55 protein-coding genes, 1 tRNA gene, 2 pseudogenes and 1 riboswitch (2 of these 59 cut by a window edge) are annotated in these 55,661 nt (G+C 64.7%); of the genes and pseudogenes, 33 read left to right on the top strand and 25 right to left on the bottom strand.

The genetic code is table 11. The features are described 5' to 3' along the window. The 6 genes from chpT to ACTZWT_RS02515 form a co-directional block, all read left to right on the top strand. Positions 1 to 72: the end of a histidine phosphotransferase ChpT gene (gene chpT, locus ACTZWT_RS02540; RefSeq protein WP_444768141.1), read on the top strand. Its footprint begins 582 nt before the window's first position; 72 of the gene's 654 nt are visible here — the last part of the coding sequence; its start codon lies beyond the left edge, outside the window; it ends in the stop codon at positions 70 to 72. Positions 73 to 274: 202 nt separating this feature from the next. Then, a complete protein-coding gene (locus ACTZWT_RS02535) occupies positions 275 to 3,070 on the top strand; it encodes a hybrid sensor histidine kinase/response regulator (protein WP_444768140.1) in 2,796 nt (931 codons plus the stop codon). 26 nt (positions 3,071 to 3,096) lie between these two features. Further along, positions 3,097 to 3,567: a chemotaxis protein CheW gene (locus ACTZWT_RS02530; protein WP_041798897.1), complete on the top strand. Its 471-nt coding sequence runs from the start codon at positions 3,097 to 3,099 to the stop codon at positions 3,565 to 3,567. A gap of 65 nt (positions 3,568 to 3,632) precedes the next feature. Further along, on the top strand, positions 3,633 to 3,998 hold the full coding sequence (locus tag ACTZWT_RS02525) for a response regulator (protein ID WP_444768139.1): 366 nt from the start codon (positions 3,633 to 3,635) through the stop codon (positions 3,996 to 3,998). A 72-nt stretch (positions 3,999 to 4,070) separates the two neighbouring features. Continuing rightward, entirely contained in the window at positions 4,071 to 5,222 is a 1,152-nt protein-coding gene (locus tag ACTZWT_RS02520) for a protein-glutamate methylesterase/protein-glutamine glutaminase (protein ID WP_444768138.1), read from the top strand. Next, positions 5,219 to 6,097 carry a CheR family methyltransferase gene (locus ACTZWT_RS02515; protein WP_444768137.1) on the top strand — a complete coding sequence of 293 codons (879 nt, stop codon included), beginning with the start codon at positions 5,219 to 5,221 and terminating at the stop codon, positions 6,095 to 6,097. Before ACTZWT_RS02520 ends, ACTZWT_RS02515 begins: the two co-directional genes overlap by 4 nt. A gap of 29 nt (positions 6,098 to 6,126) precedes the next feature. On the opposite strand, the gene ACTZWT_RS02510 is transcribed toward ACTZWT_RS02515, so the two are convergent. Beyond that, positions 6,127 to 7,014, bottom strand: coding sequence for a hypothetical protein (locus tag ACTZWT_RS02510; RefSeq protein WP_444768136.1), 888 nt, complete (start codon positions 7,012 to 7,014; stop codon positions 6,127 to 6,129). Positions 7,015 to 7,041: 27 nt separating this feature from the next. Between ACTZWT_RS02510 and ACTZWT_RS02505 the strand changes: the two genes are divergently transcribed. Continuing rightward, on the top strand, positions 7,042 to 7,404 hold the full coding sequence (locus ACTZWT_RS02505) for a hypothetical protein (protein WP_444768135.1): 363 nt from the start codon (positions 7,042 to 7,044) through the stop codon (positions 7,402 to 7,404). A gap of 219 nt (positions 7,405 to 7,623) precedes the next feature. Here ACTZWT_RS02505 and ctrA read toward each other — a convergent pair whose 3' ends face one another. Then, the gene (gene ctrA, locus ACTZWT_RS02500) at positions 7,624 to 8,325 is read right to left on the bottom strand and encodes a response regulator transcription factor CtrA (RefSeq protein ID WP_238736635.1); all 702 of its coding nucleotides are present in this window, start codon (positions 8,323 to 8,325) and stop codon (positions 7,624 to 7,626) included. 369 nt (positions 8,326 to 8,694) lie between these two features. On the opposite strand from ctrA, the gene fliI reads away from it, so the two are divergent. From fliI to ACTZWT_RS02480, 4 genes are all read left to right on the top strand, one after another. Beyond that, positions 8,695 to 10,020, top strand: a complete 1,326-nt coding sequence (fliI, locus tag ACTZWT_RS02495; protein ID WP_444768134.1) for a flagellar protein export ATPase FliI — start codon at positions 8,695 to 8,697, stop codon at positions 10,018 to 10,020. Positions 10,021 to 10,128: 108 nt separating this feature from the next. Continuing rightward, complete coding sequence (fliJ, locus tag ACTZWT_RS02490) at positions 10,129 to 10,554, top strand: flagellar export protein FliJ (protein ID WP_444768133.1); 426 nt, start codon at positions 10,129 to 10,131, stop codon at positions 10,552 to 10,554. Between the two features lie 186 nt (positions 10,555 to 10,740). Next, the gene (locus ACTZWT_RS02485) at positions 10,741 to 11,289 is read left to right on the top strand and encodes a sigma-70 family RNA polymerase sigma factor (RefSeq protein WP_322516003.1); all 549 of its coding nucleotides are present in this window, start codon (positions 10,741 to 10,743) and stop codon (positions 11,287 to 11,289) included. Then, complete coding sequence (locus tag ACTZWT_RS02480) at positions 11,289 to 12,182, top strand: anti-sigma factor (protein ID WP_444768132.1); 894 nt, start codon at positions 11,289 to 11,291, stop codon at positions 12,180 to 12,182. The genes ACTZWT_RS02485 and ACTZWT_RS02480 overlap by 1 nt, the downstream gene beginning before the upstream one ends. Before the next feature lie 598 nt (positions 12,183 to 12,780). Here the strand turns inward: ACTZWT_RS02480 and ACTZWT_RS02475 are convergent. Continuing rightward, entirely contained in the window at positions 12,781 to 12,984 is a 204-nt protein-coding gene (locus tag ACTZWT_RS02475; protein ID WP_444768131.1) for a hypothetical protein, read from the bottom strand. Between the two features lie 318 nt (positions 12,985 to 13,302). Beyond that, positions 13,303 to 15,438, bottom strand: coding sequence for a flagellar biosynthesis protein FlhA (gene flhA, locus ACTZWT_RS02470; protein ID WP_444768130.1), 2,136 nt, complete (start codon positions 15,436 to 15,438; stop codon positions 13,303 to 13,305). Between the two features lie 499 nt (positions 15,439 to 15,937). Here flhA and ACTZWT_RS02465 point away from each other — a divergent pair, with 499 nt between their 5' ends. Next, entirely contained in the window at positions 15,938 to 17,188 is a 1,251-nt protein-coding gene (locus tag ACTZWT_RS02465; RefSeq protein ID WP_444768129.1) for an MFS transporter, read from the top strand. 103 nt (positions 17,189 to 17,291) lie between these two features. Further along, positions 17,292 to 17,367, top strand: a tRNA-Ile gene (locus tag ACTZWT_RS02460). A gap of 18 nt (positions 17,368 to 17,385) precedes the next feature. Here the strand turns inward: ACTZWT_RS02460 and ACTZWT_RS02455 are convergent. Next, entirely contained in the window at positions 17,386 to 18,270 is an 885-nt protein-coding gene (locus ACTZWT_RS02455) for a tyrosine-type recombinase/integrase (protein ID WP_444768128.1), read from the bottom strand. Between the two features lie 1,033 nt (positions 18,271 to 19,303). Here ACTZWT_RS02455 and ACTZWT_RS02450 point away from each other — a divergent pair. From ACTZWT_RS02450 to ACTZWT_RS02440, 3 genes and pseudogenes are all read left to right on the top strand, one after another. Next, positions 19,304 to 19,549: a hypothetical protein gene (locus ACTZWT_RS02450; RefSeq protein WP_444768127.1), complete on the top strand. Its 246-nt coding sequence runs from the start codon at positions 19,304 to 19,306 to the stop codon at positions 19,547 to 19,549. A gap of 515 nt (positions 19,550 to 20,064) precedes the next feature. Beyond that, on the top strand, positions 20,065 to 20,430 hold the full coding sequence (locus tag ACTZWT_RS02445) for a hypothetical protein (RefSeq protein WP_444768126.1): 366 nt from the start codon (positions 20,065 to 20,067) through the stop codon (positions 20,428 to 20,430). 383 nt (positions 20,431 to 20,813) lie between these two features. Next, positions 20,814 to 21,470: pseudogene (locus ACTZWT_RS02440) on the top strand (IS66 family transposase); the annotation flags it as partial. A 343-nt stretch (positions 21,471 to 21,813) separates the two neighbouring features. Here ACTZWT_RS02440 and ACTZWT_RS02435 read toward each other — a convergent pair. Together ACTZWT_RS02435 and ACTZWT_RS02430 are read right to left on the bottom strand one after the other, a co-directional pair. After that, positions 21,814 to 22,188 (bottom strand): hypothetical protein, encoded by a 375-nt coding sequence (locus ACTZWT_RS02435; RefSeq protein ID WP_444768125.1) that lies wholly within the window; start codon positions 22,186 to 22,188, stop codon positions 21,814 to 21,816. Positions 22,189 to 22,442: 254 nt separating this feature from the next. Further along, positions 22,443 to 22,646, bottom strand: a complete 204-nt coding sequence (locus ACTZWT_RS02430) for a hypothetical protein (RefSeq protein ID WP_444768124.1) — start codon at positions 22,644 to 22,646, stop codon at positions 22,443 to 22,445. An 81-nt stretch (positions 22,647 to 22,727) separates the two neighbouring features. After that, a riboswitch (Fluoride riboswitch) is annotated at positions 22,728 to 22,788 on the bottom strand. A 460-nt stretch (positions 22,789 to 23,248) separates the two neighbouring features. Here ACTZWT_RS02430 and crcB point away from each other — a divergent pair. The 4 genes from crcB to ACTZWT_RS02410 all read left to right on the top strand — a co-directional run bounded on the left by crcB (position 23,249) and on the right by ACTZWT_RS02410 (position 25,811). Further along, positions 23,249 to 23,644, top strand: a complete 396-nt coding sequence (gene crcB / locus ACTZWT_RS02425) for a fluoride efflux transporter CrcB (protein WP_444768123.1) — start codon at positions 23,249 to 23,251, stop codon at positions 23,642 to 23,644. Between the two features lie 36 nt (positions 23,645 to 23,680). Then, positions 23,681 to 24,502: a DUF190 domain-containing protein gene (locus ACTZWT_RS02420; RefSeq protein ID WP_444768122.1), complete on the top strand. Its 822-nt coding sequence runs from the start codon at positions 23,681 to 23,683 to the stop codon at positions 24,500 to 24,502. 286 nt (positions 24,503 to 24,788) lie between these two features. Further along, the gene (locus ACTZWT_RS02415) at positions 24,789 to 25,136 is read left to right on the top strand and encodes a DUF190 domain-containing protein (RefSeq protein WP_444768121.1); all 348 of its coding nucleotides are present in this window, start codon (positions 24,789 to 24,791) and stop codon (positions 25,134 to 25,136) included. A 198-nt stretch (positions 25,137 to 25,334) separates the two neighbouring features. Further along, on the top strand, positions 25,335 to 25,811 hold the full coding sequence (locus ACTZWT_RS02410) for a hypothetical protein (protein WP_444768120.1): 477 nt from the start codon (positions 25,335 to 25,337) through the stop codon (positions 25,809 to 25,811). Positions 25,812 to 25,972: 161 nt separating this feature from the next. Here the strand turns inward: ACTZWT_RS02410 and ACTZWT_RS02405 are convergent, their stop codons facing one another. From ACTZWT_RS02405 to ACTZWT_RS02390, 4 genes are all read right to left on the bottom strand, one after another. Continuing rightward, the gene (locus ACTZWT_RS02405) at positions 25,973 to 29,659 is read right to left on the bottom strand and encodes an autotransporter outer membrane beta-barrel domain-containing protein (protein ID WP_444768119.1); all 3,687 of its coding nucleotides are present in this window, start codon (positions 29,657 to 29,659) and stop codon (positions 25,973 to 25,975) included. A 341-nt stretch (positions 29,660 to 30,000) separates the two neighbouring features. Continuing rightward, positions 30,001 to 30,162 carry a hypothetical protein gene (locus tag ACTZWT_RS02400; protein ID WP_444768118.1) on the bottom strand — a complete coding sequence of 54 codons (162 nt, stop codon included), beginning with the start codon at positions 30,160 to 30,162 and terminating at the stop codon, positions 30,001 to 30,003. 48 nt (positions 30,163 to 30,210) lie between these two features. Beyond that, a complete protein-coding gene (locus tag ACTZWT_RS02395; protein ID WP_444768117.1) occupies positions 30,211 to 31,047 on the bottom strand; it encodes a cyclase family protein in 837 nt (278 codons plus the stop codon). 153 nt (positions 31,048 to 31,200) lie between these two features. Next, positions 31,201 to 32,136, bottom strand: a complete 936-nt coding sequence (locus ACTZWT_RS02390) for a LysR substrate-binding domain-containing protein (protein WP_444768116.1) — start codon at positions 32,134 to 32,136, stop codon at positions 31,201 to 31,203. Between the two features lie 52 nt (positions 32,137 to 32,188). On the opposite strand from ACTZWT_RS02390, the gene ACTZWT_RS02385 reads away from it, so the two are divergent. The 3 genes from ACTZWT_RS02385 to ACTZWT_RS02375 all read left to right on the top strand — a co-directional run bounded on the left by ACTZWT_RS02385 (position 32,189) and on the right by ACTZWT_RS02375 (position 33,347). After that, entirely contained in the window at positions 32,189 to 32,653 is a 465-nt protein-coding gene (locus tag ACTZWT_RS02385) for a nuclear transport factor 2 family protein (RefSeq protein ID WP_444768115.1), read from the top strand. A 23-nt stretch (positions 32,654 to 32,676) separates the two neighbouring features. After that, positions 32,677 to 32,823 (top strand): hypothetical protein, encoded by a 147-nt coding sequence (locus tag ACTZWT_RS02380; protein WP_444768114.1) that lies wholly within the window; start codon positions 32,677 to 32,679, stop codon positions 32,821 to 32,823. Between the two features lie 362 nt (positions 32,824 to 33,185). Continuing rightward, entirely contained in the window at positions 33,186 to 33,347 is a 162-nt protein-coding gene (locus tag ACTZWT_RS02375; RefSeq protein ID WP_444768113.1) for a hypothetical protein, read from the top strand. 85 nt (positions 33,348 to 33,432) lie between these two features. On the opposite strand, the pseudogene ACTZWT_RS02370 reads toward ACTZWT_RS02375, so the two are convergent. Further along, positions 33,433 to 33,516: pseudogene (locus tag ACTZWT_RS02370) on the bottom strand (AsnC family transcriptional regulator); the annotation flags it as partial. A gap of 291 nt (positions 33,517 to 33,807) precedes the next feature. On the opposite strand from ACTZWT_RS02370, the gene ACTZWT_RS02365 reads away from it, so the two are divergent. The 4 genes from ACTZWT_RS02365 (at position 33,808) to ACTZWT_RS02350 (ending at position 39,929) form a co-directional block, all read left to right on the top strand. Further along, positions 33,808 to 34,536, top strand: a complete 729-nt coding sequence (locus tag ACTZWT_RS02365; protein WP_444768112.1) for a winged helix-turn-helix domain-containing protein — start codon at positions 33,808 to 33,810, stop codon at positions 34,534 to 34,536. A 6-nt stretch (positions 34,537 to 34,542) separates the two neighbouring features. Continuing rightward, positions 34,543 to 35,550: a cytochrome-c peroxidase gene (locus ACTZWT_RS02360; protein ID WP_444768111.1), complete on the top strand. Its 1,008-nt coding sequence runs from the start codon at positions 34,543 to 34,545 to the stop codon at positions 35,548 to 35,550. Continuing rightward, on the top strand, positions 35,507 to 38,041 hold the full coding sequence (locus tag ACTZWT_RS02355) for a two-component system VirA-like sensor kinase (protein ID WP_444768110.1): 2,535 nt from the start codon (positions 35,507 to 35,509) through the stop codon (positions 38,039 to 38,041). Before ACTZWT_RS02360 ends, ACTZWT_RS02355 begins: the two co-directional genes overlap by 44 nt. Positions 38,042 to 38,288: 247 nt before the next feature. Next, positions 38,289 to 39,929, top strand: a complete 1,641-nt coding sequence (locus ACTZWT_RS02350; protein ID WP_444768109.1) for a GMC family oxidoreductase — start codon at positions 38,289 to 38,291, stop codon at positions 39,927 to 39,929. Between the two features lie 63 nt (positions 39,930 to 39,992). Here the strand turns inward: ACTZWT_RS02350 and ACTZWT_RS02345 are convergent, their stop codons facing one another. From ACTZWT_RS02345 to ACTZWT_RS02300, 10 genes are all read right to left on the bottom strand, one after another. Next, positions 39,993 to 40,178: a DUF3606 domain-containing protein gene (locus ACTZWT_RS02345; RefSeq protein ID WP_444768108.1), complete on the bottom strand. Its 186-nt coding sequence runs from the start codon at positions 40,176 to 40,178 to the stop codon at positions 39,993 to 39,995. A 135-nt stretch (positions 40,179 to 40,313) separates the two neighbouring features. Next, positions 40,314 to 40,574 carry a GlsB/YeaQ/YmgE family stress response membrane protein gene (locus ACTZWT_RS02340; protein ID WP_444768107.1) on the bottom strand — a complete coding sequence of 87 codons (261 nt, stop codon included), beginning with the start codon at positions 40,572 to 40,574 and terminating at the stop codon, positions 40,314 to 40,316. A 91-nt stretch (positions 40,575 to 40,665) separates the two neighbouring features. Continuing rightward, positions 40,666 to 40,899, bottom strand: coding sequence for a hypothetical protein (locus ACTZWT_RS02335; RefSeq protein WP_444768106.1), 234 nt, complete (start codon positions 40,897 to 40,899; stop codon positions 40,666 to 40,668). Beyond that, positions 40,896 to 41,303 (bottom strand): DUF4440 domain-containing protein, encoded by a 408-nt coding sequence (locus tag ACTZWT_RS02330; RefSeq protein WP_444768105.1) that lies wholly within the window; start codon positions 41,301 to 41,303, stop codon positions 40,896 to 40,898. Before ACTZWT_RS02330 ends, ACTZWT_RS02335 begins: the two co-directional genes overlap by 4 nt. 45 nt (positions 41,304 to 41,348) lie before the next feature. Continuing rightward, positions 41,349 to 41,915, bottom strand: a complete 567-nt coding sequence (locus ACTZWT_RS02325; RefSeq protein WP_444768104.1) for a nuclear transport factor 2 family protein — start codon at positions 41,913 to 41,915, stop codon at positions 41,349 to 41,351. A 31-nt stretch (positions 41,916 to 41,946) separates the two neighbouring features. After that, positions 41,947 to 42,465, bottom strand: a complete 519-nt coding sequence (locus ACTZWT_RS02320) for a flavin reductase (RefSeq protein WP_444768103.1) — start codon at positions 42,463 to 42,465, stop codon at positions 41,947 to 41,949. Positions 42,466 to 42,473: 8 nt separating this feature from the next. Beyond that, positions 42,474 to 43,232: an SDR family NAD(P)-dependent oxidoreductase gene (locus ACTZWT_RS02315; protein WP_444768452.1), complete on the bottom strand. Its 759-nt coding sequence runs from the start codon at positions 43,230 to 43,232 to the stop codon at positions 42,474 to 42,476. A gap of 5 nt (positions 43,233 to 43,237) precedes the next feature. After that, a complete protein-coding gene (locus ACTZWT_RS02310) occupies positions 43,238 to 43,735 on the bottom strand; it encodes an aromatic-ring-hydroxylating dioxygenase subunit beta (RefSeq protein ID WP_444768102.1) in 498 nt (165 codons plus the stop codon). Positions 43,736 to 43,749: 14 nt separating this feature from the next. Then, positions 43,750 to 45,021 (bottom strand): aromatic ring-hydroxylating oxygenase subunit alpha, encoded by a 1,272-nt coding sequence (locus tag ACTZWT_RS02305; RefSeq protein WP_444768101.1) that lies wholly within the window; start codon positions 45,019 to 45,021, stop codon positions 43,750 to 43,752. Between the two features lie 46 nt (positions 45,022 to 45,067). Continuing rightward, the gene (locus tag ACTZWT_RS02300) at positions 45,068 to 46,228 is read right to left on the bottom strand and encodes an acyl-CoA dehydrogenase family protein (protein WP_444768100.1); all 1,161 of its coding nucleotides are present in this window, start codon (positions 46,226 to 46,228) and stop codon (positions 45,068 to 45,070) included. Positions 46,229 to 46,716: 488 nt separating this feature from the next. Here ACTZWT_RS02300 and ACTZWT_RS02295 point away from each other — a divergent pair, with 488 nt between their 5' ends. From ACTZWT_RS02295 to ACTZWT_RS02270, 6 genes are all read left to right on the top strand, one after another. Beyond that, positions 46,717 to 47,172, top strand: a complete 456-nt coding sequence (locus tag ACTZWT_RS02295) for a MarR family winged helix-turn-helix transcriptional regulator (RefSeq protein ID WP_444768099.1) — start codon at positions 46,717 to 46,719, stop codon at positions 47,170 to 47,172. Positions 47,173 to 47,486: 314 nt separating this feature from the next. Further along, on the top strand, positions 47,487 to 48,632 hold the full coding sequence (locus ACTZWT_RS02290) for an ABC transporter substrate-binding protein (protein WP_444768098.1): 1,146 nt from the start codon (positions 47,487 to 47,489) through the stop codon (positions 48,630 to 48,632). 111 nt (positions 48,633 to 48,743) lie between these two features. Next, positions 48,744 to 51,608, top strand: coding sequence for an ABC transporter permease subunit (locus ACTZWT_RS02285; protein ID WP_444768097.1), 2,865 nt, complete (start codon positions 48,744 to 48,746; stop codon positions 51,606 to 51,608). Next, positions 51,605 to 52,372: an ABC transporter ATP-binding protein gene (locus tag ACTZWT_RS02280; RefSeq protein ID WP_444768096.1), complete on the top strand. Its 768-nt coding sequence runs from the start codon at positions 51,605 to 51,607 to the stop codon at positions 52,370 to 52,372. The genes ACTZWT_RS02285 and ACTZWT_RS02280 overlap by 4 nt, the downstream gene beginning before the upstream one ends. 59 nt (positions 52,373 to 52,431) lie before the next feature. Next, positions 52,432 to 53,184 (top strand): class II aldolase/adducin family protein, encoded by a 753-nt coding sequence (locus ACTZWT_RS02275; protein WP_444768095.1) that lies wholly within the window; start codon positions 52,432 to 52,434, stop codon positions 53,182 to 53,184. 19 nt (positions 53,185 to 53,203) lie between these two features. Beyond that, positions 53,204 to 54,220 (top strand): ketopantoate reductase family protein, encoded by a 1,017-nt coding sequence (locus ACTZWT_RS02270; RefSeq protein WP_444768094.1) that lies wholly within the window; start codon positions 53,204 to 53,206, stop codon positions 54,218 to 54,220. A gap of 291 nt (positions 54,221 to 54,511) precedes the next feature. On the opposite strand, the gene ACTZWT_RS02265 is transcribed toward ACTZWT_RS02270, so the two are convergent. The 3 genes from ACTZWT_RS02265 to ACTZWT_RS02255 all read right to left on the bottom strand — a co-directional run. Continuing rightward, positions 54,512 to 55,210 carry a transglutaminase-like domain-containing protein gene (locus ACTZWT_RS02265; protein ID WP_444768093.1) on the bottom strand — a complete coding sequence of 233 codons (699 nt, stop codon included), beginning with the start codon at positions 55,208 to 55,210 and terminating at the stop codon, positions 54,512 to 54,514. Between the two features lie 17 nt (positions 55,211 to 55,227). After that, positions 55,228 to 55,455 (bottom strand): DUF3222 family protein, encoded by a 228-nt coding sequence (locus tag ACTZWT_RS02260; protein WP_444768092.1) that lies wholly within the window; start codon positions 55,453 to 55,455, stop codon positions 55,228 to 55,230. A 90-nt stretch (positions 55,456 to 55,545) separates the two neighbouring features. Continuing rightward, on the bottom strand, positions 55,546 to 55,661 hold the final stretch of the coding sequence (locus ACTZWT_RS02255; protein WP_444768091.1) for a hypothetical protein. 142 nt of this gene lie beyond the right edge of the window; 116 of the gene's 258 nt are visible here — the last part of the coding sequence; its start codon lies beyond the right edge, outside the window — the gene reads right to left on this strand; its stop codon occupies positions 55,546 to 55,548.

Below are 55,661 nucleotides of genomic sequence, written 5' to 3'. Positions count from 1 at the left end.
CTGGCCCAGTCCTGCGGACTCAACGTGACGCTTGCGCCAGAGGGCGAGGCCATGGTCGTCAGCGCAGTCTGAGCGCGGGCGTCAGTGAGCGCGGGCGTCAATGGTAAAGGCGAGGTTACGACGACCCGCCTAGTAGTCGTACGCGTTCGACTATTGATTTAATCGGACACACCCGTCCGGAACCCGCAACCAATATTAAACGCTTTCCGCAGACAGTGGCCGCATAACTTCGGTCACGGCTGCTGCCGTGTGCCGCGCAAAGAGGCCAGCGCACATGGACGATCTTCTCCGTGAGTTCTTGACGGAAACCTTCGAAAGCCTGGACACGGTTGACAATCAGCTGGTCCGCTTCGAGCAGGAGCCGAACAACGCGAAGATACTGGATAACATCTTCAGGCTCGTTCACACCATCAAGGGTACCTGCGGTTTCCTTGGCCTGCCGCGACTGGAAGCGCTGGCGCATGCGGCCGAAACGTTGATGGGCAAATTCCGCGACGGCATGCCGGTGACCGGCGAGGCCGTGACGCTGATCCTGACCACGATCGACCGGATCAAGGACATTCTCGGCGGGCTGGAAGCCACCGAGGCCGAGCCCGAGGGCGAAGACGGCGACCTGATCGGCGAACTCGAACGATTGTCGATGCGCACGCCGGAGGACATCGCCGCCGAGCTGGGCGGCGCTGCGCCGGTCGCCGAAGAGGCACCGCAGCAAGCCGCGCCGGCCGAAGCGGCCGTGGCCGAACCGGCGGTGGCGGAAGGGGTGCTGGTGCCCCAGACCCTGGAGCGCCCGTTGCGCCCGGGCGAAGTGTCGCTCGACGAGCTGGAGCGCGCCTTCCGGGAAACCGCGATTGAAATCGAGGCGCCGCCGCTGGCGCCGGTCGCAAGCGAGCCGGAACTGCCCGCAGCCGCCGCGCCGGTGGCCGAAATCGCCAGGCCGGCGCCGAAGCCCGCCGCCAAGGCCCCGAAGAAGACCGCCGATCAGGAAGCGCCTGCGGAGGGCGACCGGATCGCCAACCAGTCGATCCGCGTCAACGTCGACACGCTCGAACACCTGATGACGATGGTGTCGGAGCTGGTGCTGACCCGCAACCAGCTGCTCGAAATCAGCCGCCGCCACGAGGACACCGAATTCAAGGTGCCGCTGCAGCGGCTCTCCACCGTCACCGCCGAGCTGCAGGACGGCGTGATGAAGACCCGGATGCAGCCGATCGGCAACGCCTGGCAGAAGCTGCCGCGGATCGTGCGCGACCTCGCTTCCGAACTCGGCAAGCAGATCGAGCTCGAGATGCACGGCGCCGACACCGAGCTCGATCGCCAGGTGCTCGACCTGATCAAGGATCCGCTCACCCACATGGTGCGCAATTCCGCCGACCACGGCCTGGAGCGGCCGGAGGAGCGGGCTCGCAACGGCAAGCCCGAGCAGGGCACCATCCGTCTGTCCGCCTATCACGAAGGCGGCCACATCGTGATCTGCATCGCCGACAACGGCCGCGGGCTCGACACCGAGCGGATCAAGGCCAAGGCGCTCGCCAACGGCCTGGTCACCGAGGCCGAGGTCGAGAAGATGACCGAGGCGCAGATCCACAAATTCATCTTCGCGCCCGGCTTCTCGACCGCCGCCGCGATCACCAGCGTGTCCGGCCGCGGCGTCGGCATGGACGTGGTGCGCACCAATATCGATCAGATCGGCGGCACCATCGAGATCAAGTCGGTGGCCGGCGAGGGCTCCAGCGTCACCATCAAGATCCCGCTGACGCTGGCGATCGTCTCGGCGCTGATCGTCGAGGCCGGCGGCGACCGCTTCGCGATCCCGCAGCTCGCGGTGGTCGAGCTGGTGCGCGCGCGGGCCAATTCCGAGCACCGCATCGAGCGTATCAAGGACACCCCGGTGCTGCGGCTGCGCGACAAGCTGCTGCCGCTGATGCACCTGAAGAAGCTGCTGCACATCGACGACGGCACCGCCTCGACCGAGCCGGAAAACGGCTTCATCGTGGTGACGCAGGTCGGCAGCCAGACCTTCGGCATCGTCGTCGACGGCGTGTTCCACACCGAGGAAATCGTCGTCAAGCCGATGTCGACCAAGCTGCGCCACATCGGCATGTTCTCGGGCAACACCATCCTGGGCGACGGCGCGGTGATCATGATCGTCGATCCGAACGGGATCGCGCAGGCGCTCGGCACCTCGGTGTCGGCGCAGCACGATCTGGCGGAACAGAGCGCGGCGACGCGCGCGGCCACGACCGAGCAGCTCACGTCGCTGCTGGTGTTCCGCTCCGGCTCGCCGCAGCCGAAGGCGGTGCCGCTGTCGCTGGTGACGCGTCTCGAAGAGATCGCCGCCGACAAGATCGAATCCTCGAACGGCCGCTACATGGTGCAGTACCGCGACCAACTGATGCCGCTGGTGCTGATGGAGGGCGTCCAGGTCGCGACCACGGGCGTGCAGCCGATCCTGGTGTTCGCCGACGACGACCGCAGCATGGGTCTGGTGGTCGACGAGATCGTCGACATCGTCGAGGAGCATCTGCAGATCCAGGTCGGCTCCAGCCGCGACGGCATTCTCGGCTCGGCGGTGATCAAGGGGCTTGCCACGGAAGTCATCGACGTCGCCCACTTCCTGCCGATGGCGTTCTCCGACTGGCTCTCGCGCAAGGAGATGAAGCAGTCGATCGCCAGCCGCTCCGTGCTGCTGGTCGACGACTCCGCGTTCTTCCGCAACATGCTCGGCCCGGTGCTGAAGGCGGCCGGATACAAGGTCCGGCTTGCGACCTCGGCGGTCGAAGGGCTGTCGGTGCTGCGCAGCGGCGCCAACTTCGACGTGATCCTGACCGACATCGAGATGCCGGAAATGAACGGCTTCGAATTCGCCGAAGCGATCCGCGCCGATATCAAGCTGGCGCCGACCCCGGTGATCGCGCTGTCGTCGCTGGTGTCGCCGGCGGCGATCGAGCGCGGCCGCCAGGCCGGCCTCACCGACTACGTCGCCAAATTCGATCGCCCCGGCCTGATCGCGGCGCTGAAAGAGCAGACCGCGAGCACCGAGCGCATCGAGGCATTGCAGCAGGCGGCGTGATGGAAATCCAGGAAGGACACCACAGCATGAACCGGCAGGTCGATGCCATCAGCGGCAATACCACGCAATTCGCCACTGCGATGATCGGCGGACAGCTCTTCGGGCTGCCGATCTCGCGCGTCCAGGACGTGTTCATGCCGGAACGGCTGACGCGGGTGCCGCTGGCTCCCGACGACGTCGCCGGCGTGCTCAATCTCCGCGGCCGCATCGTCACCGCGATCGACATGCGGACCCGTCTCGGCCTGCCGCGGATCGACGACGGCAAGCCGCCGATGGCGATGGGCGTCGATCTGCGCGGCGAATCCTATGGCCTGCTGATCGATACGATCGGTGAGGTGCTGACGCTTCCCGACGAGGGCCGCGAGGTCAACCCGGTCAATCTCGATCCGCGGATGGCGTCCTTCGCCAACGGCGTCCATCGTCTCGACGGCCAGTTGATGGTCGTTCTCGACGTCGACAAGGTTCTCGAAATCGCGAACGCGCGGATGGCCGCGTAACCCCGCGATGGCTTCGGCCGCAACCATCGTCCGCCCATCCAGGCGACGACTGATAGAGGCAGACAATGAAGACATGTTTGGTGGTCGACGATTCGAGCGTGATCCGAAAGGTCGCGCGACGCATTCTCGAAGGCCTCGAATTCGAGATCGTCGAAGCTGAAGACGGCGAGAAGGCGCTCGAGCTGTGCAAGCAACGGCTGCCGGACGCGGTGCTGCTCGACTGGAACATGCCGGTGATGGACGGCTACGAATTCCTGCGCAATCTGCGCCGGATGCCGGGCGGCGATCGCCCCAAGGTGGTGTTCTGCACCACCGAGAACGACGTCGCGCATATCGCGCGGGCGCTGCATGCCGGCGCCAACGAGTACATCATGAAGCCGTTCGACAAGGACATCGTGACGGCGAAATTCCAGGAAGTCGGCCTGATCTGACGAGGTCTGCCGAATTTTCGTCGACGCCGCGTCATACGACGCGGCGGGGGTGTAGTGTTGCGTCGGTGTATGATGAGTGTAGCTCTGGCAGGAAGTCCGGCCATCAATTCGACGCAGTACGAACCGCTGCGGGTGATGGTCGTCGACGACTCGGTGGTCATTCGTGGATTGATCTCGCGCTGGATCGAGGCCGAACCCGACATGGTCGTCGCAGCCTCGCTGCGAACCGGGCTCGACGCGGTCAACCAGGTCGAGCGCATCAAGCCTGACATCGCCGTGCTCGATATCGAGATGCCCGAGCTCGACGGCATCGCCGCATTGCCGCAACTGCTGGCCAAAAAGCGCGATTTGATCGTCATCATGGCCTCGACGCTGACGCGCCGCAACGCCGAGATCAGCTTCAAGGCGCTGTCGCTCGGCGCCGCCGACTACATCCCGAAGCCGGAGACGACGCGCGAGTCCGCGGGGGCCGACGTTTTCAGGCACGATCTTCTGCAGAAGATCCGCCATCTCGGCGGCAAGGTGCGGCGCAAGGCCACGGCGCCGGGTCCCGCCGCGCCGGCGGTCGCTCGCGCCGCGCCGGTCGTGCAGACCGTCGCCAGCCAGGCGGCGCTGGTGAAGCGTTCGTTCGGGCCGACGGCGCCGCGCGTGCTCCTGATCGGGTCCTCGACCGGCGGACCGCAGGCGCTGATGTCGCTGGTCGCCGAGATCGGGCCGGTGATCGACCGGTTTCCGGTGCTGATCACCCAACACATGCCGCCGACCTTCACGACGATTCTCGCCGAACATCTGATGCGCGCCGCCAGGCGGCCGGCGCATGAGGGCGTCGACGGCGAACTGATCAAGCCGGGCCGGATCTATCTGGCCCCCGGCGGTCGTCATATGCGGGTGGTCCGCCAGGGCGGACAGCCTGCGATCGCGCTCGACGACGGACCGGCGGTGAATTTCTGCAAGCCCGCGGTCGACCCGCTGTTCACCTCGGCGATCGACGTCTGGCAGGGCGCGATCATGGCGGTGGTGCTGACCGGCATGGGTTCGGACGGCATGCGCGGCGGCAAGGACGTCGTCGCGGCCGGCGGCAGCGTGATCGCACAGGACGAGGCCAGCAGCGTGGTGTGGGGCATGCCCGGCGCGGCCGCGAATGCCGGCATCTGCGCGGCGGTGCTGCCGCTCAATCAGATCGGGCCGAAGCTGGTACGCTTGTTTTCAGGAGATCGGTCGTGACGCCGCTGGACTACGAATATCTGCGCAAGGCGTTGAAGGACCGGTCCGGGCTCGATCTGTCGATCGACAAGCAGTATCTGGTGGAAAGCCGGCTGCTGCCACTGGCGCGGCGGCACGGCCTTTCCGGCATCCCCGACCTCGTGCAGAAAATGAAGGGCGGCGCCGACAAGGTCACCGCCGATGTGGTCGAGGCGATGACCACCAACGAGACGTTTTTCTTCCGGGACAAGCTGCCGTTCGATCATCTGCGCGAAGAGATCCTGCCGGCGCTGCTGCAGGCGCGGGCCGGACGGCGCAGCCTGCGGATCTGGTGCGCGGCGTCCTCGACCGGCCAGGAGCCGTATTCGATCGCGATGTGCCTGAAGGAACTCGGCCCCGCCGTCGCCGGCTGGCGCTTCGAGATCGTCGCGACGGATCTGTCGCCCTCTGTGCTCGAGAAGTCGAAGTCCGGCCTGTTCACCCAGTTCGAGGTGCAGCGCGGCCTGCCGATACAGTTCCTGGTGAAGTACTTCAAGCAGACCGGTGAGCTCTGGGAGATCAGCCCGGAGCTACGCGCGATGATCCAGCACCGCCAGTTCAACCTGCTGCAGGACTACGGCCAGCTCGGCATGTTCGACGTCATCTTCTGCCGCAACGTGCTGATCTATTTCGACCAGGCGACCAAGATCTCGATTTTCGAGCGGCTCGCCAAGCGGCTCGAGCCCGACGGCTATCTCGCGCTCGGCGCCGCCGAAACCGTGGTCGGCCTGACCGACGTATTCAAGCCGCATGCGACGCGCCGCGGCATCTACCTGCCGAACACGATCGCCAGGGCGCCGTCGATCGTGCCGCGTGCGGTGCCGCTGGGTCAGGTCGCAGGCATGAGAACCGGCTGAGCGGCGCTTCGCGCGCCGCGGACTCGTGGCTAGGGTACGGGAGCTCGCTGCGAGGCCGACGCGGGACGCGCCGGGATCGACTTTCCCTGATCATGCCGCCGCTCCGGATCGAGCTGTCGCAGTCGCACGAAGAACGCCCAGGCGCTTGCGTAGTTCGCGCCCTTTGGATCAATCGCCAACAGGGCCCGGCAGGCCTCTTCAATCTCGTCCGGAGCGGGTTGCAGCGCCGGGTCGCGTAACGCTTCAGATTGCTCCCAGCGCTGCGCCACGTCCTTCGCAAGGGAGAGCGCTTCGGACGGCGCGCGTGTCCGGGGCGGTTTCGACAGCGGATGGTCCGGCGGAAATATCGGCCACGCCGCCGGCGGCTGGTCGACCGGTGAGACCGACCCGGCGACCCGGCTGAGATCAATTGGCGGACCGACCTGCGGCGGGCCGATCAGCCCCGATGAAGCAGAGAGCGTTTTCGACAATCGCCGGACGTCGTGCTCCAATGTCCCGCCCGATTGCGCTCCGCCAGCCAATCGCGCCAGCGTTGACGGACTCGCCAGAGCTGACGGATCGACCGGCGGCACGAGTTGCTGGATCATTTTCGCGGCAGCCAGTGCGGCCGGCGAAATCGGCGGCCTCAGCTCGGCGACTATTTCCTCTTCAGGGACGGGGCAGGGCCGGTACTCGGAGCGACGGTGGGTGATCCTGCCCTCGTCATCCAGCCGGGCAAAATCGATGGCCCGCACGTAGACGAAGGCAGCCTCCGCGAAATGCCCCGCTTTGTCTCGCGCCCGGACGGCCCCGCAGACATATCGATCGGGCCCGCGCTCGACCGAGCGTAACGCGCTGAATTGCGCCGAATCCGGCGCAATCAGCACGTGGCGAACCGCGTCCCGCGCTTTCATGTGGTCGGTGGACAACATGTCCATCACGACCTTCGGTCGAAAGATCGCAGGTTGGTAGTACCACTTGTATCCGGCAACAAGAAACCGTGCCCAAGCCTGCGGAAATCAGGAACGCGGGAAAATTCATCAGGAAAATCCACGAACATCCACGACAAGAATGCCGATAGGGATCTGAAAAACGCGGCGATAAAACCAAAATGGTTGTATATATTCGAGGTCAGCTACCCTTGCGGGAATTTCCTAAGAATTCGTGAATCGCTTCAAGCCGCATGCGACGCGCCGCGGCATCTACCTGCCGAACACGATCGCCAGGGCGCCATCGATCGTGCCAGCCGCAAAGCCTGCCTCGGCCAGCGCCCCGCGCCGGCTGAGCCGCGCGGCTACCCGTTCCGTCATTCCGGGGCGCTTGCGTAGCAAGCGAACCCGGAATCCAGCGGTTGTAAGGGGCGAAGCTCGGAGTGCCAGGAACGTCGAGATTCCGGGTTCGCGCGCTGACGCGCGCGCCCCGGAATGACGTGTGCCACTCCACGCCACGACGGCACACGCAGCGTCCCCCAAAAACAAAAACCCCGCCATTTGCGGCGGGGTCCAGTCGGGAGGTGAGCGCCTGACCGGGCGCTCCGTGGAAGGCGATCAGGCCGGGATGCGAACTTCTTCTTCGCTCGGCTCGCGCAGCACGTAGCCGCGGCCCCAAACCGTTTCGATGAAGTTGCGGCCGTCCGAAGCGTTGGCGAGCTTCTTGCGCAGCTTGCAGATGAAGACGTCGATGATCTTCAGTTCCGGCTCGTCCATCCCGCCGTAAAGATGGTTCAGGAACATTTCCTTGGTCAGCGTGGTGCCCTTGCGGAGCGAGAGCAGCTCCAGCATCTGATATTCCTTGCCGGTCAGATGCACGCGCTGGCCGCCGACTTCGACGGTCTTGGTGTCGAGATTGACGACGAGATCGCCGGTCTGGATCACCGACTGGGCATGGCCCTTGGAGCGGCGGACGATGGCGTGGATGCGCGCGACCAGCTCGTCCTTGTGGAACGGCTTGGTCATGTAGTCGTCGGCGCCGACGCCCAGGCCCTTCACCTTGTCCTCGATGCCGGCGAGGCCGGACAGGATCAGGATCGGGGTTTTGATCTTGGAAACACGCAACTGCTTGAGAACGTCATAACCGGACATGTCCGGCAGGTTCAGATCGAGCAGAATGATGTCGTAATCGTACAACTTGCCGAGGTCGACGCCTTCTTCACCGAGATCTGTCGTGTAGACATTGAAACTCTCGGATTTGAGCATCAATTCGATCGACTGCGCGGTCGCGCTGTCATCTTCAATCAGCAATACGCGCATGCCAGTCCCCTTATAGCGCCGCTCCGGGCGTCAGGCGTCCGCACTACCTGCGGCACTGGAAACGCCTCTGAACAACTGATTCGGATCCTGACAAGGTATGGTTAACAAATCCTGATTCTGATCCGCAAGCTCTGTTCGTGCAATTTTTGCAGAATCGCCGTAAGATATTGCGTGAAAGCAGGTTTTTGTTACCGATCCTCTTCAGGTTCCACTTTAAGAGTCAGCGTCAACCGACTCTCGCGACTCGCACCTTCGTTCTGAAGGTCGAGCGCGTTCAGCCACCAAAGACAGTGACGCAATGATTAACGATGCGGGTAAACACGAAGTTAAGGTGACAGTGCCAGGCCCCAGAAACTTAAGGCTTTTGAAATGAAGGCCCTGGCCGAGCAGATCGGCGATATCGACGGCGTCAATATTTATGGCCGAGTTGTGGGCGTCCGCGGCCTGATGGTCGAGATCGCCGGGCCGATCCACGCGATGTCGGTCGGCGCGCGGATTGTTGTGGAAACAGGGGCGGATCGGGCCATTCCCTGCGAGGTGATCGGGTTTACCGGCAACAACGCCATGGTGATGCCGTTCGCGGGGCTCGAAGGCGTGCGCCGCGGCTGTCGCGCGGTGATCGCCAATTCGGCCGCCCAGGTGCGGCCGTCGCAGGCTTGGCTCGGCCGCGTCGTTAACGCTCTCGGCGAGCCGATCGACGGCAAGGGGCCGCTGCCGCAGGGGCCGTCGCCGATGCCGTTCCGCAATACGCCGCCGCCGGCGCATTCCCGCAAGCGGGTCGGCGCGCCGCTCGACCTCGGCGTCCGCGCGCTCAATACCTTCCTCACCTGCTGCCGCGGCCAGCGCATGGGTATCTTCGCCGGGTCCGGCGTCGGCAAGTCGGTGCTGCTGTCGATGCTGGCGCGCAACGTCGATGCTGCGGTGTCGGTGATCGGACTGATCGGAGAACGCGGCCGCGAGGTGCAGGAGTTCCTGCAGGACGATCTCGGCGAGGAGGGACTGGCGCGCTCGGTGGTGGTGGTGGCGACTTCCGACGAGCCGGCGCTGATGCGCCGCCAGGCCGCCTATCTGACGCTGTCGATCGCCGAGTATTTCCGCGACGAGGACAAGGACGTGCTGTGCCTGATGGACTCGGTCACGCGCTTTGCGATGGCGCAGCGCGAGATCGGCCTGTCCGCCGGCGAGCCGCCGACCGCCAAGGGCTACACGCCGACGGTGTTCACCGAACTGCCGAAGCTGCTGGAGCGCGCCGGACCGGGGCTCGGCGAAGGCACCATCAGCGGCATCTTCACCGTGCTGGTCGACGGCGACGACCACAACGAGCCGGTGGCCGACGCGGTGCGCGGCATTCTCGACGGCCACATCGTGATGCAACGCTCGATCGCGGAACGCGGCCGTTTTCCGGCGATCAACGTACTGAAATCGGTGTCGCGGACCATGCCGCGCTCGGCCGATCCAGCCTATCTGCCGGTAATCAAGCGCGCGCGTCAGGTGATGGCGACCTATGCCGACATGGAGGAACTGATCCGGCTCGGCGCCTATCGGCCCGGTTCCAGCACAGAAGTCGACGAGGCGGTGCGGCTGCACGAACCGCTGGAGGAGTTCCTGCGGCAGGGCAAGGACGAGGCGACCAGCCTGTCCTCAGGTTATGCCCAGCTTGAACAGATCCTGAAGAACGCGGAAACGGAACGCTAACTTTGTCGCGTCATCATGCTTGGCACGTCAATCGTTTTGCCGGTTGGCCCCTCGCGGGAGGCCGGCACTGTCCCGCGTTGAATCGGGACTTCTGGGGAGTAAGAGTCGATGAAGTCACGTGACACGCTGATCCGCTTGAAGAAGTTTCAGGTCGACGAGCGGCGCAGGCGGGTGGCCCAGATCGAAGGGATGATCGCGGACTTCCAGCGGATGTCGAACGATCTGGAGCGCGAAATCCAGACCGAACAGGACCGCGCCGGCATCACCGATCCCACCCACTTCGCCTATCCGACCTATGCCAAGGCCGCGATCCAGCGTCGCGAGAACCTCACCCGCTCGGCCGACGAGCTGCGCGTTCAGCTCGAGGACGCGCGGGCGCAATTGTCCGAGGCGTTCGACGAATTGAAGAAGGTCGAATTGCTCGACGAGCGCGATCAGGCCCGCGAGCGCGCCGAGGAAAGCGCGCGCGAGCAGGCCGACCTCGACAGCATCGGACTGATGCGGTCGCGTCTCGGCGCCGTTGCCTCGGTCTGACCGGCCGACCTCTGCCTTGCAGATTCCGACAAGCCCGGGCGTTCGCGCCCGGGCTTTTTGTGTGCTGTATCCACAACAGTGGCGACCGCGACATGGCGGATCGAACAATCGCGCGATATGCTACGAACGGCCGCGACGATCGCCCGATCGTTCGAGGCGGCGCGGAATTGCCGGGGTGGGGACTGAATGCTGACGTCGGCTGAGTTGGTCTGGCTGCTTGCCGCCGTGGCCAAAGGGGATCAGGCAGCCTTCGAGCGGCTCTATAACGCCACGCGCGCGAAACTCTACGGCGTGGTTCTCCGTATATTGAGACGTCAGGATCTCGCGGAAGAAGTCATCCAGGAAGCTTACGTCAAGATCTGGAACAGCGCCGGAACGTTCAATCCCGGCGTGGCGTCGCCGATCACCTGGATGGCGTCGATCGCGCGGAACAGGGCGATCGACGTGGCGCGCAAGCGCAGCGAAGTCTCCATCGAGGACGAGCCCGCGGCGCAGGAAGCGGCGGCCGATACGCCGGATCCGCTGGCGCGCCGGGAGATGACGGAAGAATTGAAGCGGCTGCTCGAATGCGTCGGCCGGCTGGAGCCGGACCGCCAGAAACTCGTGCTGCTCGCTTATTACAACGGTTGGAGCCGCGAACAGCTCGCGGCGAAGTTCGATGCGCCGGTGAACACGGTCAAGACCTGGCTTCGCCGCAGCATGCTCGACATTCGGGAGTGTCTGGGACTCGTCTGATGGCCACTAGCGAAGACCATATCGTGCTCGCCGCGGAATACGCGCTCGGCACCCTGGACGCCGCCGAGCGGGTGCAGGTCGAGGCCATGATGGCTGCCGACGCGAACTACGCGGCGCTGGTCGACGCCTGGGAACTCAAGCTCGGCGCGCTCAACCAGATGGTCGGATTCGTGGAACCGTCGCCACAGGTGTGGGAGCGCATCAGGGCCGCGATCGCGCAGGCCGGCGAACAGCAGGCTTTCGCGATGCCGGCATCTGCCGAAGCGCCGAAGCCGGCGATGTTGCCGCCGGCGCCCGCCAACGACACCGGCTCGGGCCTCAGCCCGGAATCGATGCGCGTGGTTCGCTTCGCCAAGCAGACTTTCGTCTGGAAAGGCGTTGCGGCGACGACCAGCGCGCTTGCGGCTTCGCTGCTGCTGGTACTCGGCGTGCAACTCTACAAGCCCGACGTGCTGCCGGATGCGCTGCGGCCGCCGGTGCGCACCCAGATCGTCAGGGTCGAAACCCCGCCGCCGGCGATTCCGGCGCAATACGTCGCGGTGCTGCAGCAGGACGGCAATTCGCCCGCCTTCATCCTCACCGTCGATGCCGGCAGCAAGAGTTTCACCGTGCGCCGCGTCGCGGCGACGCCGGAGCCCGGCAAGAGCTACGAACTCTGGATAGTCTCGGACAAGCTGCAGAAGCCGCGTTCGCTCGGCGTCATCGGCAGCCGCGACTTCACCGTGAATCCTTCACTCGCGGCCTACGACTCCGACATCGTCAGCAAGGCGACCTATGCGGTGACGGTCGAGCCCGAAGGCGGCTCGCCGACCGGCGTCGCCACCGGTCCGATCGTCTACACCGGCAAGCTGGTCGAGAGCGTGCCGCCGACGCCGATCACGCCGCGCCGCTGAGGCCGCCGTCGACAGGGTTGCTGGAGCAGCTCTGGTTTTGATGGAATCACCGCCGTCATCCTGAGTCTGACTGGAAACGCAGGCCGCGAAATCAACGCCCTATCCCCGTCATTGCGAGCGAAGCGAAGCAATCCAGAGGCGCCGAGTATGGGGCTTCTGGATTGCTTCGTCGCTTCGCTCCTCGCAATGACGAACTTAAGTGCCTTGATCTGGTGCTCTCATTTTGAGTCAGACTCTGAGGTGCCCGCTGGGCCGCGCTATGCGCGGCGCTGCGGGCCTCGAAGGATGAGCCGCAAGCGCCTTCGCCGCATCCTTCGAGGCGCGCTACGCGCGCGCCTCGCGACTCAGGATGACGACTCCGCACTCTGGAATGCCGCGTTGCTTCAACATTCGATGACGTGCTCTATTAGTTGGCCCTGGTGTCGTCGGATTTGAGCGGGCGTTCGTGCGACGGCTTCTCTGGCGACGACGCAAAAGAAAAGCGCCCGTGGGGAGCGGGCGCTTTTCGTTCGATCCACTGGGGCGAGTGGATCTCTGCATTCCCACGTGGACCTGGGGGCTTGTCAGGCGCCGCGTGAATGCAATCTGATTGATATTGTCAGCGAATCGCCGTGCTGCCAGAGGTCGTCACCATCACCGGCTTGCCGGCCTTGATGACGCGCGCGGTCTGGGTGTAGCCGTCGTCGGCGCCGCCGAGGCGCGCGGAAATCCCAAAAGCTGCAACCGTGATGCCCGCGACCAGCGCAACAACCACCACCTTCAGGTGGGTCGACCGATCGGCGCTGTAAATCGAATGGTTCATCATGAGCCTCCTGGCGTTTTCGCCGCCTTCGAGAATTGGTAGGTCCGATCCCGAAGCAGGTTCAAACAACTCGCAACAGAAACGTAGGTGGTCGGCCTCACGTTCCAAATATCCGATCACAAGGCGGTGATTAGAAGTGAAGACACGCGAGAGTACCGCGTGCGTGTGTTAAAAATGACAAATTAATCAATACATTATGATCGAACTGCCGACTTTCGCCGCGGCTGCGCGATTTACCTCTGCTGACCAGGCACCGACACTTTGGCTTGTCTGTGACGGAAATGTCGCGTTCGGCGCCCTCCGCCGAGCGGGTTGATTTCACACGCTGCCGACCGTCTTCAGCCTCGCCCGTGGATGGATTTCCGCCTGCGACAGCACGGTGGTCTGGGCCCGGAAGCGCTCCACCAGCGAGCGCACGAACGGCCTGATCGATGCCGACGTCACCAGCACCGGCGCCTCGCCTTCGCGCGCGGCCTGTTCGAAACGGTCGCGCACGGCGGTCATGAATTCCGACAGTTTCGACGGCGCCATCGCGAGGCTGCGCTCGTCGCCCTGGCCGATGATCGATTCGGCGAACGCCTGCTCCCACTTCGCCGACAGCGCGATCAGCGGCAGGTAACCATTGTACGAGGTGTTCTGCGCGCAGATCTGGCGCGCCAGCCTTGCGCGGACGTGCTCGACGATCGTGTTCGGGTTGCGCGAGAAGGCGAGCGCGTCGGCGACGCCTTCGAGGATGGTCGACAGATCGCGGATCGAGATGCGTTCGGCGAGCAGCAGCTGCAGCACGCGCTGGATGCCGGACACGGTGATCTGGCCCGGCACGATGTCCTTGACCAGCTCGCCTTGCTCCGCCGGCAGGTCCTTGAGCAGCTTCTGGGTCTCGCCATAGGACAACAGGTCCGACATGTTGCCCTTGAGCAGTTCGGTCAGGTGCGTCGACAGCACGGTGGCGGCGTCGACCACCGTGTAGCCCTTCAACGAGGCCTCTTCCTTGAAAGCCGCGTCGACCCAGGTCGCCGGCAATCCAAACGTCGGCTCGGTGGTGTGGATACCCGGCACCGTCACCCGCTCGCCCGCCGGGTCCATCACCATGAACTGGTTCGGCCAGATCCGGCCGGTGCCGGCGTCGACTTCCTTGATCTTGATGACGTAGGTGTTGGCCTCGAGCTGGACGTTGTCGAGGATGCGCACCGCCGGCATCACGAACCCCATCTCGATCGCCAGCGAGCGACGCAGCGCCTTGATCTGTTCGGTGAGGCGGTCGGTGCCGTCCGGGCCGTTGACCAGCGGCAGCAGCGCGTAGCCGAGCTCGATCTTGAGATCGTCGATCTTCAGCGCCGCGCTGATCGGCTCCTCGGCTGCGGCGGCGGCCGCGGCTGCCGCGGCGACGGCCTCCGGCGCCTGTGCCGCCGCCGAATCCGCCGCGGCCTTGCCCGCGGTCTTGCGTTTGCTCGCCGACACCGCCAGCCACGCCGCGCCGCCGCCCAGGAACAGGAACGGCAGGGTCGGGATGCCGGGCAGGGCGGCCAGCACCAGCATCACGCCGGCCGACATGCCGAGCGCCTGCGGATAGCCGGAGAGCTGGCTCATCAGCGCCTTGTCGGCGGAGCCGCTGATGCCGGCCTTGGAGACCAGCAGGCCCGCGGCGGTGGAGACGATCAGCGCCGGCACCTGCGTCACCAGACCGTCGCCGACAGTCAGCAGCGTGTAGGTGTGGCCCGCCTCGGCGAAGGAGAGGCCCTGCTGGGCGACGCCGATGATGATGCCGCCGATGACGTTGATGAACACCACGAGCAGGCCGGCGATGGCGTCGCCGCGCACGAATTTCGAGGCGCCGTCCATCGCGCCGAAGAAGCCGCTCTCGTCTTCGAGTTCCTGGCGGCGTTTTTTCGCGGTGGCTTCGTCGACCAGGCCGGCCGACAGGTCGGCGTCGATCGCCATCTGCTTGCCGGGCATCGAATCCAGCTGGAAGCGCGCCGCGACTTCGGCGATGCGGCCCGAACCCTTGGTGATGACCACGAAATTGACGATGATCAGGATCGTGAACACGATGATCCCGATCACGAAATTGCCGCCCATCACGAAATTGCCGAACGCCTCGATGACGTGGCCGGCGGCGGCGGTGCCTTCGTGGCCGTGCGACAGGATCAGCCGGGTCGAGGCCATGTTCAGCGACAGCCGCAGCATGGTCGAGATCAACAGCACGGTGGGGAACGACGAGAATTCCAGCGGCGCCTGGATGAACAGCGCCGTCATCAGGATCAGGATCGACAGTGTGATCGAGATCGCCAGAAACAGGTCGAGCACGATCGCCGGCAGCGGCATGATCAGCACGACCAGGATGGTGAGCACGCCGAAGGCGAGCGCGAGATCGCCGCGCTTCAGCATTGCGCCGATGTCGCGCAGGCTGGGAAGACCGCCGCCGGGGCCCTGGCCGGCCGTCGTATCCGTCATGTCCGCCGCCTTCTCCCGCCGTCGTTTGCGCCTGCCGAACGCCCGCGTCGCGACCGCAGCGTCGCCGGCTCCAATGTGAGGCACCGCACTGGCGTCCACGGGCATTCCCCCGGTGTTCGCGGCTGACGACACTTCCGATCACTCGGCAAAATTTGCCCAGTTTATGGTTAGGAAAGAGTTAACGCCGGTTAACCTGCGGCGTCATGGCAGGTGGATCGCCGGGGACCTCCGCCGGACGGCGATCAGGGATTCGACCGAGGCCCATCCGCACGTCGTCCCCGCGCAGGCGGGGACCCATACGCCGCAGCATCGCGGATGGAGGCAGGAGGCTGGCGCTTTGCTTCACGCGAAGTGTCTGGGGTTATGGGTCTCGCCTGCGCGGGGACGACTCGGTGCGGGTGCGGTGGCTGAACCGTCGCTCCACGACAACCTGCGGCGTCATGGCAGGCGGGCGGCCGATGCCCTTGACCCTTGGCGCCCGTCCGGAGAAGTTGGCGGGGTGGAAACGCCTGCACAAAAGACCGGCACAACGCCGGCATTCATGCTCGACTCGCGCCAGGCCTGGATCAGGCTGGCGCTGGCGCTCGTCATTGGCTCGATCGGCAGCGTCGGGATGTGGTCGGTGGTCGTGGTGCTGCCGGTGGTGCAGGCCGACTTCGCCGCGACCCGCGGCGCGGCGTCGCTGGCCTTCACTTTGGCGATGCTCGGCTTCGGCCTCGGCGGGGTGGCGACCGGCAAACTCACCGACCGTTTCGGCATCGTCGCCGCGATCGGCAGCGGCGTCGGGCTGATCGGGCTCGGCTATCTAGGCGCCGGTCTGTCGACCGCGCTGTGGCAGTTCAACCTGATGCATTTCGTCATCGGCGCCGGCGCCTCGGCGACGTTCGGCCCGCTGATGGCGGAGGCCTCGCACTGGTTTCTGCGCTATCGCGGCGTCGCAGTGTCGATCGCCGCCACCGGCAATTATCTCGGCGGCACGATCTGGCCGCCGCTGGTGAACTGGTCGACGCAGAGCTACGGCTGGCGCGTCACCCACGTGGCGATCGGGGCGTTCTGCGTGGTGTCGATGGCGCTGGTGCTGGCGCTGCTGCGGGCGCGGATGGGCGGCCATGTGGTGGCCACGCACATGGCGGCACCGCCGCCGAAGATCGACCTGCAACTCCCCACCAACACCCTGACGGCGCTGCTGTGCATCGCTGCGATCGCCTGCTGCGTGGCGATGGCGATGCCGCAGGTTCACATCGTGGCGTATTGCGGCGATCTCGGCTACGGCGTCGCGCGCGGCGCCGAGATGCTGTCGCTGATGCTGGCCTGCGGCATCATCAGCCGGATCGGCTCGGGTTTTCTCGCCGACCGCATCGGCGGCATCGCGACGCTGCTGATCGGCGCGGTGGCGCAGGGCGCGGCCCTGCTGTTCTACCTGTTCTTCGACAGCCTGGTGTCGCTCTACGTGATCTCGGCGATGTTCGGCCTGTTCCAGGGCGGCATCGTGCCGGCCTATGCGATCATCGTGCGCGAGGCGATGCCGGCGCGCGAAGCCGCCACCCGCGTCGGCATCGTGATCATGGCATCGGTGGTCGGGATGTCGCTCGGCGGCTGGATCTCCGGCCTGATCTTCGACGCCACCGGCTCCTACGCCGCCGCCTTCCTCAACGGCATCGGCTGGAACGCCCTCAACGTCGCCATCATGGCCGCGCTGCTGCTGCGCGCCCGCCGCCGCGGCGGCGGCTCGCGGGTGGCGATGGCGTAAGCCGAGGGCGCCCCCGATCCCGACTGCCCAACGCAAACATTGCCGCGCCGAACCCGCCATTGTATGCCGTGACCGCACCGTCCGCCGCCCGCCGGCGCCGGCGGGGCCTGTAGCTCAATGGTTAGAGCCGGCCGCTCATAACGGTCTGGTTGCAGGTTCGAGTCCTGCCGGGCCCACCAATGATTTCAATGAATTAGTTATTTTTCCAAAGCCCTCAATCTCGGCGGATCACCGATACGATCACCAATACGCTCCTTTCGAGTAATCGCGTTTGCTGCGTCCTGCATAAAATTTGGATGGTGATGTCCGTAGGTGTCGATCAAAACCTGCGTCGACATTCCAAGAAATCCAGCTGCCTGCCACGCATCAACGCCGCGCTGCATGAGCCAAGTTGCGGCGGTGTGACGTAGCGTGTGAGGGGTAATGTTTCCCTGCGCGGTGGACCGCTTGGCATGCTGCACTGCGCTCGCAAAACCCACCTTCACCGAAGCGACGCTGATCCCATTCCACTCCTCGAAATGGTTCGCGATGATCTTCCGTTCGTGCCATCGCCGCATGTGAGCCAAGAGACGTTTCGGAAGCTTCACAGCGGGCTGGCGCTTCTTAGTGGTGCGCTTCCCCTGGGCAAGCCGGTAGAATATCCCGTTGTCTAGATCGACGTATGAGCGGCCTTCGTCGCGAACTGGAGAGGCAGTCGCAATCGCCCCCGCCCGCGTGCCCGTATACAGACCGATCAAGATAAACCGGGCAACATGCTGGAGCGTTTTCTTGGCGGTCTTTATCTTCTGGCCCTTGTTCTTTCCGCGATGAATTGTCTGTTCTTCGCGATATCGCCAGCACGTCCACAGAAGTTGCGCCGCCTCACTCCGGGTCAACCACCGCTCTCGCGCCTTGCCCTTTTCGGGAAGGGTGACCCGGATTATTGCGTGGTGAAGATTTTCCTTCGCGTGATGACCAATTGCAGCTCGCAAGTCCTCCAGATCGCGACGAGCGCCACCATTGGAAAAGACGTGCCTTTGCATGTTTTCATACAGTTTTGAATTCAAACTTCCTAGCATCGTCCCGCCGAAGAACTCATTCAATCGATTGATCCGGCTATCGAACCGTTTCTTGTAAACCTCAGTCTCAAATTCCTCTCGTCGATCTTCATGATAGATCGAAAGGACATCTGCGACGTCAATCTCATCGACATCACGCGTCTTACGAATAGGCTTGTAGTTTAGATCGATATATCTGGCTAAGAATCTGACGGCGTCGTCGGGAGGTTGCTCTGCAGACGACTTCGCAATGCATCCTGTGGTGATCTGTCGGTCGGCGTCTTTGACGACCCAAAGTGGAGATCGGCCGTTTGAGCCGGGCTTTTTCCAGAGGCGGGTCCTTTACTTGCACGCGGCACAATTTTCTCATTTCTTCGACGTAAGCTGGGGTTGTGAATAGTTTGCCGGCGATGATTCGACTGTAAGACGTCCGCGCGCAATTTCCCGACGAAGGCCCGAAACCGTTATTCCGCCATTTGGGAAACATAGTGCCACGGCATCGGTCAAACGTAGTGGCGTGTTCGGCTGAATAATCCGCACCAAGCCATTTTGGCTCAGAGCAGGCATTTGACTTCGCGGCGGCGGTCCATGCACGTTGCCACAAGTCTTGCTTGTGTCCTGGGCCGATTTTTCCAACACTGTGATCGAGCGGCTCATTCCGTGACCAGTGCAAGGCAAATCGCGAGATGTCGGCGACAACTTCGCCCCTCCAGTCTAGGTGGCCGTTTAAATCGCCGTGCAGCGCCTGGATTCGTTTTCCTGCTCTGACGCGCCGATGCATCAGCTCAACGCAAAACGAGTCTGCAACCCTGCCAGGTGCCCTGCGAAGGATCTGGACCCATGAGCGTGGGCGGGTAGACCTGGTGAGCACTGCCGAGTCTGAGATAATTAAATCTCCTTTTATGGGGAGTGCAACCGGCGGGCGTTTCGACGGTACATCGTCCCACCACCCGACAATAGAGGTGCTGATCTCACTGGTCATTGTGCGTACTCGTCATCCCAGCGTTTAGTACGAAGCCAAACGGATGCCGGTATTGCCTGTTCAAAGCCACTGGCCTCGATGTGTTCTCGGTAAATTATGGCTCCTTCGATCAATGTGGTCACTGTCGCCAAGACGCGTCAGGCGCTCGCAGCGGCCTATCTGGAAACCGTCTGGGCGGCACTCCGCATTGACGCTCCCGTGCATCTGACCCACCGGCAGGCGACGGCTTTGGCTGGCGAACTCGATCGCGTCTGGGCGGACCGCGAGAGTCGCGCCCGGGGTGCCTCCAAGGTCCATACGCCCGATGTCGGTTGGGCGCCGGACACTGAGAGTCACGATTAGCGGAAACCCACTGGGCCGCCGTAACGGAGATGTGGGAGAAGATTGGCGCTGACGGTAAGCCCAAGAAATTGGAGAAGTCGCTCGGGCACATCGTGGACCGTCTCCTGCTGACCAAGGGCATCGAGCCACCGTTAGCCGACAAACCTTCGGGGCCTACAAGGTTCGCTAAGGGCCCAAGAAGGGACATTGAAGCGCCCTTCGCGCGACGCGGCCGATATCCAGCGTCGTCGATGCACTTTCAAATGTTTCGTCTTGGTGCTGATCGAAAGAGGCATCCAATATCGAGACAATCAATGGTGTGCCTGTTCCAACATCTCGGTTTTGGTCGGCTCCAAACTTGCTCAGGTTGATGAATGGCGCCTATTCATCTAAAAGGTTATGTGTTAATATATGCGCTTATCTAGCGAGATACATCCTTTGAAATTGTAGTGCTGCTTGCGAACAGAACCACTGTTCACCGGCACTCGGTGGTTCTTTTTTTCAAGAATGTGCCGATATTTAAGGGAGAGACCACCATGCTTTCTCAGGCTCAATTGCAGGAAGTCCCGAACGTATTCGCTCAAGCTCGTGCTTCACTTCAGGCTATAGCCGGCCATGACTTTTCGCCGTGCTTCGAACTGGACGCTAGATGCAAAGCCGATAAGAACTTACTCGCCGAGTTCATCAAGGATCCGGAAGGCATAGCAAAAAGAGAAGTTGGATATACGCCGCCAGCTGGGTTTCATATGCACTTCGTCGATAAGGACAATAACTATTTCCCCTCGGAAGGTGATCCCATTAAGCAGCTAACGTCTGGGGAACATGGAAAAATCTGGACGCGCATAGAGGTGCGCACCGCTGCAGGTCCTGGTTGTCTTGTTAATTGCGGTTGGTGTTCGTAGGCACCAGAAGCTTCCCGTCAGGGAATTCCGAATTGTCGGTGTCCTCAAATTGATTGGGGGCACCGACGTGTCGCTATCAACCGACGCTGTGAGAACCGTGCTCTCAGTTGACCACAAAAGCATCATTCTACGCCCGATTTTCCGCGAATGCAGTGAATGATTCCTAAACGTTTCACACCACGAGCACATGTAAACGCACGTCGAGTTTCAGCCAACGCCGCAATCGGAGATGGCCTTGTTAGCTAAGGCAGCGCACCAAGTCCGATGGGTCACAAGGCCTCGTCACATTTTGCAGCGAATTTCCGGGTTTTCCTCGCAGCCGATATCGGTTTAGCTCCTAGCGCGTGTTCGCATAGTCCGATTGCTGCAGCTTTGCAGGCCGCCATCTTGCTGGCTATGTGGGGCTAACGCAGGCCGATGCCTTTGCTGGATACAACCAGCTCTACAAAGCCAACCGCAAGCCGGCGCCGATTCTGGAAGCGGCGTGCTGGAGCCATAGCCGCAGCGCCGATCGCAGCCGAGGCTGTACGACGGATCGACGAACTGTTCGCGATCGAGCGCACCATCAATGGCAAAGCGCCGGAGCAACCGCTTGCCGTGCGCCAGGAAAAATCCGCGCCGATCACCACCGATCTCGAAAACTGGATGCGCCAGCAGCGCTTTGCTCTCATCAAACAATGACACCACCAAGGCCATCAATTACCTACTGCCCCGCTGGGCAGCGTTCAGGTCCTCAACGACGGCCGTGTCTGTCTGACCAACGATGCCGCCGAAAGAGCTTTGCGTGGCGTGGCGTGGCGGTCGGAAGACGAAATTGGACCTTCGCCGGCTCGGATACTGGCGGTTACCGCGCTGCTGCCGTCTACGCGCTCATCGAAACTTGCAAGATGAACGACGTCGATCCGCAAGCCCGGCTTGCTGACGTCCTGGCCCCGTTGCCGGACCATCCCGCCAGCAAGGTTGCCGACCTGTTGCCGTGGAATCGGAAGGCCAACCCTTGCCCCAGAGGCCGGACAGCTTCGCAAATGAAGAACGGATAACCGGATGATAACCGATAAACCGTGAACAAACGGAGCCAAAGCATCCTGAGACGTCTCAAAAAGACTTAGAAAACATACACATATTATCGAAGCGAGCCGCTCACAACGGTCTGGTTGCAGGTTCGAGTCCTGCCGGGCCCACCAGCAATTGCAGTGAATTGCGTCGTGGTCGCCAAATCCTCGTCGTCTTCCGCCAATGGAATAACCAACGTTTGCGGCGTGAAGGTTGGCGCGAAGCTATCGCCTCTGCAGCGTCTCGACGGAAGGCCGGATGACGATGCCCATAGGTCTCGCTCAATGTCCTTTCGCTCATCGCGAGGAAGCCAGCCGCAGGAGCGACGCCCTACCCGAGGACGTTTTCGTGTGACGTGACTCGTTGCAATTTGGCACTCCTTTGATGTCTCATCCAGGCCAGAACGTCAGGAGCTTTTCCGGAAATCACCTTGAGGTGTTGCGTTTTGTGCGGCTCCGCCTTGGCATCATAGAACTTCCAGAGCTCACTGATGATGACGATATGCCATCGCGGTTGACCGGGCGCATCAGACCGCAGTTGAAGTATTTCAACAGAGAACGAGTAGCTCAGTCCATTGTATCGATGCCGTTCGCGCGAGCATTGCACTCCCTGAACGGTCCACATGGTCTGGTCCGTCGCCGGACTAGGCGCATCGATAACGAACTCGATGTCGGCAATGGTTCGGGCGTTACCAATCCTTGCCATGATCTTCTCCGTAGTCTGCCATAAGGGGGGCGCCGTTTGGCGAAGAGGTGCACTGTAGTGGCCTTCAGAATTGTACGATCGACGCCTCGTCGCATGGTTCGGGAGCGAGCACTGAAACGGTCGATCCCACCGGTCATGCCCCCGGCTATTCTGCTTCTCTGCCTGTCTGATCCACACGATGGCGAGCACGATCTTTCCTCGTGGGCCGCGACTTCAGCGCCGACCCACGCTCGACAACAAACACATGCCCTCCCTTATTGTTGTCTCGCACGGATGGCCGTCTCGGCGAGCGCCGTCAAGGCGCCGAGGGCGAGCAGGAGGATGATCAGCTCCGCTTGGGCGCCGAAGCCGAACGCCAGCACGGCGGCGGCTGTGACGGCCGCCAGTACCGATAGCGCAAGCGTTCGGCTCGCGAGCATCACCCAAACGGCTTGCAGCGCGACGACAACAGGCTTCATGCGGTGACCTTTCCAGGTCTCCGGGGCGAATGTAACGGGACTTCGGTCGGGGAGTTGGACAGACTCCTACCGACGCGAAAGCGCCCGGTAGGAGTCATCAGCCTCTCGGCGGTTATCGGGGGACTCCATCCCCATCGGGACGATTCATACAAACCACGGGTACGCACGTCAATCCGCGCAAGGACCGTCAGCAACGGTGTACAATGCGTCCTTCTACGGTGGTGGGCGCGCCCCGTTTTGCTGGACAACAGGAAAGGTGGGGGATGACGACGGATCACGAACGTTTGCACATTCTCAAGCTGCACAAAGCCTGGGCCGATCGCTACACAGTTGTCTGGCAGATCGTCGTGTTTCTGCTCTTCGGAGCAGTGTTGCGGCCTCTGAATACATCGGGGCACAACCGGATGAGCGAAATGGCGCTCTCGTGTTGGCGACAATGTTGGTAGTCGGCGCGATCTGGCAGTCGGTGGGCTTGGGTATTGCAAGGTTTCACATGCTTCTCAACGGGATCGATCTGGGAAAACCTCTCGGCACATCCAACGCGATCGCGGATCGCGCGGGCCGAAGCACAGCATGACACGTGTGGCGAGCACTGACCGAATATGGACGTCATTCACGGAATAATCTGGGTTGCGCTCGGCAGCGTGTTCGGCGGGATGGCTCGGTTCGGAATTTCCGGACTTGTTGCTCGAAGCATCGGCGAGACGTTTCCTTGGGGCACATTGATCGTCAACACGACGGGAGCGCTGGCGATCGGCATTTTCGGCGGCCTGGCCAGCAGCGGCCAAGGGCTTGTCTCCGAGCCGAGTTCGTGGCTGTTCGTGGTGACGGGGTTTCTCGGCTGCTACACCACCGTGTCGTCCTTCAGCTTGCAAACCCTGAGCCTCGCGCGCGATGGCGAACTCTGGCGGGCGACAGGCAATGTCCTGATGTCCCTGATCCTGTGCCCGGGCCTGGCCGCGACGGGATTTGTCCTCACAACCCGGTTCGTCCAGTGAAAAGCACATTGGTTTCCCCAAAGCTCCGGTGCCGACATGCCGCCGCGTAAGGTCCCTGAATGGGCTACCCGCGCATTGGGGGGAATCGCGGTCTATAGCCTCGTCGGGCTGGGAAGCGTGATCGGCGGGGTCGCGAGGTATCTGGTTGGTGTCACGCAAATGGCACTGCTCGGCCCGGCCTTCCCGTGGACAACTCTGTTCGTCAATGTCACCGGCTCTTTTCTCATCGGCTTCTATGCCACGATCACAGGCCCTGACGGACGAATCTTTGCGGGGACTCGCCAACGTCAGTTTGTGATGGCCGGCATTTGTGGAGGCTACACAACCTTCTCCATGTTCAGCTTCGAGACCATTCAACTGATCCGGAGCGGCAATATGCTGCCGACCCTGGTCAATCTCGGGGTCTCACCGATTGCCTGGCTGGCCGCCGTGTGGGTCGGATACGCCTTCGCAGCCAGACTGAACCGGCTGCAAGCTCCCGTTGCAACCGGGCACGAGCCCGAAAATCTGCAGATCCCGAAGCAGGCGATGCTACTCCGCATTTTCGTGGGGGCGTCCGACAAGCGGGGTGATATGCCGCTCTATGAAGCCATCGTGCTGGAAGCACGAAAGATGCAGCTTGCGGGCGCGACCGTGTTCCGTGGACCCGCCGGCTATGGGCAATCCAGCCGGATGCACACGGCGGATTCGCTTCTCACTCCCGACGAGCTGCCCCTGATTATCGAGATCATCGACAGTGAAGATGCCATTGGCCGCTTTCTCCCCGCGCTGGACGAGATGATGCCCGGCGGGATGGTGACGATGGAGAAGGTGGAAGTCCTGCAATACGGACCGCCGAGAGTCAGTCCAACCGCTTAAGATGGCAACGCCTGGCTATGTACGACAACCGGCTTTCCCAATATGCTGGATTTCGAGGGATCGATCGTCCCTATCGATTGCGCCTTGGGCTGAGACTCCAACCGGGATGCTTCAGGTCGGAGTATTTCATTTGATCTCAGCGCCACCTGCTTTGACCGCACGTGAGGTTCGATCGGTCGGCCTGCAGTCGTCGACGCTGAGTTGTTCCCCCAGAGACTACGCCACACTGCCTATATGCTCCGTTGAGTCGTCCCGATGAAGCGAACGAACCCACAGGACAAGTTCGATGCAGTTGCCTCGTGATGCCGTACTCCTCCGGATATTTATCGGTGAAGACGACCGTTTTGACCATCGGCCTCTTCATGAAGCAATCGTCCTGAAGGCCCGCGAACTGCATCTGGGCGGAGCAACCGTATTGCGAGGGGCGGTTGGCTTTGGCCATTCCAGCCGTCTGCACACCAGCAAGATTCTTCGGCTGTCCGAGGACCTGCCGATCGTCATCGAAATCGTCGATGCACCGGAAAAGATCGAAGCGTTCCTGCCAGTGCTGGACGGCATGATGGGCGGCGGCCTGATTACCAAGGAAAAGGTCCAGGTACTTCAATATGGGCCCGGACCAACGGAAAGGGGATGATGGTCACAAGGCGTGTCATGCTCCGATTGTTCTCTTCCCACGGCACGCTCTTCTTGCTACTTCGTCCAGGTGTTGAACGGAATGCCGCAATTTGACCGGCCCACCGAAGGGTTGCTGGACATTCTTGGGGACTTGTCGGCCGGATGCGGCCCGGCTGAGGGTAGCCCTCGAGAGCGTGTTCGAAACTGAGTGCCGCCATTGACCGCTCAATTCCAAGATGCGCTCGGCCAGGTGCCAGATGATCACCAGCGCGGGATCGTCGACCGCTGGGTTCGCATCATGTGCGACTATTCGGCCGATGGCGTCTGGGACAAGCAGGGCCGCTCGATTTCGGCCGAAGACCTGCCGCTGCCCTCGGACATCCAGTGCATGCTGCTGGGCTGGCAGGAATGGTACGAAGCCTCCGACGGCGGCGGCGACGACTTGCCGCCGTTCGACGGCGCCGCGCACGCGGCCTTCGGCCTGTACATCGCCCGCAAGGTCAAGCGCGCACTGCCGGACTGGACCGTGATCTATTTCGACGAAAGCAGGTTGCCGCGAAGTGGCGCCCCGGCCCTGCCGCGTCACGTTTACGAATACGAAATCCATCTTCCGCAGCCCTCCGGCGGCGGCGCCCCGGCCGAAGCCCTGCGCCGCGCCGCCGACAAGAACGACGGCGGCAAGGGTAATCGATAGCTCTACTTATCGCGGAGTCGCCACTCATTCCGGGACGCTAGCCCTTGGGCGAGCGACCCCGGAATCTTGCCACGAGTGCGGCGTCCAGCAGGAGCGGAGGGGACGGCGCAAGAGTCCGAGTTCCCGCGCGCCAGGCTTGTCCCGGCCATCCAGGGCAGCCTTCAGAACCGGACCAGCAGGTTGCCCTTGATCGAATGATCCTGCGCCGACTCGGCTATCTGGCTCACGTAGGAAATCCCGATGGTCGCCTGCGACGTCATTACGAAGTCCAGTCCGCCTTCAATCAACGCAGCATTCTGTGCAAGCGGGATGCCGGAAATGTTGAATGTCGCGCCTGCTCCGCGAAACGCCAGAGCGGCAGACGGCGCCACGTCGCCGAAGGCATGCTGCCATGCGACGGACGCACGCGGTACCAGCACCGCGCCATTCGGTAGCACGAAAGGACTCGCCAGCCGCGCGCCAATTGAGGAATAGCCAACATCGTTGCTGCTGTGCATGCCGTTGAGCGCTGCGCTGCCGCCGGCCTCGTTGAAGCCGTCGGTGCTGAGATGTACGCCCGCGAGGCCGGCAAAAGGCTCGGCCGCAATTGCGCCGAGCAGCAGGCCGTAGCCGACTTCGCCAAACACCTGAGTCGTCGTGGCACCATAGCGCGCGCGGGTGCGATCGAAGAAGCCGGGGAATACGATGGTGCGGCTGGTGTCGACTTCGCTGCGGCTGATGGACACTCCGGAGCGCAGGTTCCACGATCCGTAATTCGTGCCCGCATAGGCGGCCAGGTGCGCCGTCTCGATCACCGCTGAGCTTGCGCGGGAAGCGACGGTGACATTCGAGTTGGTGTAGCCGCCGGCCAAGCCTGCGCGCCAATGATTGCCGACGCGGGCGTCGACACCGGTGATGAACCCGCCCAGATCCCGGGTGACGGATGCGGCGTTCTGATCGCTGGCGATTTTGCCCCAAGCCCCCACGCCCTGTGTCCACCAGGCGATCTCGTGTTCATGGGCGGCGACTGGCCTGGCCCTGGCCGGCGCCGCCGTCCCGCGCGGATCCGCGGAAGCGAAAGCATCCGCGTTGGCAGCGAAGCGATCCTGAAAGCTGAGCGCCGGCTGTGCGTAGACGACGGTCGGTCCGCCGCCGAGCGAGGCCATGACACCGCTCGCGTCGCCGAACGACGCTTGCCGCATGCGCCCGAGCAAGGCTTGGCGCACGACGCGACTATCATCGAGCATGACCGTTTGAATGCTGGCGTGAAGCTCTCCCGAGAGCGCATCATATGCTTGCAGGGAACCAGCCGCGGAGGCCTGTGTCAAAATCGATTCGAACAACGGATTCCCGGCCGGAAGCGCACCAAGCGCGGCAGCGACGCTGACCTGGTTCGGTGTCACCGCCACATCGACAAAGGTGCGAGTCTGCTGCAGGCTGAGCAGCACCGATGTCGGCGTGTAACTCAGCACCGTGCTGAGGAAGATAGAACTCGGCGCGACAACGTTGGCGAACGTTCCGGTCACGCCTTGCGCCGCCGTCAGGATTGTATAAGTGAGATCTCTGGCGGGAGTACCAAATACCTGAACGGTTCCACCTGACAGGGTCGCGGATCCGCCCGCGGCAAGCCGGCTTGACGGTGCTGCCGCAGTGACATCCACCTCAAACACCGATCCCGCGGCGAAGCTGATATTGCCCGATACGTTCAGTGTCGCATTGCCCGGCGCCACGGTGCCGCCATTGCCGACGGCCAGGTTCTGAACGGTCCCATTGCCCGTGAGCGTACCACCGTTACTGGCAAACACCGTCGAGGCCAGCGAGCCACTGACGTTCAACACGCCAGCGTCGATGGTGGTCGCGCCCGTATAGGTGTTGGCACCCGAGAGCCCGAAGACGCCGATGCCAACCTTGCGCAATCCGCCGGCTCCACTGACGATGCCCGAAAATTCGGTCGAGCTGCCGTCACCGCCGGTGGTCAGCGTCGCCGATCCCAACGCGACCGCGCCGCTGCCGGACAGCGAACCGACGGTCTGACGGAAGTCGTTGAGGTCGAGGGCACCGCCGCTTGCGATCGTAAAGGCACTGACCGGTGACAAGACATCCGCAGCGCCGGCTTGAAGCGTTCCCGCATTCACCGTCGTCGCACCCGAGTAACTGCTGGGTCCGACAAGCGTCAGGACACCGACGCCGTCCTTGATGAAACCACCGGAGCCGCTGATCGCACCTCCGAGCGTCGCACCGTTGCCGTTGGTATCGATGATGGCACCGCCGGCGCCCAGGCTGATTGTGCGGTTGGTCGTCAGCCCTGTGAGAAATTGCAGTGTGCCCCCGCCGAAGGTGAGGCCTCCGGTTGTTGCGCCGAGATCGGAGTCCGCTGCGACCTGGAGGATCCCGCCGTTCAGGAAGGTCCCGCCGGAATAGGTATTGAGGCCGGACAGAGCCAGCGATCCGGCGCCGGTCTTGGCCAGGCCGCCGCTGCCTGACAGCACACCGCTCAGCGACGCGCTCAACCCGTTGGTGTCGATCGCCGAGACCGTGCCGGGAAGCAGCGTGAACGGGGTATCGCTCTCCAGGTTGGATCCGAACACCTGGATTCTGCCGCCACCGAGGTTGAATTGATAGGTGCCAACCCCAGTCGTCGTAATCGGATTGACGCCGCCGATCTGCAGCGTGCCACCGGTCAGATTGTAGACTCCGGTTCCGGCGAGAAACTGGATCACCCCGCCTGCGAGCGTCAATACGCCGCCGGATTGATTGACGGTGCCGCTCGAGCCGGCAAACTGTCCGATATCCATTCCGGCTGCCAGCGTCGCGGTGCCGCCGCTCAGATTGTATTCGCCGGTGCCGGACTGGCCGATCCGCAACAGCGCGCTGCCGCCGACCGTGTTGAAGGTGCCGCCGCTTTGATTGAAGTAGCCGAACCCGCCGGAGGCATTGCCGAAGCTTGCGCCAGAGCTTCCGATATTGAGGTTTCCTGCGCTCAGATTGTAGATGCCGGTGCCCGCCGGGCCGCCCCCGCCGCCGACGCGGGCTCCGAACAGCGCGAAATTCAGGCCGTTGAGGACCACATTCGAACCTGCACCGTCCTGGGTGATGATGCCCAAGCTGCCGGCGTTGCCGACATACATTTGGCGGGCGCCGCTGAAGCTGGCGTCGCCGGAGATGTGCAACAGACCGACATCGCCAACACTGGCGCCAAGATACAGCGTGCCGGCGGTCGCGGAGAGCGCCAGCGAGCCATTGCCCGAGAGGTTGTAGGTGCCGGTGCCGCCTCCGACAACGCCGATCTGAAGCGCCCCGCCGGCCAGGTCGACGCTGCCACCGCTTTGATTGAAGGTCCCCGTGGCGCCGGTGCCGCGTCCAATGTTGAGCGCCAGATAGTTAGCCTGCGAGCCGACGAATGAGACCACACCGCCCGTCATATTGACCGTGCCGTTGCCGCCAGCGTCCCGGCCGACCGACCACCCCGCAGGGCCGGTGGTCGGCGCAAAAGTGAGATTTGTGCCGTCACCGAACGTCAGGGTTCCGGTCGTCCCCACGCCGACGTTGAGAGTGGGCGTCAGGCCGAAATTGAGGTTGAGCGGCGATGCCTGCCCGGGTAGTACGAACCCTGTATCAGCGCTAATTGGCGATGCACTGAGCACATCGATGGTATTCGGCTGGCCGGTAGTTGCCGCTTGCTGAACGGCTGCGTCAAATTCGGATTGGTTGGTGACTGTGACGGTCTGCGCCGAGAGGGGAAGCACGCTTGTGAGCACCGCCCCAATAGGTAGGAATAGACGTGCCCCGGAGTACATTCTGCGTTTTGAAATCTGGCGGGCCCAAGGCTGCACACCACGCGATCGGTCCCGGTCGATGATCGAAGCCATTGGCTGGTTCCTTGTTCGACCGGGACGAACTGGATTCAGTGACTCACCACTATCCGGTCGCTGAAAGCAGCATGCTCCCTTCGTAGCTATACGAGTGATCAATATCGCTCTGTTCCACTCGGTTGTTTTCCGCCAGGTGATACGACCTGGAACTCCGCTGGCGGATGATGGGGAGCCGCGTAGTGGACATCTTCCGGACGACCCGCCCGGAGATTCCTGATCCACCCGCGCGCATCCGCGCTTCCATTGAAAGTCCGCCGTGAACGCCCAATCCCTCGTCGCCACAGTCTGGAACTTCGCGCATGTGCTGCGTGACCAGGGCGTGTCCTGCCAGGCCTGTATCAGCCAGATTCCCTGTCTGCTGTTCCATCAAGATGGACGAGGGGCGTCACCCAGATCGGCGAAGCCTCGATGCTGCCCGACGGCGCCCGCGACGTGAAGGCGCCGGTTGAGCGCGGCAGGAGAGGAATGCCGTCGTTCGACACCGACAGGGAGAACCGCATGTGCGTGAATCCCTTGGTGCTACATCGATGGTGGTATTCTGCGAGAAACTAATCGTAAAGGAACGCGACTACCCGTGCAGGGGCTGCCGACGCACCTTTGAGCCGCAATGGAAAGATCCCGACGTCGAAGCCTTGGGCCGGCAGGGCGTCGAGGCCTCGAAGCTGTTCGATGTGCCAATAGGGCTTGCGTCGGCCGACGAGGTGACCGGCCCAGAACAGGTCATTGCGACGCTCGCTCCTGCTGCGGCGGATCTGATGGTGGAACGGCAGGTCCCAGCCCCACTGATCGATGCCCATGACGCGGACGCCGTGGTCGATCAGCCATTCCGTCGCCGGGGCGCTGACGCCGGTTCCGAGCTTCCAGTAATCCGGCCGGCCCTGAAATCGATCGCGTCCTGTCCGGATCATCGCGATCGTGCCCGGCGAAAGCTGCGCGCCAATCCTGGTGAGAGCATCGACGAGGTCAGGGACTTCGATCTCTTCTCCGTCCTGCTTGTGCGTCATGTCGAAAACAATGCCGGGACCGAACATCAGGTCGAGCGGCATCTGCTCGATCGTCGGCAACGGGCGGCCCTCGCTGTCGGTCGGGCCATAGTGCCAGGGGGCATCGATATGTGTCGTCGCGTGAACGCCGAGGCGGGTGATCGTATCATCAGCCCAGCCGTCGAAGTCAGTTGGGAAGAATCGAAAGGGTAGGCCCAACAGGCGGACCAGCCAGCGGGCCCGCCTATGTCGATGATGCTTCACTTTCACACGCATGAAGAACGGGTCGGCGGGATTTTCGACGATCTCCTTGGAAAGATCGACGATCCGCGAGGGCTGAAGGCGGTTCAAGGAAACCTCGTCGCTGGGGCAGTGTTGGGTGGGCTGCTCGTGCGTCGCCATGGGTCGGCAATCGTACCTTGCTCGATACTCGGAGCACGAAGCCTCGCCGCGCACTCATCCCGTTTCTGCCCTGCGCCTGTTTCTGCCCGGTTTCATGCGGGCTTCGCCTCGATTGCAATTGTAACTTCAATTCGAGTTGCTGACGTCGCTTCGTCAGGTCGCGGTCCTGCGACGTCGCGGGCGATCGGGCTTCGCCTTGCCGCCCCAGGCACGGGCCATGGCGATGAACGCCTTCATCGCGGCGGAGGGATTGCGACGCCCCGGGTAATAGAGACACAGACCGGCGAAGGGCGGCGTCCAGTCCTCGAGCACCCGGATCAGGCGTCCCGCCTCGATGTCGGCGAGGACGTCCTGTTCCATGAAGAAGCCGATCCCGATCCCCTCCAGCGCCGCCGTGCGCGCAAGCGTGGCTTCGTCGAGGGTGATCGGGCCGCTGACGTCGATCTGGACTGCGCGTCCGTTCTTCTCGAACTGCCATCGGAACAGCGCGCCGTTGGGCAGCCGCGCGCGGATGCAGCGGTGATGGACGAGGTCGGGCGGCACCAGCGGCTTGCCGTGGTCCGCGAAATACGACGGCGACCCGACAACGGCGTAGCGCTGCGATCGGCCGAGCGACACCGCGATCATGTCGCTGGGCACGAGGTCGGCGACCCGCACGCCGAGATCGAAGCCCTCGGCGACGATGTCGACCAGCCGTCCTTCGGTGACGAGATCGATGTGAACGTCCGGATAGCGGCGCAGGAATTCCAGAACCAGCGGCGAGAGAATCTCGCGCGCAGCCATCGCGAAGGCGTTGATCCGCAGCGTGCCCGACGGCGTGGCCTGCCGCGACCGCGCGGTCTCGATCGCCGCCTGGACGTCCTGAAGCGCGGGGCCGATCTGGTCGACGAATAATTGTCCCGTGTCGGTCAGCGACACGCTCCGCGTTGTCCGATTGAACAGGCGGATGCCCAGGCTCGCCTCGAGCTTGCCGATCGCGTTGCTGAGCGCCGTCGTCGACATGCCGAGATCCAGCGCGGCGGCGCGGAACGAGCCCCGGCGCGCAATCGCGATCACGGCTTCCAGATCCTGCAGCGCGTTCCGCGTCATTGTCCCGATTTTCGAAACTCGTCATCCTGATTATAGGGAATTATCGAAATGGTTGTCCACCGCTAGATCGGGGTCATGCGCCGACGAACATCTCGACGATGGTCGTGCTCATCAGCACGGCCTCGCGCAACGAGGTCATCGGCCCGGGCCGGGCAGCAAGCACCAGCCGCAACAACAGAAGGACAGAGCCATGCAACGCGACCTGCCGCTTCCGATCGCCGCCTACTTCGCCATCCATGGCCGCAGCAGCGCCGGTCTCGATGATCTGTTTGCACAGGATGCCGTCGTGAAGGACGAAGGGCACAGCTACCAGGGCATCGCCGCCATCGCGCGATGGATGGACGAGAGTTCGGCGAAGTACGACTTCACCACTCGGCCCGTCGCGACGGAAACCGTCGACGGCGCAACCGTCGTCACCTGCCATGTCACCGGCAACTTCCCGGGCAGCCCGGTCGATCTGCGCTATCGCTTCCAGATCGATCGCGACAAGATCGCTTCGCTGGAGATCGTGCCGTGACACGGTGGGGCCCCGACGCACCCGTGGAGCTTGGTCATTACGCGCCGGCCGACCTGACGACCGCAGGCGGCTGCGCCCGCGTGGCCGAGGCGGTGAAGCCGCGGCTCGGCGGCATCGATATCGTCGACCTTGTCGTCGGCGGGTCGACGGCGCCAGCCACGACGGCCTGATCCGGCGACATGGCATCGAACCGTCGCGGCGCGATCCGCGTCCGGTTCGTGGCGGGCCCCGCGACGATTGCAAATGTAGCACGATCGGCAAACCGCGACATCAACCCGCAAGATCCAGCTCCGAAAAATCCGCATCGCCCGGAAGCTGGATCGCCCCCATGTCTCGCATCGCTAACAACTTGCTGACGCTGGCCGCAGCCATGGCGGCTGGTGCCTCACATGCTCCACGATCCCGTGCCGACGGGTCCGCCCAACCGGCCCCCTTTCGACGCGACGCTCGAGGCGGCGTCGCGTCTTTCATCGGAGCCGTCCGCAATGCGTCGTTGCGAGTCCGCGCCTACGGCTCCTTCACGGCAGTTCCGTTGCCGGCGGGTTACCCGGTCGGCGGCATGGCCGCCGATCAGTTGCGCGTCACCGCGCTCCATCTCGCCACCGACCACGCCGGGATCGTCGCCGTGCTGATCGTCGCATGGGTGCTGGCCTGGTCGCGTGCCCGGCGCGGACGACATCATGCCCAGCATTGATCGCCTCGACGGATTCGCGCGGCTGGTTTCAATGTGCCTGGCGGAGTTGCTGCGCTCGACCGCGCTCGCACTGTCCGGCGTTCGGTCAGAATGGCAGGCGTGCGTTCTCCTTGACCGTCTTCATCACCAAGAATGTTCGGGTCTGCCGGACACCGGGGAGGGCGATCAGCCACGCGAGCGGCGAGTTCGGGTTGGTCAGCCGCCGGTCGTCCTGCAGCGCGCTGCAGGATCTTGGTGTCGATCCGATCGAGCGGGGCCGTGGAATCTTCTTCCATAATCGGATCGCCATACGAATGAAATGTTCAGTAACGTAGGCGCCGCATGACGCGTATCAGAATCGTCCGTAAGTCGAGAGCACGTTCCGGCCGAGTTCATCTGTTTTCCGCAGCAATTGACCGGGAGCGAAGTTCGCTTCCCATTGCGATGACGCGGGCTGCGCCGCGCCGTCCTGGAGTCCGACGTGAAACACATCCTTGTGGTGGACGACGACAGCAGGCTGCGAAGCATGCTGGTCGATTATCTGACGCAGCATGCCTTTCGCGCATCGGCGGCGAAGGACAGCCATCAGCTCGGGCAGATCCTGGCCAATGACCCCGCCGACCTGATCGTCGTCGATCTCAACCTCGGCAGGGAGGACGGCCTCGAGATCGTGCGGTCGCACTCCACCAGATCCGATGCACCGATCATCATCATCAGCGGCGATCGACTGGACGAAGCCGACAAGGTGGTCGGCCTCGAACTCGGCGCGGCGGACTACATCACCAAGCCGTTCGGCCTGCGCGAATTCGTGGCGCGGATCCGCGCGGCGCTGCGCGTGAAGCCGGCCGCCTACGTCAAATCGGACTGCAGCCTGTACGGCTTCAACGAATGGACGCTGAACGCCAAGCGGCGCCGGCTCACATCGAGCGTTTCCGGCGAGGTCAAGCTGACGGTCGCCGAGTTCAACCTGCTGCTGGCGTTTCTCAAGGCTCCGAAGCAGGTGATGTCGCGCGAGCAATTGCTCGCCGCCAGCCGCGTCCACAACGAAGAGGTCTTCGACAGAAGCATCGACGTGCTGATTCTGCGTCTGCGCCGCAAGCTGGAGCGGGATCCGTCCAATCCGAAGCTGATCGTCACCGAGCGCGGCGCCGGATACATCTTCGATGCCGACGTGGCGATCGAGCATCGCGCCCGCTTGATCGGAGGCTGAACGGCGATGCCGATCATGACGCGACCGCGCCGCCTTCGAACCGCGCTGATCGGCGTGTGCGCGGCGCTTCTGTTCGCCGCGGCCAGCGCATCGGCGACGGGGTTGCGGGAGCGCCGGACCTTCGCGCCGCTCGAAGCTGTGTCTTCGCTCGACCCCGATCGGATCAATCTGGGCCGGATGCTGTTCTCCGATCCGATCCTATCGAGGTCGCAGGCGATGTCGTGCGCGTCCTGCCACGACCTGAAGCGTGGCGGAACAGTCGGTCTGTCCAGCGCCATCGCCGACGACGGCAAGGAGCACGGCTTCAATGCACCCACGGTCTTCAACGTCGCCGCGAATTACTTGCTCGGCTGGCGGGGCAAGCACAAATCGCTCGAGGCGCTGAACGAGAAGGTGCTGCTCGACCCTCGCCTGATGGCTGCCGACTGGAGCCTGCTGGCCGATCGTCTCGAACAGAGCCGGCCCTATGCGTCGTGGTTCCGGCGCATCTACGGACGCAAGCCCGACCGGGCGAATGTGCTCGACGCTTTGGTGACGTTCCAGCGCTCGCTTGTGACGTCGAACGCCCGCTTCGACCGCCACCTGCGCGGCGATCCGTCGGCGCTGACGCCGGGCGAGCTCAAAGGGCTCAACCTGTTCATGAGCTACGGCTGCGCCTCGTGCCACCAGGGCGTCGCCCTCGGCGGCAATATGCGGCAACGGTTCGGGATCTTTGCCGATCCAGGCGGCTCGGCGGCAGGAAACGAGGCCGCGCCGGAATTGGCGGGCGCGCAAGCCTCCGAGGACGATCTGTTTCGGGTGCCGAGCCTGCGCAATGTCGCGGTCACCGCGCCGTACTTCCACGATGGCCGCGTCGACAGCCTTGCGGAGGCCGTGTCGATCATGGGGCGGCGGCAACTCGGCCAGACGCTGTCTGCGTCCGACATCGAAGCGATCGTTGCCTTCTTGAATACGCTGACCGGGGAGTACGATGGTCGCAAGCTTGAAAGCCCGGCCGCATCGATCGGTCCCTGAGCGGTGGCGGATCGGGATGCTGGCGCTGGTCGCTGCGGCGTTCGGCGGCATCGCGATCGCCCATGTTCCATCGCGGGATGTGCATGACGGCATTCTGGCGGCGTTGCGCATGATCGATCTGCGGCACGCGTCGCTGCAGCGCGACGTGCTGCAGGCGCGGGCAGGCCTGCTGAAAAACTACGACCCGCTCGTCGCTGCGGTCGCCGGTCTTCACGCGACGACGGATCGTCTTGGCGATCTGCTCGCCGCCAGCAAGCGGGACGGGGTGATCGGCTTCGACGACGAGCTTGCGGCGATTTCCAGTTCGATCGCCTCCGACGACAGTCTCGTCGACCGCTTCAAGACCTCCAATTCGCTGCTTCAGAACTCCATGGAGATCTTCAACCAATTGCTCAGCCAGAGATATCAGGATCCGCATTTCGAGGGGCAGCCCCCGACCGAACGCGCCGGTCATCTCGGGAATCTCATGATGAGATTCGCATCCAATCCCTCGGTCGACCTCGAGCTGCAGATCAGGGCGGAGCTGGACCGCCTGAAAACCCAGTCGGGGAGCCGTCGCCCGGATGTTCGCGGACTCGCGTCGCACGCTTCGATGATCCTGAAAACGCTGCCTGTGGTGGATCAGGCGACGCTGGCGATCCAGGGCTCCGGAACGCTGAACACCGCCGACGATCTCCGGAAGCGCTACCTCGATGCGTATGAGATGATGGCGCTGCAAACGACGCGACACCGGGTCGTCCTCGGCGCGGTCTCGCTCGCATTGTTCGGCTTCGCCGCGACGCTGATTTTCCGGGCGAGAGAGAACGATCGGAAACTGACGCAGCAGCTCCGCTTCGAGACGACGCTCGACGAGGTCAGGCGACGGTTCGGCGACAACGACACCGCCCTGGAAGCCGACGTCGACGGTGCTTTGCGTCTGCTGGCGGGCTTCTTCGAAGGTCCGAAAGGGCGTTTCACGATCTTCAACGCGGAGAGTGGCGAGATCGCCCATGAATTCGGCGCGACCGATGATGGAGGGATGGGGCGCGCCGTCGCCGAAGCCCGCGACAGGATCGCGGCGCATGAGCCGAATGCGGCTGGTGCGGCATCGGCGAGGAGCAGCGATCTGGTATTCGTGCCACGCGGCGACAGCGTCGAAGTCACCGTGACGCTCCGCCTCGATGCCCGGTGCGCGGCGTTGCTGCAACTCAATGTGAGCCGCCATCTGCTGGATGGAAGCGAAATGTCCGGCCTGCTCGAACAGGCCGCGGACTGTCTCGTCGGCTGCGTCAAGTCGGTCCTGGATCGCGAGGAGAAGGCCGCGCTGCATGCACGGCTGGAGCATTCTCAACGGCTGGAGGCCGTGGGCACGCTGGCCGGCGGCATCGCCCACGAGTTCAACAACATCCTGCTCGCGATGATGGGATACAGCGAGATGGCGCTCGACGCGAGCGCAGACGGATCCGCTGCGTCACGCTACATCCAGGAGACCATTCACAGCGGCCAGCGGGCGAAGCTGGTGATCGACCAGATACTGGCGTTCAGCCGGAAGGGCGAGCGGACGAGCAAGCCGTTCGATCTCGGCGAGGCGGTGCGCGATGTGCTTCCGCTGCTGACCGTGTCGCTGCCCGACCACGTCGCGCTCGAGGTCGACCTGCCGCAACGGCCGCTGACGGTGACCGGCAATCCGATCGAGGTGCAGCAGATCGTGATGAACATCTGCAGGAACGCCGCCCAGGCCTGTTGCAGCGCGGGCTGGATCACGATCACTTTGTCTGCCGTCGAATTGCGGGCCGCGACGCGTCTGTCGCACGGCAGCGCTCCGCCCGGCAGTTATGCGTTGCTTCAAGTCGCCGATACGGGCGACGGCATCGCGCCGGGCGCGTTGCCGCACATTTTCGAGCCGTTCTTCACCACCCGATCCGAAGGCGGCGGGACCGGGCTCGGGCTGGCCGCGGTGCACGGCGCGATCGTCGGCATGGCGGGCCATGTCGACGTTCAGAGTTGCGTCGGCGCCGGAACGCGGTTCGAACTTTACTTTCCCGTTACCCATCGCCCCTCGGTCTCGATCCGCGACTTCACGCTCGACCAATCCGTCCCCCTGGGCGTCGGGCAGACGGTCGTGATCGCGGAGGCCGATGAGGCGGCGCGGATGATGTATGAAGAAAAAGCCGCCGCGCTGGGTTACGAGCCGATCGGCTTTGCGAGTCTGGACGATGTCGATGGCTGGATCTCGAAACGCGGTCACGCCGCCGACCTGGTGTTACTCGACTGTGGCCTGTGGCCTGACCATCCCGATCCGGCGAACATCAGGCGGCATTTCGACCCCGTCCCGATCCTGCTGATCGGAGAGCCGCCGGCAACCAGCGTCGCGGGCAAGGGATCGGTCGATCAGGTGCAATTCCTTCGCGAGCCGGTGACCACGAGCCGCCTGGCCCGGGCGATCGCCACGGCGCTGGCCCAGGCAGCAGCGATCGGGCCGGCGCGCCCGCTGTCGCAAGGTCTGGATTAGGCGGCCGACCGGATCGCCCGAGACGTATCAGGATCGTCCACACTGGCGGCGATCAGGCGTCGGGCGCCGTCTTTCATTTGTAACGCGCGGCGTCGCCGCAGCAACACCCCCGACATCTGCGCTCGGCATGGTCTCGCTTGCGGATGGGGAGACAGCGATGCCGGCGATCCGATCGCGTCGGACTGTCGAACGCTCCCACTTCGACTCAATCGACGCCGTCAGACCGGCTTCAAGCAAGGATGATGTGATGACACAGGACACGCAGGACATGGATCACGCCCGGGCCGTGGCGGAGAACCAGAGCCGGCTCAGTCGGCAATTGGCGGAGGGCTTCGATTTCATCGTGTGCGGCGCCGGCTCGGCGGGCTGCGTGGTCGCGGCACGTCTGGCCGAGAAACGGGATGCGAAGGTGCTGCTGTTGGAAGCGGGCGACGGCGAGATGTCGCCGAGGCTCGCGGAGCCTGCGATGTGGCCGTTGAATCTCGGCACCGAGCGCGACTGGGCGTTCGAGGGGCAGCCCACTCCGACCCTGAACGGACGGCGTCTCCCGCTCAACATGGGGAAGGGGCTCGGCGGCGGCTCCAGTATCAACGTCATGGTCTGGGCGCGCGGTCATCGCTCGGACTGGGACTATTTCGCCGCGGAGGCGGGCGATGCCTGCTGGGGCTACGAGTCCGTGCTCGATTACTATCGCCGCATCGAGAACTGGCAGGGCCATCCGGACCCGCGCCGGCGCGGGACGGGCGGTCCGGTGCATGTCGAACAGCCGGCGCAGCCGCGGCCGGTCGCCGGCGCGATGGTCGAGGCCGCGACCATGCTCGGCCTCCCGCGTTTCCAAAGTCCGAACGGCGAGATGATGGAGGGCACCGGCGGCGTGGCGATCGCGGATCTGCGGATCAGGAACGGCAAGCGGCAGTCCGTCCATCAGTCCTACACTTATCCGCGGATGCACCAGCCGAACCTCACGGTGCTCACCAACGCGACCGTCTGCCGACTCGTGCTGGACGGCAACAAGGCGGTCGGGGTGCAGGCCCTGGTCGGCGATCGGTTGATGACGTTCAACGCGCGCTGCGAGGTGGTGCTGTCGCTCGGCGCCGTCAACACGCCGAAGCTGCTGATGCAGTCCGGCATCGGCCCGGAGGACGAGCTACGCGCCCATGGCATCGAGGTGGTGCAGCATCTGCCGGGCGTCGGCCAGAACCACCAGGACCACGTCGCGTTCGGCTGCACCTGGGAGTATCTGCGGCCGCAGGAGGTCGGCAGCGGCGGGTGCGAGGCGAAATTGTACTGGAAGAGCGATGCCCGGCTGGACGCGCCAGATATCCTGCAGTGCCAGCTCGGCTTCGCCGTGCCGTCGCCGGCCGAGGTGGGGATCGCGCCGCCCGAGCACGGCTGGACGATGTTTGCCGGCCTCGCCCAACCGAAAAGCCGTGGGCGGATCAGGCTGTCCGGGCCCGCTGTCGGCGATGCCATGCTGATCGAACCCAACTCGCTGAGCGAGCCGGAGGACATGGCCGCCGCGCGGGCGACGATCGAGCTTTGCCGCGAGATCGGCAATCATCCGGCCTTCGGCCGGCTGGTGCAGCGTGAAGTCGTGCCGCAGCCGCGCGACCGCCGGGCCATGGACCAGTTCATCCGGAATTCGGCGGTGACTTATTGGCATCAATGCGGCACCGCCAAAATGGGCCGCGACGCGATGGCTGTGGTCGACCATCGGCTCCGGGTCTACGGGATCGAGAACCTCAGGGTGGCGGATTCATCGATCATGCCGCGGATCACCTCGGGCAACACCATGGCGCCCTGCGTCGTGATCGGCGAACGCGCCGCCGACATGATCTGCGCCGCGCATGACAACTGGCTCGACCCGGTCGCGCAGATGAGCGTGTAGTTGAAACGCAAAAAAACGTGCGGGCGGCAGGCAGGTTTGCCGTCCGCTGCCTGGGTCGCCCACTCACCCCTTTTCGTGCCGCGCCAGTTCCTTGCGCACGCTGGCTGCGGAGTTGCCGACCTTGTCGACGATCTGCTGCAGCCGTTCTTTCGAGACGCCGAGTTGCTTGGTCCATGACTTGACCTCGAAGCTCTCGTGCATGTTGATCTTGCTGCGGTCCTCGACGCCCCTCTTCTTGAGATTGTCCATCGTTGATGTCCTGCCGCAGGGGAGGGCGCCTCGATCACGGGATCGAGCCAATCGAATTCTCAGGTCGCGGCGCGGCCGGTTCGATTGGCCGCCCGCTTGCGAAAGTCGCGAAGCCGTTGTTCGACGACGTCTCGCCTATGCCGTCCGTCGACGGCCGGCGATGAAGCCGTAGATCAGCAGCACGATAATGGCGCCGACGACGGCCCCGATCAGACCGGCGCCCTGTTCCGCGCTGTACCAGCCGAGCGACTGGCCGAGAAAGGTCGCGACGAAGGCGCCGACGATGCCGAGGATCGTGGTCATGATGAAGCCCGACGGCTCGTTGTCGCCCGGCATCAGGAATTTGGCGATGACGCCGGCGACGAAGCCGATGATGATAATCCAGAGAATGCCCATGTGGTCGCTCCCATGTTCTGGGAGGCAGAACGCCGGTCCATCAACTCGGTTCCAGGCGCAACGCGCGACTCGGGTGGCGGTCCCGCGCGAGCTAACCGGCCACCCCCTCGGCCACCGCGTCCCGCATGAACTCGGCCTCGAACATCCCCGCGGCATGGGCGCCGTCGTCATCGACGCTTTCGATGCGGATCATGCGGCGGCCGAACGGGTCGTCCCATTGCTGGATCACCATCACCCGGTGCCCCTGATAGCGATAGGTCTTCCACATTTCGGCCTCGGGCATGGTGATCTCCGCGGATCGTCCTGGGTCGTGCAGCGCGGTCACGGCGTGATCCAGGTCTCCTGCAGATGCCGCCACACCGGCGTCGGCCGGTCGGCGCGCGCGATCAGCAGTGCGGTGGAGAGCCGGTCGGTGGTGCCGCTGTCCTGGATCTGCCGCTCGCAATAAGTGACGAGCGCGGTGGCGCCGTCGAGATAGCGCACCACGACGTCGCTGATCTCCATGATCAGCGTCGGCCGCGAGCCGCGCATCGCCGGCAGTCCGGCGGAGAACTGCTCGTAGGTCAGCATCTTGCCGGCCGGCGTCACCATGGTGAAACCTTCGTCGAAGCGGGCGCGGATCGCGGCGGGATCGTCGCTCCCCTCGGCGCGGAACCAGGCCTGCAGCAGGCGGTGCAGCGCGTCCGCCTCGAGCGGCACGGCGTCGGCGAAACTGGCGGTCGTCGTCATGGCGTTTCCTATCTGCAACAGTTTCCTGTCTGCAACAATTGAAACTTACGGCTTCATCAACACCGACACGTCCGGCACGCTCTGGGCCCAGCCCGGCGTCAGCGGCGCGACGAACAGGTTCTCGGTGCGCGTGCGCGCCACCTTCCAGACGCCGTCCACCTTGCGGAACAGATTGTTCAGCCGGCTCGAGCGCAGCAGCGACGAGCCGTCGCCGAACACCCAGGGCTGGCAGTGCACCCATTGGCCGTCGGCCTCGTCGCCGCGGACGTGGATCTGCTCGGAGGTGAGATAGTGCACGTTCAGGATCAGCGCCGGGTCGCGCTTCTGGCCCCAGAATCCCTGGAAGTGCTTGCGGATCGCGTCCTTGCCGACGCTGCGGCCGAACTGGTTGTCGTAATAGGCGCCGACGCCTTCCCAGATCGCGTCCTCGGTGTAGAGATCGAGAATGCGCTCGATGCGTTCGGCGTCGTCGTTCACGCCGAAGTCGGGGCAGGGCGTGTCGCACAGGAACATGTAGCGCGCCTGGATGCGGCGGATATCCGCCTCCGCGCGCAGCGTGGCGACCTCGTCCTGCAGCGCCGTCACGGTCGATGCGAGCTGTTCGATATTCATCGGGATGCAGGCCTTTTCTGGTCGAACTGGATCATTCCGGGTGGCACAGCTCGCGCTGCGCCGGCGCGATGTCGTGATAGGAGCGGTTGAAGTAGATCAGCCCTTCCGGCTGGCCGCCGAGCGCGATCGCGCGGACGCGGCAGAAGAACACGCTGTGGGTGCCGATCTCGGTGATCTGCGCGATCGTGCAGTCGAGGCTCACCACGGCGTCGGCGAGCGCCGGTGCGCCGGTGGTGAGCACCCGCCAATCCGCCCCGGCGAAGCGTTCCTCCACCGGGGTGCCGCCGCGACCGAACAGGGTCGACAATTCCTGGTGCCGGCTCGCCAGCACGTTGACGCACAGCACGCCGTTCTGCGACAGCGCCGCATGGACGTTCGAGCCGCGATTGACGCAGACCAGCAGCGTCGGCGGATCGTCGGTGACGCTGCACACCGCCGAGGCGGTCAGGCCATGCAGCCCCGCCGCGCCGTCGGTGGTGATGATGTTCACGGCTGCGCCGAGCCGGCTCATCGCCTCGCGGAATTCGTCGCGTTCGACCGTGGGCGTCATCGTCGGCCTCATCGCATGAACAGCCCGCCATTGACGTCCCAGGTCGCGCCGGAGACGAAGCCCGAGTCCGGCGAGGCCAGTTGCAGCACCAGCTGGGCGACAAATTTGGGATCGCCGATATCGCCGACCGGAATGTTCGCCTTGAACTCGGCGAAGCGCTCGGCCGGCACCGTCTTGTGCACGATCGGCAGATCGAGCGGCCCGGGCGCGATGGCGTTGACGGTGACGCCGGCCTTGCCGAGATCGCGCGCGAACACCTTGGTCAGCGTGACGATGCCGCCTTTCGACGCCGCGTAGTGCGCGCCGGTGGCGGTGCCGCCGTTCTGGCCGGCGAGCGAGGCCATGTTGACGATGCGGCCGTGGCCGGCATCGCGGAAGTAAGCGCCGAACACCTGGCAGCCGAGAAAGGTGCCGCGCAGATTGACCGCAATCACCGCGTCGAATTCCTCCGGCGAGATCTCCATCACCGGTCGGGCCACGGTGACGGCGGCGTTGTTGACGAGCACCTGCGCGCCGCCCCAGCGCGCCACCAGCGCCGCGAGCGCAGCCTCGAAATCGCTTTTGAGGCGGACGTCGAGCTTCATTGCGACCGCCGATTTGCCGCCCGGGTCGAGCCGCCTGGCGACGGCCTGCGCCGCGGCTTCATCGATGTCGGCGACGGCTGTGCGATAGCCCGCTGCGTGCAGCGCGCCGGCGATGATCTCGCCGAGGCCGCCGCCGCCGCCGGTGACCAGCGCGACCCGACCGCCGCCGCCGCTCGTGTCCATATCCGTCACAGGATGTATCCGATCCCGGACAGCGCCTCGGTCGAGTTGATCAGCCACACCAGCTTCTGCCGGATCTTCAGCCCGGTGTCGCTGCGCACCAGCTGGAAGGTGACGTCGGCGGTGTACATCCGCTCGCGGCCGCGGCGAAATTCGGTGATGATCTGCGCGCAGCGCAGCTCGCAGGACGATTCGTCGGCGCGCAGCATGCGGAAGCGGGACAGCGACCGCACCGTCAGCGCCACCGGCGAGGCCGACACCGACTGGCCGCTCAGCAGCCGCTCGACCCGCTTCTTGCGCATGCCGTGATCGTCATAGGCGTAGTTCAGGCTGTTCTCGAAATCGGTCGTGCCGGGTTCGATCGGCACGATGTAGAGCGCATCGGCGGTCCACTGCGCCAGCCACTCGTCGTAGATGGCGTGGTCGAGCAGATCGGCCTCGTACCAGGCGAATTCCATCGCCTCGGCGAGCGTGATGGTCAGGGAGGTGGTCGGGGGAATCGTCATGGGCATGTTCATGGTCAGACCGTCATCATCCGCTTCCATTGATCATAGGCGGCGCGCATGCCGGTCTCGGCGCTGACGTCGCTGCGGGCGCGGCCGTCGGGCAGGTTCTCTTCCTTCGGAAAACCACGGTTCAGCATGATCCACATCTCGTCGCCGGCCTGCGCGCCGTGCTGGACGCGGTCCCACACCTCGGCGTCGTCGGGGCTACCGAAGCCCATCGGGCCCTGGAAGAATTCGTGCAGCCGGATGCGCGCGCGGTTGGCTGCCGCCGGCCCGCCGTCCATGCCGATCGCGATGTGGCGGATCTCGGTCTCGTTCACAGAGACTGGCTGCAGCACGCGGAAGAACGCCATCGAGCAGGCGAGATTCGGGAACAGATTGATGTTGAAGCCGGAGCCGCCGGCGGCGCGGACGATGCGCCGGATTTCGATGTCAGAATAGCCTTCTGCGGCGAGTTCCCTGGCGAGATCGGCGAACTTCTCCGGGATCGGCGCCTCGAGATTGTCGTCGAGATCGATCAGTTCGGGGATCATCACCATCACGCTGTGGCCGTTGCCGAGATCCTCGACGAAGCCGCCATTGTTCAGCATGTCGAGCTGCTGCTCGGTCTCCTTGTCGACCGCGGTGAGGAAGGATTTGTGCACCAGCGGGAAGTGATAGGCGTCGGTGGTGTTCTCGAGCTGGATCTTCCAGTTGCCGGGAAAGCGGAACTTGTGTTCGCCGAGCACCTTCACCGGAAATCCGCCGCCCTGTTTCATGAACAGGTCGATCCACTTCTTGGCCGGCCCGAGGAAATCGGCGAGCGGCTCGATGTCGTCGCGGAAGGTCGCGAAGATCAGGCCGTTATATTCCTCGACCCGCAGCGACTTCAGCGACAGCTCGTTGCGGTCGAGCGAGGTCTCGCTATAGCCGTTCTCGTAGGGCACGCCGCGCAGCTTGCCGTCGAGCGAATAGCCCCAGCCGTGATACGGGCAGACCAGGCTCGAGGTCTTGCCCTTGCGGACCTCGCACAGCGTCGCGCCGCGATGCCGGCAGCGGTTGAGATGGACGTGGACCTTGCCCTTGCGGTCGCGCACGACGATGACCGGCTCGAGGCCGACCTGCGCCATCTTGAAGTCGCCGTTGTTCGGGATCTCGCTGACATGCGCGACCCAGACCCAGGTGTTGCGGAAGATCTTGGTCATCTCGGCGTCGAAGATCGCCGGATCGGTGTAGAGCGGCGTGCGAACGCGATCCTTGCGGATCAGGTCGTGGGGGTTGGTGGAGAGCTCCGCCAGGCTGGTCATGTGTCTGATCCTTGTCGCTGGGAAATGGTCGGAGAGGGGCGCGGCATCATGGATAGCCGGGGACCGAGGGCAGCCCGAGCAGCACGCGCCCGGCGCTCTGCATCGTGCCCTCGTTGAGGAAGGCGTGCTGCGCGACGACGAAACTGTCGGTCAGCGCCCGCGCCAGCGGATGGCCGTTGTAGATCGAGGTTGTGCCGGTGAGTTCGGTCGCCATCCGCGTCACGTCGGCGCCGGTTTTCGCCGCGTGGCTCGCCGCCAGCCGCAGCACCGTGGTGACTTCGACCGAGGGCTTGTCGCCGGCGCGGACGATGCGCCAGGTCTCTTCGGTGGCGTCGTAGAAGAAGGCGCGGGCGGCGCGCAGATTGGCTTCGGCCTTGGCGATGGCGACCTGCACATAGCCGCGATCGGCGAGCTTCGGCGCGCCGGTGATCGACACCCGGCCGCCGGCCATGTCGATGACCTCGTCGAGCGCGCCGCGGGCGACGCCGAGCCCGACCACCGCGAGCACCTGTGCGGCGAGGCCGAGCGACGGATAGCGATAGATGTCGGCGTCGACCGAAGCGGCGCCGCCGCGGATCAGCGTCCATTCCTCCGGCACGATCACGTCCTTGACGACGAGGTCGTGGCTGCCGGTGCCTTCCAGCCCGATCACGTCCCAGTTGTTGCGGATCTCGACCCGCTCGGCGGGCATCACCGCGACCCGCGGCAATCCGCCGGACGCATCGCCTTCGACCGAGATGCCGACGCCGATCAGCGAGGCGCCCATGCTGCCGCTGCCGAACTTCCAGGTGCCGTTGACGACAAAACCCTCCGGCACGCGCTTGGCCGGCTGCAGCGGGAACAGGCCGCCGGCGAACACCACGTCCGGCCCGTTCGCATAGAGCTTGCGCAGCGTCGGCTCGGGCAGTGCGGCGAGATATGTCGCCGCCGCGCCAAAGCTCGCGACCCAGCCGGTCGAGCCGTCGGCCTGCGCGATCCGCTCGATCATCCGGCAGAACTCGGCCGGGCTCTTCTCGTCGCCGCCGAACATCTTCGCCACCATGGCGCGATAGATGCCGGCCTTGCGCAGCCGCTCGATGATGTCCTGCGAGACGTGCTGCTGTGCGGTGAACTCGCCGCGGCGGGCGCGGATGTCGGCGATCAGCGCATCGAAATCCTCGGGCGAAGCGGCCGGCTTCAGGTGAATCACGCTGGCGAGGTCGTTCATGATGTCCTCTGTGGCGTTGGCGCTGTTGTCCCGCGCTGCGTTTTCGGCCGTTTCTGACGAGCGACCGTCCCGCTACATGCGAAAGCAAATCATGAACTACTCGAACTTTCCAGTGAATTATCTAGCGTCTGCGCATCAATTTCGGGCGGTGCCGTGCTCGCTGCTTGCTCATTCTGCGAACCGGACAGGCAACGGGAACATTGCGCGACGCGGCTTCAGAGGTGCGCAGCGCGTACTACGCGGGCAATTTGTGCGGCGCATTGCATCGATGTCGCCGGCGCCGGATCGAGCGCGGGTCGGGCGCCGCCGGGATCCGTCGCGCCCGCCCGCCGATAGAATTATTGTCAATTCCGCCGGCAGATATTGTCATTTTCCACAATCTCGGGAAGTGTCGCTGCACCAATTGAGTGCGTGCGTCGTGACAAAGGCGGCACGCGCAGCGCGGACGACAGCAGCAGGACGGGCAGATGCACACCAGGAACGACGGCATGAAGCGGAGAATCCGGGCCGATGACAGCCGGTTTCTCTCCAACCGCTCGCCGTTCTTCCACAACGTCCGGATGCTGGCGCGCTATTCGGCGCGGATGAACGCCATCCTCAAGCCGGCCGGCCTCGACGTGCCGAAATGGCGGGTGCTGATGCTGCTGATCGAGGGAAGGCCGCTCACGGTGTCACAGATCGCCGACGAGGCGGTGGTCAACATCTCGACCATGGCCAAGATCATCAACCGGATGACCGACGACGGGCTGGTGACGACCCGGACCTCGAGCGCCGACGCCAGATCCACCGAAGTCTTCATCACCGAACAGGGCGAACGGGTGCTCGACGTCGTCCGCGACAAGGTGAGCTACCTGTTCAAGGAAGCGCTGCGCGGCCTCACCAAGGCCGAGGTGCAGCTCCTCAACACGCTGTCAGTCAAGATTTACGACAACCTGTCGCCGTAGCGCGCGACGGACCTCGCCGCCCTGAAAACACCGGTGTTTCCCGCGCCGCGCGTCGTCGCCCGCCTGCAGCCGCGGGGCGGCGCGCCGTCGCCGCCTGACTGCGAAAGCAGCAAAGCTCTGCGATAATATGTGCAGCGCGCCGTTTTAAGTTGCTTGATTGTTCGCTGGAATATTTCACTAATTGGGCGGTCACTGCAGACCGGAATTAGTCGCTTTAAAAACTCCGCCTGCAGATGCCCGCGCCTGATCCGAGCGGCAGCCGCCGCGACGCCCCGGGCAGCGGCCCCGCAACGACGGATGGGAAGAGGACGATCATGCACAATCTCAAGGCTCTCGTGGCCGCGGCGGTTCTGGCGGCGTCGGCCGGTTCCGCGACCGCCCAGGTCAAGGTCGGCGTCATCGCCTCCTCGACCGGTCCGATCTCGGTGGTCGGGCTGCAGCAGAAGAACACCGTGGCGCTGCTGCCGAAGAAGATCGGCGACGTCACGGTCGACTACATCTACATGGACGACAACAGCGATCCGACCCAGGCGACCAAGAACGTCCAGAAGTTCCTGATCGAGGACAATGTCGACGCCATCATCGGCCCGTCCGGATCGCCGAACGCGATGGCGGTGCTGTCCTTCATCGCCGACGCCAAGACGGTGATGCTGGCGCCGGTCGGCACCACCGCGGTGGTGCTGCCGATGGATGAGAAGAAGAAGTGGGTGTTCAAGACCACCCAGAACGACAATCTGGTGATGGACGCGCTGGTCGCGCACATGAAGACCAACGGCGTCAAGACCGTCGCCTTCATCGGCACCAATGATCCGCTCGGCGCCAATTTCGCCAAGGCCTTCAAATCCGTGATCGAGAAGGAAGGCATCAAGCTGGTCGCCGAGGAGACCTTCAGCCGCGCCGACACCTCGGTCGCCGGCCAGAGCCTGAAGATTCTGTCGGCCGCGCCGGACGCCGTGCTGGTCGGCGCTGCGGGCGCCACCACCGTGCTGCCCGAAGTGACGCTGGTCGACCAGGGCTACAAGGGCAAGATCTATCAGACCCACGGCGCCGCGACGCCGGAGTTCATCAAGCTGGGCGGCAAGAAGGTCGAGGGCACCATTCTGGCGGCGAGCCCGATGCTGGTGCAATCGCAGATCGGCGACGACGTGCCGTCGAAGGCCTCCGGGCAGGCCTATATCGACGCCTACACCAAGATGTACGGCACTGCCCCCGGCACTTTCGGCGCCAATGTCTGGGACGCCGGCCTGCTGCTGGAACGCACGATCCCGATCGCGGCCGCCAAGGCCAAGCCCGGCACGCCGGAGTTCCGGGCGGAACTGCGCGAGGCGCTGGAGAACGTCAAGAATCTCACCGGCGCGCAGGGCGTCTACAACATGACGCCGGCCGATCACTCCGGCTTCGACGCGCGCAGCATCGTCACCGTCACGGTGAAGGACGGCGCCTGGCAATTGCTGAAGTAACAACGCGCCGGCCGCGGCACCTCGCCTCGAGGCGATCCGCGGCCGGCCCCGCTCACGCTCGACCATCCGCACGGCAGATGACGCGACGCCGGCGTCGTCGAAAGGACCTTCGTGAATCTCGTCGTCGCCCTGTTTCTCGCCCAGGATGGCATCGCCAATGGCGTGGTCTACGCGCTGCTGGCGGTGGCCATCGTGGTGCTGTTCTCGGTCACCCGCATCACTTTCGTGCCGCAGGGCGAGTTCGTCTCCTATGGCGCGCTGACTTTCGTCACGCTGCAAGATGGCCAGCGGCCCGGCACGTTCGCGCTGCTCGGCCTCCTGATCGCGCTGCACCTCGTGATCGACATCGCCGCCGGATGGCGCAAGCAGCGGCTTGCGACGCTGCTCGTGTCGAGCCTGCGCAGCGTCGCCGCCGCCCTGATCGTGCTGGCGCTGGCCTATGCCGCGACGAGCTTCGAATTGCCGCTGCTGCTGAAGGCGGTGATCGCGATCGCGGTGATCACCGCTGCCGGCCCGCTGTTGTACCGCATCGTCTATCAGCCGCTGGCCGATGCATCGGTGCTGGTGCTGCTGATCGTCTCGGTGGCGCTGCATTTCGTCATGACCGGGCTCGCGCTGTACATCTTCGGGCCGAGCGGCCAGCGCTCCGCGCCGCTGATCGATTTCACCATGCCGCTGATGGGCGTGCCGATCGCCGGGCAGACGCTGCTGATCCTCGGCGTCACCATCGTCGTCATCGTGGCGCTGTATTTCGCCTCGCAGCACACGCTGTATGGCAAGGCCATGCAGGCGGTGGCGCTGAATCGCACCGGCGCGCGGCTGATGGGAATATCGACGACGCTGGCGGGCCGCACCTCGTTCCTGCTCGCCGCCTTCATCGGCGCGCTGGCCGGCGTGCTGATCTCGCCGACCACCACCATCCTGTACGACACCGGCTTCCTGCTCGGCCTCAAGGGTTTTGTCGGCGCCATTCTCGGCGGCCTCGCGAGCTATCCGATCTCGGCGCTCGGCGCGCTGATGATCGGCCTGTTGGAAAGCTACTCGTCGTTCTTCGCCTCGACCTACAAGGAAGTCATCGTCTTCAGCCTGATCATCCCGATCCTGCTGGTGCAGACGCTGCGCCAGCACCGCATCAAGGAGGACGACGATCACGGCGGCGAGGCGATCCCGGCGCAACTGAACCTGTCGCCGGAGGCGCTGCGCCGCCGCCGGCAGATCAGGACCGGCCTCGGCGCCGCCTTCGTGCTGGCGGTCGCGGCCGCGCCGCTGCTGCTGTCGAATTACGAGATCGCGCTGCTGAACTATGTGGGCCTCGCCGCCATCGTGGTGCTCGGCCTGGTGCTGCTCACCGGCGTCGCCGGGCTCACCTCGTTCGCGCAGGCGGCCTATGTGGGCATCGGCGCCTATATCACCGGCTATGTCTCCTCGGTCTACGGCCTGTCGCCGTGGCTGACGCTGCCGATGGCGCTGGCGGTCGCCTTCGTGCTGGCGCTGTTCGGCTCGCTGATCACGGCGCGGCTGTCGGGGCACTATCTGCCGCTGGCGACGCTGTCGCTGGCGGTGGTCGCCTATTATCTGTTCGCCGCTTTGCCGCAGACCGGCGGACAGGCCGGCATGACCAATATTCCGCCGCTGACCATCTTCGGCATCGCGGTCGTCAGTCCGAAGGCGTGGTATGTCGGGATCTGGGGCGCGCTGCTGCTGCTGCAACTGGCGATGGCCAATCTGCTCGACTCACGCCCGGGCCGCGCCATCCGCGCGCTGAAGTCCGGCACCATCATGGCCGAGAGCCTCGGCGTCGACACCTGGCGGGCGAAGATCGCCGCCTTCGTCATCGCCTGCCTGCTCGCCGCACTCGCCGGCTGGTTCTACGCGCACTACCAGCGCTTCCTCAATCCGTCGCCGTTCTCCTTCAACCAGGGCATCGAATATCTGTTCATGGCGGTGATCGGCGGCGCCGGCTCGATCGGCGGCGCGCTGGTCGGCTCCGGCATCGTGGTGCTCGCCAATCAGTGGCTGCAGACCAACCTGCCGCTGGTGCTCGGCATGCAGGGCGATTTTCAGGTGATCATCTTCGGCGTCGCCGCGATGGCGATGCTGCAATTGCTGCCGCGCGGCATCTGGCCGGCGCTGCTCGACCTGTTCCGGATGCGGCTGCCGAAATCCTGGACGTTTTCCACCGATGCCGCGCCCTTGCCGACGCGTGACAAGCCGGCGCCGGGCGAGACCGTGCTGGCGGTGCGCGGCGTCTGCAAGAATTTCGGCGCGATCGCCGCCAACCGCAACATCAGCCTCGACGCCAAAGCCGGCGAAATCCTCGCGCTGATAGGCCCGAACGGCGCCGGCAAGAGCACGCTGTTCGACCTGATCTCCGGCGTGCAGCGGCCGTCGAGCGGCACGGTGCATTTCCTCGGTCACGAAAGCAGCTACTTCCCGCGCACGCTGTCGCGCGGCGGCATGGGCCGCACCTTTCAGCACGTCCGCATCCTTCCCGAGATGACGGTGGTGGAGAACACCGCGCTCGGCGCCCATGCGCGCGCCGACATCTCGTTCCTGTCGTCCGCGCTGCGGCTCGACCGCGGCAAGGAAGCTATGCTGATCGCCGAGGCACTGCGCCAGCTCGATCGCGTCGGGCTCGAGAGCAGCGCCACCCAGATCGCCGGCAGCCTCTCGCTCGGTCAGCAGCGCGTGCTCGAAATCGCCCGCGCACTCGCCTCCGATCCGTGCCTGCTGCTGCTCGACGAGCCCGCGGCCGGGTTGCGCCATCTCGAAAAGCAGGCGCTGGCGCGATTGCTGAAGCAGCTCAAGGCCGAGGGCATGGCGGTGATCGTCGTCGAGCACGACATGGACTTCGTGATGAACCTCGCCGATCGCATCGTCGTCATGCAGTTCGGCGAGAAGCTCGCCGAGGGCACGCCGTGCGAGATCCAGCGCAACCCGGCCGTGATCGAAGCCTATCTCGGAGGCGCCGAATGAGTGCGACCGCAACCGGCGACCTGCTGCTCGAAGCCGACAACATCGAGATCGGCTACGGACGCGTCAATGTCGTGCACGGCGCCAGCCTCAGCGTGCGGCGCGGCCAGATCATCGCCATCATCGGCCCCAACGGCGCCGGCAAGACCACGCTGCTGAGCGGCCTGATGGGGCTGCTGCCGGTGAAGGGGCGGCTGTCGTTCTTCGGCGAGACGACGCCCGAGCAGCCGACGGTGGAGGCGCTGGTCGGGCGCGGCGTCACGTTGATCCCGGAGACCCGCGAATTGTTCGGGCCGATGAGCGTCGAGGACAATCTGCGGCTCGGCGGCTTCGCGCGCTATCAGCAGGGCCATCGCGACGCCGAGGCCGGCCTCGCCGAAGTCTACGCGCTGATGCCGCGGCTGCAGGAGCGCAAGCGACAGGCGGCCAAGACGCTGTCCGGCGGCGAACGCCAGATGCTGGCGATGGGCCGCGCGCTGATGTCGAAGCCGCAACTGCTGCTGCTCGATGAGCCGAGCCTCGGGCTGGCGCCGCTGATCACCCGCGACATCCTGCGCACGGTGGCGAGCCTGCGTGACCGCGGCATGTCGTGTCTGTTGGTCGAGCAGAACGCCAAGGCGGCGCTGCGCATCGCCGACTACGCCTATGTGATGGAATCCGGCGCCTTCGTGCTGGAGGGCCCGGCCGCCGAGATCGCCGCCAATCCGGACGTCATCGCCAGCTATCTCGGCGTGCGCTCCGCCGCCGCGGCGGAGAGCCACGCCTGAACCGCGGCCGACCGGAGCACGCCCCGGCGGGTCATTTCACAGCAGAGGAGCATCCGCTCATGAACCTTCATGCCTCGATGGATCATATGACAGAGGCCCAGCTCCGCACCGAGCTGGCGCTGTGCTATCGCCTGATCGACTTCTTCGGCTGGACCGAAATGATCTTCAACCACGTCTCGGTGCGGCTGCCGGGCGCGGAGAAGCGCTATCTCGTCAATCCGTTCGGCCTCAACTACAACGAGGTGACGCCGGACAGTCTGCTCACCGTCGACGTCTCCGGCGAGCTGATCGGGACGTCCAACTACAGGCCGAACCCGGCGGGCTTCGCGCTGCACGGCGCGATTCATTCGGCGCGCGAGGATCTGCACTGCGTGCTGCACGCCCACACCACGCCGATGTCGGCGGTGGCGCAGAAGCAGGGCGGCCTCAGCCACGACAGTTTCTACGGCGCGCAGCTGACCGGCCGGGTCGGCTACCACACCTTCGAGGGCATCACGCTGTATGACGACGAGCGCGAGCGGATGCTGGCCAGCCTCGGCCAGGGCGACGTGCTGATCCTGCGCAATCACGGCGTCGCGGTCGGCGCGCCGGATATTCCGCGCGCCTTCATGCTGCTGTGGACGGTGCAGCGCGCCTGCGAGATCCAGTGCGCCGCGGGCGCGATCCCCGGTCCCGACACCCCGCTGCCGGACCATGTCCGTCAGCAATGCGTCGACAATTCGAAAGACCTGATCGCCGAGAGCGCCTTCGCCCGGCTGTTCTTCGACGGCGCCGTGCGCCGGATGATCAAGGCGCAGGGGCCGGCGTTCTGACGCGGGCGTTTTGAACGCCATGAGCGGCAGCGCGCAAGGCACGGGCGCCATCGGGGCATCGGTGGCGCCCGTTCGTCGTTTGAATGTCTGCGTGGTCGGCGCCGGCGCGATCGGCACGGCGCTGGCAGGGCGATTGCACGCCGCAGGCAACGACGTCGCGGTGCTGGCGCGCGGGGCGCGACGGGACTTCATCGCCAGCCACGGCCTGTCGCTGACCGACGACAGACTCGATCTGTCGTTCCGGCCGGCGCTGGCGGAGCTCGGCGAGCTCGCCGGCCATGATCTGGTGATCGTCGCGGTGAAGGCCGGCGCGCTGCCGGCGCTGCTGCCGCAACTCGCCGCCGCGATGCGGCCCGACGCGCTGCTGATGCCGGCGATCAACGGCCTGCCGTGGTGGTACGGGCTCGGCGAAGACGGGCCGCTGGCGGACCGGCCGATCGATGCGGTCGATCCCGGCGGCGCGCTGCTGCCGCTGTTTGCGCCGCAGCGGCTGATCGGCTGCGTGGTCTACAGCCGGGTCACGATGCTGGGCAGTGGCCACGTCATCGTCAGCGGCCGTCAGGATCTGCAGATCGGCGCCGTCGGCGGCGCTCCGCCGTTGGCGCAGATCGCCGCGCGCTTCACCGCGGCCGGCATCGCGGTGTCGGTCGAGCCCGACATCCGCCGGGCGATGTGGCGCAAGCTGATCCGCAACGCCGCCACCAACGTCGTCTCCGCGCTCACCGGCGCGACGCTGGAGCAGATGGGACGCGACGACGGCGCCGTCCGCGTGATCACCGAGATCGCGCTGGAAGTCTCCGGCCTCGCGGCGCGCCTCGGTCGCACGGTCGATCCGCAGGTCGAGGAGCTGATCGCGGTGCTGCGCACCGCCGGCCCGTTCGCCACCTCGATGCTGCAGGACGTCCGCAACGGCCGCGAACCGGAGCTCGGCGCCATCGCGCAGGCGCCGCTCGAACTCGCCGACCGGATCGGCCATCCGATGCCGACGCTGCGCAGCGTCGCCGCGCTGCTGGAGCTGGCGGTGCGGGTGAGGTGAGCTGACAACAGGCACGGCCTCATGGTGAGGAGGCGCGAAGCGCCGTCTCGAACCATGCGCCTCCAGCGCTGCGTCGCCCATCCTTCGAGACGCCCGGCTTCGCCGGGCTCCTCAGAGTCCGACCGAGAATGCCGGCCGATGAAATCAGGCACTTTCGTTTCAACTCGTCATGCCCGGCCTTGTGCCGGGCATCCACGCATCGGCGCTCGCGTCGAAAACAAGGCGTGGATGGCCGGGACGAGCCCGGCCATGACGGTGCTGGTTGCGACGTGAACGAATCGACGAAACGCGCTACGCCTTCGCGCGCTCGCGCTCCGCTTCCTGCTCCATGTCGCCGCGCACGCCGCCTTCGCGGGCGAGGTGCGGATAATGCGCGAACATTTCGGCCTGCAGGAATTTCACCGGCACGTCGAAATAGGCACCGTGGTCGCGGACGTATTCCATGAAGCGGGCGTCTTTGGTGTCGAATGCCTGCATCACTGAATCGGTGCGGCCGTCGAAATCCAGCGGCGCGACGCCGAGCTTCTGGCACAGCGTGAGATTGAACGTCGGCGACGCCTTGACCCAGCGGCCGGCGTTCCAGCATTCGGTGTAGCCGTGCCAGGCGAACAAATCGGTGCCCATCGATTTGGTCAGGTTCTCGGTCGCCAGATGGTTGCGCACATCGGCGAAGCGGACCCGCGCAGGAATGCCGGAGGCGCGGCACAGCGCCGCGAACGCCGCCGCCTTGCCGACGCAATAGCCGCGCTGCGCGCGCAGCACGCTGGAGCCGCGGAACACTTCGGCGCTTCTGAAATCGACGTAGGGGTCGTAGCGGACGCCGTCGCGCACCGCCAGATACAGCGCGCGCAGCTTGTCGTCCGGCGTCGCCGCCCCCGCGGTCGCTTGCGCCGCCAGCGCCCGCACCTCGGGATGGTCGCTGTCGACGAATTCCGCCGGCGCGAGGCAGACCGCGCGCTCGGAGCCCTCGATGTCGCTGTCGTCCGCCATGAGCCGCCGCCTCGCCGTCAGACGCTGTGCAGCCGCGGCCTTGCCGACAGGATGCGCTGTGCGATCACCACCGGGCAGTCGGGGGCGTGCTTGATCTCGTCGCCGGTCTTCAGCCACGGCACCGAGGCGCCGCACAGCTTGCACTGGTTGTGCGCGCCGCCGTCCTCTTCGGAAACGATTTCGATCGCCGTCTTGACGAGCGCGGCCGCGATCTTGCGGGTCTCTTCGGGGCTGATGTCGATCATGGCTTCAATCCGGTGCGGACGTTCGGTCGGCTTCGGCGCGAGTGTGCCGCCGTTCCGGCGCCGTTGCAATCGAACGGCGCGTCGGCTGCGTCAATAGCACGGATACCGGCGGCCATCCTGGCCCCGATAGGCGGCGGCGCCCTGCTTGCACAGCGCCCGCAACGGGCCGTCATAGGTGGCGAAGCGCTCGCCCGGCCACACCGGAG

The sequence above is a fragment of the Rhodopseudomonas sp. NSM genome (assembly GCF_052445935.1).
GTDB lineage: Bacteria > Pseudomonadota > Alphaproteobacteria > Rhizobiales > Xanthobacteraceae > Rhodopseudomonas.
Note: the sequence above shows the minus strand (reverse complement) of the source record. Positions and strands in the feature narration are given on the sequence as shown.

Bases quoted from the DNA above. Each gene is read 5' to 3' on its own strand.
- ACTZWT_RS02355 (WP_444768110.1), top strand. From the start codon at position 35,507: ATGGTCGCAAGCTTGAAAGCCCGGCCGCATCGATCGGTCCCTGAGCGG.
- ctrA (WP_238736635.1), bottom strand. From the start codon at position 8,325: ATGCGCGTATTGCTGATTGAAGATGACAGCGCGACCGCGCAGTCGATC.
- ACTZWT_RS02405 (WP_444768119.1), bottom strand. From the start codon at position 29,659: ATGGCTTCGATCATCGACCGGGACCGATCGCGTGGTGTGCAGCCTTGG.
- ACTZWT_RS02485 (WP_322516003.1), top strand. From the start codon at position 10,741: ATGCTGACGTCGGCTGAGTTGGTCTGGCTGCTTGCCGCCGTGGCCAAA.
- ACTZWT_RS02315 (WP_444768452.1), bottom strand. From the start codon at position 43,232: ATGGACACGAGCGGCGGCGGCGGTCGGGTCGCGCTGGTCACCGGCGGC.
- ACTZWT_RS02260 (WP_444768092.1), bottom strand. From the start codon at position 55,455: ATGATCGACATCAGCCCCGAAGAGACCCGCAAGATCGCGGCCGCGCTC.
- crcB (WP_444768123.1), top strand. From the start codon at position 23,249: ATGGACGTCATTCACGGAATAATCTGGGTTGCGCTCGGCAGCGTGTTC.
- ACTZWT_RS02400 (WP_444768118.1), bottom strand. From the start codon at position 30,162: ATGCGGTTCTCCCTGTCGGTGTCGAACGACGGCATTCCTCTCCTGCCG.
- ACTZWT_RS02265 (WP_444768093.1), bottom strand. From the start codon at position 55,210: ATGGCGGACGACAGCGACATCGAGGGCTCCGAGCGCGCGGTCTGCCTC.
- ACTZWT_RS02330 (WP_444768105.1), bottom strand. From the start codon at position 41,303: ATGACGACGACCGCCAGTTTCGCCGACGCCGTGCCGCTCGAGGCGGAC.
- ACTZWT_RS02520 (WP_444768138.1), top strand. From the start codon at position 4,071: ATGAGTGTAGCTCTGGCAGGAAGTCCGGCCATCAATTCGACGCAGTAC.
- ACTZWT_RS02535 (WP_444768140.1), top strand. From the start codon at position 275: ATGGACGATCTTCTCCGTGAGTTCTTGACGGAAACCTTCGAAAGCCTG.
- ACTZWT_RS02415 (WP_444768121.1), top strand. From the start codon at position 24,789: ATGCAGTTGCCTCGTGATGCCGTACTCCTCCGGATATTTATCGGTGAA.
- ACTZWT_RS02390 (WP_444768116.1), bottom strand. From the start codon at position 32,136: ATGACGCGGAACGCGCTGCAGGATCTGGAAGCCGTGATCGCGATTGCG.
- ACTZWT_RS02280 (WP_444768096.1), top strand. From the start codon at position 51,605: ATGAGTGCGACCGCAACCGGCGACCTGCTGCTCGAAGCCGACAACATC.
- ACTZWT_RS02510 (WP_444768136.1), bottom strand. From the start codon at position 7,014: ATGGACATGTTGTCCACCGACCACATGAAAGCGCGGGACGCGGTTCGC.
- fliI (WP_444768134.1), top strand. From the start codon at position 8,695: ATGAAGGCCCTGGCCGAGCAGATCGGCGATATCGACGGCGTCAATATT.
- ACTZWT_RS02450 (WP_444768127.1), top strand. From the start codon at position 19,304: ATGGCTCCTTCGATCAATGTGGTCACTGTCGCCAAGACGCGTCAGGCG.
- ACTZWT_RS02395 (WP_444768117.1), bottom strand. From the start codon at position 31,047: ATGGCGACGCACGAGCAGCCCACCCAACACTGCCCCAGCGACGAGGTT.
- ACTZWT_RS02340 (WP_444768107.1), bottom strand. From the start codon at position 40,574: ATGGGCATTCTCTGGATTATCATCATCGGCTTCGTCGCCGGCGTCATC.
- ACTZWT_RS02350 (WP_444768109.1), top strand. From the start codon at position 38,289: ATGACACAGGACACGCAGGACATGGATCACGCCCGGGCCGTGGCGGAG.
- ACTZWT_RS02445 (WP_444768126.1), top strand. From the start codon at position 20,065: ATGCTTTCTCAGGCTCAATTGCAGGAAGTCCCGAACGTATTCGCTCAA.
- fliJ (WP_444768133.1), top strand. From the start codon at position 10,129: ATGAAGTCACGTGACACGCTGATCCGCTTGAAGAAGTTTCAGGTCGAC.
- ACTZWT_RS02420 (WP_444768122.1), top strand. From the start codon at position 23,681: ATGCCGCCGCGTAAGGTCCCTGAATGGGCTACCCGCGCATTGGGGGGA.
- ACTZWT_RS02305 (WP_444768101.1), bottom strand. From the start codon at position 45,021: ATGACCAGCCTGGCGGAGCTCTCCACCAACCCCCACGACCTGATCCGC.
- ACTZWT_RS02345 (WP_444768108.1), bottom strand. From the start codon at position 40,178: ATGGACAATCTCAAGAAGAGGGGCGTCGAGGACCGCAGCAAGATCAAC.
- ACTZWT_RS02295 (WP_444768099.1), top strand. From the start codon at position 46,717: ATGAAGCGGAGAATCCGGGCCGATGACAGCCGGTTTCTCTCCAACCGC.
- ACTZWT_RS02480 (WP_444768132.1), top strand. From the start codon at position 11,289: ATGGCCACTAGCGAAGACCATATCGTGCTCGCCGCGGAATACGCGCTC.
- ACTZWT_RS02325 (WP_444768104.1), bottom strand. From the start codon at position 41,915: ATGAATATCGAACAGCTCGCATCGACCGTGACGGCGCTGCAGGACGAG.
- flhA (WP_444768130.1), bottom strand. From the start codon at position 15,438: ATGACGGATACGACGGCCGGCCAGGGCCCCGGCGGCGGTCTTCCCAGC.
- ACTZWT_RS02430 (WP_444768124.1), bottom strand. From the start codon at position 22,646: ATGAAGCCTGTTGTCGTCGCGCTGCAAGCCGTTTGGGTGATGCTCGCG.
- ACTZWT_RS02525 (WP_444768139.1), top strand. From the start codon at position 3,633: ATGAAGACATGTTTGGTGGTCGACGATTCGAGCGTGATCCGAAAGGTC.
- ACTZWT_RS02475 (WP_444768131.1), bottom strand. From the start codon at position 12,984: ATGAACCATTCGATTTACAGCGCCGATCGGTCGACCCACCTGAAGGTG.
- ACTZWT_RS02360 (WP_444768111.1), top strand. From the start codon at position 34,543: ATGCCGATCATGACGCGACCGCGCCGCCTTCGAACCGCGCTGATCGGC.
- ACTZWT_RS02320 (WP_444768103.1), bottom strand. From the start codon at position 42,465: ATGACGCCCACGGTCGAACGCGACGAATTCCGCGAGGCGATGAGCCGG.
- ACTZWT_RS02290 (WP_444768098.1), top strand. From the start codon at position 47,487: ATGCACAATCTCAAGGCTCTCGTGGCCGCGGCGGTTCTGGCGGCGTCG.
- ACTZWT_RS02310 (WP_444768102.1), bottom strand. From the start codon at position 43,735: ATGACGATTCCCCCGACCACCTCCCTGACCATCACGCTCGCCGAGGCG.
- ACTZWT_RS02435 (WP_444768125.1), bottom strand. From the start codon at position 22,188: ATGGCAAGGATTGGTAACGCCCGAACCATTGCCGACATCGAGTTCGTT.
- ACTZWT_RS02300 (WP_444768100.1), bottom strand. From the start codon at position 46,228: ATGAACGACCTCGCCAGCGTGATTCACCTGAAGCCGGCCGCTTCGCCC.
- ACTZWT_RS02270 (WP_444768094.1), top strand. From the start codon at position 53,204: ATGAGCGGCAGCGCGCAAGGCACGGGCGCCATCGGGGCATCGGTGGCG.
- ACTZWT_RS02275 (WP_444768095.1), top strand. From the start codon at position 52,432: ATGAACCTTCATGCCTCGATGGATCATATGACAGAGGCCCAGCTCCGC.
- ACTZWT_RS02530 (WP_041798897.1), top strand. From the start codon at position 3,097: ATGAACCGGCAGGTCGATGCCATCAGCGGCAATACCACGCAATTCGCC.